This is a genomic window from Chlorobium sp. N1 (assembly GCF_004332115.1).
Lineage (GTDB): Bacteria > Bacteroidota > Chlorobiia > Chlorobiales > Chlorobiaceae > Chlorobium.
Genome location: NZ_SJPA01000002.1, coordinates 283,875 through 340,442 on the forward strand (window position 1 = coordinate 283,875; position 56,568 = coordinate 340,442).

A 56,568-nucleotide genomic window follows, 5' to 3' on the forward strand; every position below is an offset into this window, starting at 1 on the left:
GTACTTCTCCTGCAGCTCCTTCATCATCGGCTGGAGGGCCGACATCTTCTTCATCGACTTGGTCGATGCGGTCGAGAGCGGATAGGTCACCAGCTTGACGAGGAAGGCGAAGATGATGATGATGAGCCCGTAGTTGGAGATGAAGGTGTTCATCCAGGTGAAGGCGGGCAGGATGAGGAATTCGGCAAACGGCCTGGTGAGCCAGTCCCATCCGAAGTCCATGATCTTTTCGAGCCCGGCGTGCTGCGCCTTCACGGTATTGTAGTCGAGCGGGCCGAGATAGATGCTGAAACGGCTGTCGATGACGCCCCCGGATGCGGGCGCCTCCATCTTCAGGGAGGCGAGGTAGTTCTCATAGGCGTTGCCGCGGCTCTTCTCGCCATCGAGGTAGAACCCGGCCGTCCGGTCGCCGGACATGAGGGCGGCAATGAAATACTTGTTGCGGACCGCAACCCAGCGGGCGTCGCCCGACTGCTCCTCGCGGTAGGAACGTCCGTCTTTTTCGGCATCGAGCTTGACGAGGCTGCCGCCGAGATAGGCGCTGGCCAGGGCGCTGTGCGACTCATCTTCACGGTTCTTTTCCGTGTAGGGCAGGCCGCCGTCCCACTGCACCTGGTACTCGCCGCCGGCGAGCGCCGAGGAGAGGCCGGTCAGCTTGACGTCGTAGCCGATGCTGTAGCTGTCGCCGGTGAAGAGGTAGGTGATCTCTATCGACTGCTTCGCCGAGAGCGCGAGCCGGTAGCGGAGGGCATAGGTCTCCTTGCCGGTAACGGTATGGAGGGTATCGAGGCTTGCCCCGGTGAAATAGAGGTCGCGGGTATCGATGCGGCGGCCCTCGCGGGTGAGAAAGAGCAGGGAGAGCGCTCCCTGTTTGCTGTCGCTGACGAGGTCGAAGGGCTTGAGGTTGCCGTCAAGGTGCTTCTTGAGGACGAGCGACTTCAGGGTCGCGCCCTTGGAGGAGACGACTGCCTGGAAGAGGTCGTTGTCGATTTTGGTGAGGCGCTCCTTTCCGGTGGCTGCGGGAGCGAACATCCCGAACGTATCGCCGGTCGAGGCGCTCACCACGGCTTCCTTTGCGGCGGACTCGGCAATGGCGGCGGCGGTCTGTTCGGTGCGGGCCTTCCCGGCATCGCTCACCTGCTGCAGGGGCTTCTTCTCCGGCGACATGAACTGCAGCCAGACGATCATGATGAGGGCGATGAGCGCCAGTCCCGTTACTGAATTCCTATCCATTGCTTATCTCTCTTCGTCGTTTGTTCCCGGAACGCCGTCACGAGGGGGGACAGGATCGTATCCGCCCTTTGAAAACGGGTTGCATCTGAGTATGCGCCACACGCTCAGCCAGGATGCCTTGAAAAAATTATGGGTTTCGAACGCCTCGACGGCGTATGCCGAACAGGTGGGATGAAAACGGCAGGACGGGGGAAACATCGGGGAGATGAACGCCCTGTAGAATTTTATGAGCGCAAGGGGCGCCTGGTTGACAACTTTCCAGATGGCCATCTCTTCACTTTCGTTATCAGGTCCTTCAGCGTGCTCTCGTCACCAACGCGGCGTTGTTCACTACAATCTCATCTGTCCTACCAGCGATCTGAACTCCCGCCTGAACTCTTCGAGGGAGGGAATTCCGCCGCCCCTCCGCGTATACAGCATTGCCATGACCAGCGGTCCCGGGGTGGCCGGGTCTCCTGCGTCCCGCATCTTCTCCAAAAGAAAAGGCTTCTCCAGACGGTAAGCCTCCCGCATCATCCGCTTGGCGCGATTGCGCCTTGCGGCCAGGGGCAGCGTCTTCTTGCTGACGGCGAACATTACTGAGGGGGAAGCAGGGACCGGATCCGGGACTGCTGCCGGAAAACGGTACGCAATACGGAGAAAATCACCCTTGAGGCTTTTCCCGCCCGTGAAGAGAAGCGATATCACCGCCTTCTTCCTCACTATCTCATGCCTGGGCAGAGAGTGGAGATGCGTGTTTGACAATACCAGAAAAGCAGTTATGCATCAATGCCGGCACTGCCGGCGAAGCGATGCGTTATTTGCCTGCCGTTCCCATATCGCTGCTGACGGTCAGCGAATGACGGCCTTTGGCCCTTCTTGCCGACAGGATCTTGCGGCCGTTCTTGGTCGACATGCGCAGCCTGAAGCCGTGCTTGTTCCTTCTTTTCCTGTTGCTGGGCTGGAATGTTCTCTTCATCTCTAATGGCTCCTCACCGTGTTGTAGGGATAATCTGACAAAATATCAAAATTACAGGGCGCGTAATTTAGCACAATGCACCATCATTAACAAATCCGCCGTGACACTAAATACGGAACCTCGTCACCGGCCACTCTTTCATCCTGAAGCGGCAGAAGTGAGTGGCCAGGAATGTGGACAACTTGTGGATAAAAAAAATCGGATGGGCCGCGCGCCCCGTAACTTCACGGGGAGGCGTCGCCCATAAATGTTGACAAGTTTTTGATAAAATCCAGTAAGAGTTTTTTTTAAAGCAGGTTATAATGTTGATAACATCGTGCATAACTTGGGGATCGAGGGGGTGCTTTTTCCCCTGCGGGATTCTTTTTTCTCTCCCTAAAACACTAACTTGACCTCTGCCAGATGTTGATGGGCTCTCCTAGAGGGCACCTCCCCTTTCAAACTCCCGTTTTCCATGCTTTACGCAGATACAATGACCGCTCCGGAGCAGCAGGATACCCGACAACGGAAGAACCTCTCCGTTGAACAGAAAATATGGCAGTCCTGCCTCGACGCCATCAAGGAGCATATCAATCCGCTTGCATTCCAGACCTGGTTCTCTCCCATCCGTCCTCTTGAATACTCCGGCAACGAGCTGACCATCGAGGTACCCAGCACTTTTTTTTACGAGTGGATAGAGGAGCACTACTCCCAGTACCTCAAGGAGGCGCTTCGTGATGTGATCGGATCCGAAGCCCGGCTGATGTACTCCATCGTCATGGACAAGTCGCAGGGACAGCCTGTCACCATGCAGCTCCCTCCCCAGAACCCCCCTGTCGACAAGAAGAAGGAGGCTGCTGCCCGGGAGGAGAACAGGGCCGAAGAGGAGTTCCGAAGGGATGTCGAGCGCTTCGAGACGCACCTGAACACCAAATACACCTTCGACACCCTCATCAGGGGCGACTGCAACTCGCTGGCGTTCGCGGCGGCAAAGTCCGTCGCCCAGAACCCCGGCCAGAACGCCTTCAACCCGCTCGTCATCTACGGCGGCGTGGGACTCGGCAAGACGCACATCATGCAGGCCATCGGCAATACGGTCCGCGAGAACCACGAAGGTTCGAAAGTGCTCTATGTCTCCAGCGAGAAATTCGCGATCGACTTCGTCAATGCGATCCAGAACGGCAAGATCCAGGAGTTCTCCTCTTTCTACCGCAACATCGACGTCCTCATCATCGACGACATCCAGTTCTTCTCCGGCAAGGAGAAGACCCAGGAGGAAATCTTCCACATATTCAATACGCTCCACCAGTCGAACAAGCAGATCATCCTCTCGGCCGACCGTCCCATCAAGGACATCAAGGGAATCGAGGACCGGCTGATTTCACGCTTCAACTGGGGACTCTCCGCCGACATCCAGCCGCCAGACTACGAAACCCGCAAGGCCATCATCCTCAGCAAGCTTCACCAGAGCGGGGTGAATTTCGACGAGAACGTCATCGAGTTCATTGCCAACAACATCACCGACAACGTCCGCGAACTCGAAGGCTGCATCGTGAAACTTCTTGCGGCCCAGTCGCTCGACAAGCGGGAGATCGATTTGCAGTTCACCAAGTCGACCCTCAAGGACATCATTCGCCACACAACCAAGCAGCTGAACCTCGATACGATCGAAAAGGCCGTCTGCGAGTATTTCTCCATCACATCGAACGACCTGAAGGGAAAATCGAAGAAAAAGGAGATCGCCGTCGGACGCCAGATGGCGATGTACCTCTCGAAACAGATGACCGATTCGTCGCTCAAGACGATCGGGCTGCATTTCGGCGGGCGTGACCATTCAACGGTCATCCACGCCATCAATACGATCGGCAGGAAAGTGGAAGGCGGCGGCGAAGAGCGGGGCAAAATCGACGAAATCCGCCGGAGAATCGAGATAATATCAATGTAACCGGCCCTTCCCGTCGGTGTTGACAGAATGTTGAAACACTGTTGGTGGAATATGGAAAACAGCCAGGCTGTCCACACATTTCCGAAAGGCTCAAAACCATCAACAAAGAATACACATCCAGGACCACCCCAAACCAACAGGTTGTCAACAGCGAAAAGGGAATTCTGAAAACCGGTAAAAACTTAATATTCAGTACGTTAGAGTAGTAGTTCGGAGAGTTGTCAAGATATCAACACCCTCTACAGCAACAACAGCCTTCTTTTTTAAAAATCTCAAACAGTAAATGTTGGACCAGATGAAATTGACCTCCTCAATCCGGCAGCTGCAGGATGCAGTCAGCAAAGTTGCCCAGGCCATTCCTGCTAAATCGATCGACCAGCGTTTCGAGAACATCAACCTCTCCATAGAACCTGGCGAGCTGACGCTGTTTGCTTCGGATGGAGAGGTTTCCATCACTGCCAAAAGCGGCGTTGAAACCCAGGACAGCGGAAACATCGGTATCCGGGCAAGGACCCTGCAGGATTTTCTCCGCAGCATGTACGATACCTCCGTCGTGTTTACGATCGAACGCCAGGAGATCAGTGACCATGGTACTGTCAGCATTTCCACCGACAAGGGACGTTACCGGATTCCCTGCCTTTTCCAGGGAAAACCTGAAAAACAGGACAAGAACTATGACATCTCCATTGAAATGGAGACCTCGGAAATGCTCGATCTCATCCAGAAGACTACGTTTGCCTGCAGCGTCGACGGTATGCGTCCCGCAATGATGGGTGTGCTTTTCGAACTCGAGGGAAGCGTCATCACCGCTGTGGCGACCGACGGTCACCGTCTGGTACGGTGCCGCAAGGCTTCATCGGTTGAGATGGCTGAAAAAAACAAGGTCGTCGTTCCCGCCCGGGTGCTCTCCATCCTGCAGAAGCTCGCCCAGACCGAGTCGGTGACCATGCAGTTCGACAGCGAGCGGAAGTTCGTCCGTTTCATTTCTGGAAGTGTAGTCCTTGATGCCGCTCTCATCGTCGAACCTTATCCGAATTACGAGGCGGTCATTCCGGTAGAGCACGACAGGAATCTCATCATCAACCGCTCGGTGATCTATGATTCGGTCCGCCGTGTCGGACGCTTCTCGAGTATCGGCGACGTCAAGATCGTCCTCGAAGGCCAGTCGATGAAGATCATGGCAGAGAACACCAATGAGGGTGAGTCCGCACAGGAAGAGCTTGCCTGCGAGTTCATGGGTGAGGATATCGCGATCGGATTCAATTCGCGCTTCATCGAAGCCGCACTGGCCCATCTCGACGAAAACGAGATCAAGATCGAGCTGAAGAGCCCTACGACCGCTGTCATTTTCCGGCCCCACGGCGAAGAGGAGAACGATAATCTGATCATTCTCGTCATGCCGGTCCGCATCAACAACTGAGCCGCATTCCGGAAAGCCGGCTGCAATCAGCGGCCGGCTTTTTTCTTGCCCTCCCCAAATTGAGGTACGCTCATTGAGGCTCAGGAACATACAGCTGGAGAACTTCAGGAACCACCGTTCCCTCGCTTTTGCACCCGAAGAAGGAATCACGGTGCTTTTCGGGCCAAACGGATCGGGCAAGACCTCGGTTCTTGAAGCCGTCCATTTCTGTGCGTTGACTAAAAGCCTTCTTGGCTCACCGGAGTCGGAATGCGTGAGGTTTACGGACGAGTATTTTCTTCTTTCCTCTACTTTCGAGAGTACAAGGGGATCGGGATTGGAGGTGAGGGTTTCATTCGGAAAAGAGAGGGGGAAGCAGATCAGCCTGAACCGGAACGAGGTCAGGCCGTTTTCGGCGCATGTCGGAACCATTCCCTGCATCACCTTTTCTCCGCCTGAAACCGCCATCGTCAGTGGTTCGCCCGGCGAGAGGAGGCGTTTCATCGACAATGCGGCATCCCAGTCCGACAGGCGGTACCTCGAAGAGCTTCTCGACTACCGGAGGGTTCTGCAGCAGCGCAACGCGCTCCTGCAGCAGCTGGACTCACCGAGTGCCTCAAACGGCGAGATGCTCGATCTCTGGAGTGAGAACCTTGCCGATCTTGCCGCCGCCATCACGCTTAGAAGGATCGATTTCCTCAGGAACCTGTCCCACTATTTCGAGCCGCTTCAAGAAAGCCTGGCCGATGGCGGCAGCCACTCGGTCGTTTACCGTTCTTCTTTCGGAACCATTGAGGAGGGTCTCTCTCGCGACGATCTTCGCCGCCGATTTTTGAAGAGGCTTATGGACACGCGTCGCCAAGAGATGATGCGAGGCCAGACGATGTCGGGTCCGCATCGCGACGATCTTCTCTTCATCTCAAATGGAAAGGAGATAAAAAAGTATGGTTCACAGGGACAGCAGCGGGCATTTCTTATCAGCCTCAAGCTCGCGCTCTTCCGCTACTTCAGCGAGCGCCTACCGGAGAGCCCCATCTGCCTTTTTGACGATATGTTCAGTGAACTTGACCAGCACCGTACGGCACAAATATTCAGGATCCTCGAAAAGTGCGGCCAGACCATCGTCACCACGACGGACGGAGGGCTCGGTCCCGACTATACGGCCGTTGATGTAACCTCTCTTCCGGGTTATACTGAGGGCTGAGCATGGCAAGAACGAGAAACCCGAAAATCTTTGCCTCCATTGCGGGCGACCTCTACCGTGAACTCGGCATGCAGGAGGCGTTTCTCCAGTTCAAGGCGCTGGAAGCCTGGGATGGTGTTGTCGGACCGGCCATTGCAAGGGTGACCTCCGTCGAGCGTTTTACCGATGGCTGTCTCTTCGTCAGGGTACGCAACGCATCATGGCGAATGGAGCTGAATTACCGAAAGGGGGATATTGCCCGTCAGCTTAATGATGTGCTTGAAAAACCCCTGGTCAGGGAAATTATTTTCCGCTGAATTTTTTTCGCGCCCCCTTCGGGGGAGTATGTTTCTAAACAGCTCCCCGGCCGCATGAACGGCGAAAGCCCTCCGTTATCGCATGAAGGGCTTTCGTTTCGATGGATCTGGGGCTGTTTTCTCTTCAGATGTTGCAGCTCAGTTTGTACATCTCGATCATCTTTTCCGCATAGGCTTTTCCGAAGTCCATGCATGCCGCGAACTCCTCTTCGTGCGGCTTGAATTTTACCATCATGTTCTGCTCGAACACTTTGAGCTTGAGCATCGTGAAGTTTCCCTCGATCATCTTCGAGGCTTCGCCGCTCCAGCCGTATGAGCCGAATGCGGCTCCCAGCTTGCCCTTGTCCCGAATGGGGTTGATGGCGCCGAAGAAACCGTAGATCTGCGGCAGGATGTTCTGGTTGATGGTCGGTGAGCCGAGGATGATGCCGGAGGCATGGGCGATCTTTTCCTCAAGCTTCGAGAAATGCATATGCTCAATGTCGCAGACGTCGACAGTGAAGTCGCACGACTGCTTCAGCCCCTCGGCAATCTTGTTGGCCAGGAGTGCCGTGTTCTCGTAGGCCGAAACGTAGGCGATGAGGATGTTCTTCTCGTTCGGTAGTGCGATGGCGCCCGTCGCGTAACGCTGCGACATCTCCACATATTTCTGCCAGTTCTTGCGCAGGATCGGGCCGTGTCCGGGGCAGATCACGGAAATGTCAAGCGGCTTGATCTTCTCGATCGCCTGGAGCATGTATTTGCTGAAGGGGCGGAGGATTGCGTCGAAGTAGTAAGTGAAGGCGTCGTCGAAATCCCCGACCTCGTCGTCGTACATCTTCTCATTGCAGAAGTGCGAGCCGAACGAGTCGCAGGTGAAGAGTACCCGCTCTTCCTCGAGCCAGGTATAGATGGTGTCGGGCCAGTGGAGGTTCGGTGCATTGATGAAGTGCAGCGTCTTGTTGCCGAGATCGAGCGTGTCGCCCGTCTTGACTGCAAGCGAACGGAAGTCGTGTCCGGTCTGGTCTCGGAGGAATTTCAGTGCGTTTCCGCTGCCGACCACCGTGGCGTTCGGAGCGACCTTCAGCAGGTTCGCCACGTTGCCGGAATGGTCGGGTTCGGTATGGTCGACGATGATGTACTCAATCTCGGCCGGATCGCAGACCTGCTTGATCTTGGCCTGGTATTCCGGCCAGAATTTCTCCTTCGTCGTCTCAACGATGGTTTTCTTGTCCGCATTGATGAAGTAGGAGTTGTAGGTCGTGCCGTACTTGGTCTCCATCACGATGTCGAAGGTGATGAGGCCTGGATCGAGCACGCCGATCCATGTGACGCTCTGGCTGACGGGGAGGATATTGTTGTCTTTCATAGGTTTATCGGGTGTTGGGTGATTTGTTGATACATGTACTACGCTTTTTCGTGCGCCCATCGTTCCCCCGTGGCGTCTACTTGCTTTCTCCAGGTTCAAGGATCAGCTCCTGCAGCTCGATACCCTCCGGTGAGAACGAGAAGAGGGTGTCGTCAGAAAAGATCGTGCTGTAGTCCTGGGGTTTGAAGAAGGGCATGAACTTCTGGCTGTATTCGTCAAGCCGTTTCAGGTAGAACGAGGTATTCTCGTCGGGTTTGTCTGCACGCCATTCGACGGCCGTCTTTCCCCGGTCGCTGGCGGCGCCGCCCTGGCCGCTTCCGGCTATATAGTATGTGATCCGATCACCTTTCGACACCGGGATCTTTGCACGGATTGCGGTTTCATAGGTGATCGATTTCGAGCGCTTGCCCGATGCGACGTCTTCACGGTACTGTTCAAGTGAGCTTTTCATACTCTCGGTGCGTGAAAAATCAGTAATATCGAGCTCATGATTCAGGATCTTGTTCCGGTATTCCCGGTAGAGCTCGTGCAGTCCGCTGATGTCTTCGGAGAGCAGTTTTTCGAAGCCTCGCCTGATGAAGTCCCTGCCGAACTTCTCCCCGCTCCGGCTGGTCAATGATGAGCCTTTCAGCTTCATCACCCCGTCGTAGTCGAGAAGCGCATAGTTCTTCTTCAGGTAGGAGATCATTTTTCGGAACCTCCCGTCGAAGCCGATATTGATGCCCTCCGGCATGAGTTCCGACACTTCCTTGACCAGGGCCCGTTCTTCCTCCTCGGTCCTGACGTCATCCGGGGGTATGAAGAGGATTCCGTCAGTGTCGACTTCGATGATGCGGCATCCCCTTGTTTCGAACTCCCGTATCATTTTTCTCGCGATCGACTGCCCGGTGGAGGTTACCCGATCGGCCTCGTCGAAGTCGTTGAACAAACCTCCGCTGAAGCCGAGGTACCCGTACATGGCGTTGATGAGGATCTTGAACGAGCCCTGCATTGCATCGTAATTGGCTGCCAGGGAGTCGTTCCCCTTTTTCTTCTCATCGGTGGCAAGGGCCTTGGTCTTGAGTCTCAGGTCCCTGAGGTCTCCAAGGACTCCCGGAAACACTTTCAGGCCGTCGCTTTTAGGACAGACGTTATAGGAGAGCATGATGGAAGGGTAGAGCGATTCCACATCGGCATAGACGATGGGTCCGAGCACGCCCTTCCGGAAGACCTCGGTGTATCCTCCTGCATGCTGCTGGCCGAGGGTTGGGCGGGGGATGGAGTGTTTCTTGCGGAGGTACTCTCTGATGAAGAGGGCTTCGATCTTCGCCGCCTGCCCGATCCTTGCCGTCATGGCATAGGTGTAGGGGAGCATCTGGGAGAGGTAGAAACTGCTTCCGGACAGGAGGTTTGAAAGCGCTCTTGTCTCACGGACATCGTCGAGCGCATAGGCAAGCAGGCGGTCGTCCCTGTCTCTCCACAGCCCTGCGATGTCGCTGTAGTCGATATAGGTCCTGTCTTCTGAAGCGAAGCCGAAGTGCCTGGCCACGGCTTTCAGTCCGTAGCTCTGCATAGAGCGCTTGCCGATGTCGTAGGTCTGGACCTGGAACAGGGTGTCGATGACATGGCGTCCCGGTATGTCGTAGAAAGGATAGTCGATCGTCCGTTCGGCAAAGCGTATGCTTGCGGGATAGGTTTTCGGGAGCGTCCCGTCCCTTCCGATCGCGAAGGGAATCCGATGCAGTTCACAGCGCGCCTGGATGTAAGGGAGATCGAAACTGAAAATATTGTGACCCTCTATCACGTCGGGATCTTTCTCCCTGATGATTTTTACCATCTCTTCGAGAAGATCCTTCTCCGTTCTATCTCTCGAGTGTATGGCCAGCTCCCATCCCCTGTTGTCGGACATGGAGATGATGATGATTTCGTCTTCACCGATCCCCCTCCCTTTCTTTGCGGGCCGCGAAGGATCATAGAGCGTTTCGATGTCAAGCTGCATGCGGTAGAGTTCATCGAAAACCATTCCCTTGAAGAACGTCTTTCCCGTCTGCATCATATACTGCGTTACCGCATCGCCTCTGCTGTATACATTCTGGATAACTTCAAGCCCACCACCACCTGCATCAGTAGCATTTTCTGAATCGTTTGTTTCCGGCTTTCGTCCTGCAAGGTGATCGAGAGCTCCCCTTGAGCTTTTCATGTTTCGGAATATGGCGAGACTGCGGTAGTGGTTGTTTCCTTCCAGCTGCACCAGCCAGTATTTGCTCCCATCCTGAGGGACATAGCCATCCAGTAGCGACTGGTCCGTCATGAAGAAGAACGGATAAAACGGTTCGTCATGGGCTGTGACTCCGTCCCTTGTGCGGTTGAAAAGTCTGATATGGGTGTCGGAAAGCTGGTAGGCCCCGACTATTCTCTCTTCCTTGTCCTTTCCGAACAGGAGTCCGTTGTTCAGTATGTCGCTGACTATCGTTTCCATACGGTCGTTCTCTGTTTCTGCTTTGCCGCCCCTCCCTGCAAGGGATTTTCTGCGGACATCAGCCTCATAACGGTTTTGTTGTGGTGCAATGTTTCACGTGGAACATGTTCCACGTGAAACATTTCCGTCGGTCACCGCCCGATGTGGACCATCAGGACGGAGATGTCCGAAGGGGAGACCCCGGTAATGCGCGAGGCCTGGCCCAGTGTCTCGGGGCTATGGCGGATGAGTTTTTCCATGCCTTCTGCTGAGAGTCCTTTGATGGCGTCGTATCTGTAGCCTGAAGGGATCTGAAGACCCTCAAGGCGGGCAATCTTCTCTGCAGTGAGAAGCTCCCGTTTGAGATATCCCTCATACTTCAGGTCGATTTCGACCTGCTGGTGGGTCTCTTCGTCGGCGCTGATTTCAAGAACATCTCTTCCGAATTCAGGCAGTCCCTCCATGAGGCGTTTCAGGCTCATACCGGGCCGTTTGATCGCCGCGGTGACTCTTTGGCCTGTAGTGGCTGGGGAGTGGCCGGCGTCATGGAGCATGCTGCTGAGCGCATCGGGCGGAACGGTTGTCGTTGCCGCAAGCTTCTTGATTCGGTCAATCGCGTCCTGTTTTGTGCGGCAGCGAAGGATCTGGCTTTCGCTGATAAGCCCGGTCTGGTGCCCGAAGTGCATGAGCCGGAGGTCTGCGTTGTCATGTCGGAGTAAAAGACGATGTTCGGCCGAAGAGGTGAACATCCGATAGGGTTCCTTCATCTCCTTGGTCACAAGGTCGTCGACGAGGACCCCGATATAGGCGTCCGAGCGCTTCAGGTGCAGGGGCGGCCGCTGCAGGATGGCCGATGCTGCGTTGATTCCTGCAAGAAGGCCCTGTGCTGCGGCCTCCTCGTAACCGGATGTTCCGTTGATCTGTCCGGCGAAGTAGAGTCCCTTGACCCGCTTCGTCTCCAGGGTGCTGTGGATCTGGTAGGGTGGGAAGTAGTCGTATTCAATGGCATATCCCGCCCGGATCATCTTTACCTCCTCGAGCCCCCTGAGCGAGCGCAGGCCTTCGATCTGGATGTCTTCCGGCAGGGAGGTGGAGAATCCGTTGACGTACATCTCATTGGTGTCGAACCCTTCCGGTTCAAGGAAGATGTGGTGGCTGGTCCGGTCAGGGAAGCGGTAGATCTTGTCCTCAATGGACGGGCAGTATCGGGGGCCGACACCCTGGACCTTGCCCGTGAAGAGGGGGGATCGGTCGAATCCTGTTTTCAGGATTTCGTGGGTCTTTTCTGACGTGTGCGTCACATAGCAGCTCAGCTGTCTGCGGTCTTTTAGCGACAGCGTGCTGAAGGAGAACGGTGGCGGATCCTTATCGCCTTTCTGCTCCTCTACCTTCGTGTAGTCGACGCTTCTCCTGTCGATCCTCGCAGGTGTGCCGGTTTTCAGTCGGCCGGCCTCGAATCCTGCCGCAACGAGGTCTTCGGTAAGACCTGATACGGGAGGTTCGGCTATGGTGCGCCCACCGGGGTAGTGGTCCATCCCGATATGGATCAGTCCGTTGAGAAATGTTCCGCAGGTCAGAATCGCCGCCTTGGCTGTGACAAGCCTGCCTGAAAGCAGCCTTACGCCATGCAACTCGCCGCTCTGTTGCTCGATTGCAGTGACGGTATCCTGGAGAAGGTCGAGGTTCGACTCCTCCTCGAGGACCCGCTTCATGTAGTTTGTATAGGCAGCCCTGTCGGCCTGCGCTCTCGGGGAGTGCATTGCGGGCCCCTTGCTCATGTTGAGCATCCTGAACTGGATGCCCGTGGCGTCGATCGCCTTGGCCATCTCGCCGCCGAGGGCGTCGATCTCACGGGTAATCTGTCCCTTTGCGACGCCCCCGATCGCAGGATTGCATGACATCCTGGCGACGGCGTTCAGGTCCGTCGTCACCAGCAGGCAGCTGAGGCCCATGCGGGCAACCGCAAGCGCAGCTTCCGTGCCGGCATGCCCTGCTCCTGCTACTATGACGTCATACATGGCCATTGCGATCCATTAGGGGGCTTTATTACACAAATATTTCGCCTTTCTGCGTTCTTCGAACTTAAAGATACGAATAAATGAATCCATTCTTCAGAAGGTGCTCTCCCCGGCGGGCTCACTGCCGGCGGGGCCCGTGGCGTGCTTGTTAGTTAATCACTGCCCTGTTTCATATATTGGCTGATCCGTCCATTTGTTGGTAAAAGACAATGTCATCAATGAAAAACAAACGATTCAACCTGCTCCTGATCGCTGCCGTCACGCTTGTCGCACTCTGGTCCCTCTGGCCGACCTGGCGTGACTACTCGCTCTCCCGGCAGCTCTCTTCCTTCTCCACCCAGCAGGACAGTCTGAACTTCGCCCTCAGCCACCGCAGTGAAATAGAGGATGCACGCCAGAAGAGCCTGAAGCTGGGACTTGACCTGAAGGGAGGCATGCATCTTGTCATGGAGGTCGACCAGGTCGACCTGTTCAGCGAGAAAGCGTGGAACCGCGATGCTCGCTTTGATTCGCTCATGGCCGGCGTGGCCAAAGAGGCCCGCTCGAGCGACGCCGACGTGGTCGACCTCCTTTCGGCCGCATTCCGCAAGGACAACGTCAAGCTGAGCCGCTACTTCTACGATATCCGCAACAGCGACAGCGAAATTCAGGGCAAGCTGCGTAAAGAGGCCGCCGACGCGCTGGTCCGCGCCCGGGAGATCATCCGGAACCGCATCGACCAGTACGGCGTTGCCGAGCCGATGATCACCACCCAGGGCAACCGCAAGATCATCATCGAGCTTCCCGGCGTTTCCGACGAGAACCGGATGCGCAACCTCCTGAAAGGAACCGCAAAGCTGGAGTTCAGGCTTCTCCGCGAGCCCGAGCTTCAGGTCAGGACCCTTGAGCGGATCAACAGCGCGATGGTTTCGGGTGCGGTAGCTGCCGCTCCATCATCCGCCTCTTCGAAGGCGCCGCTTTACGAGCTTGTCAGCGTCTCCCCGTCTGGCAGCGCCGTCATCGATTCCCGCAGCCGCGATGTCGTTTCGGCCCTGCTTCGCCAGCCGGCGGTCCGCGACCTTCTCCCCCCGGACAGCGAACTGCTGCTTTCCGCAAGGGCTGAGGCCGCCAGGGACGGCGTCAGCTACTACGATCTCTACCTGGTGAAAAAGACCGCTGAACTCACCGGCGGGGTGATCACCGAGGCGAAGGCCACTTTCGGCTCGGAGGGAATGCAGCCCGAGGTGCTCATGTCGATGAACTCCGAAGGCACGTCGAAATGGGCCCGGATCACCGGTGCCAACATCGGCAAGCGCGTCGCCATCGTTCTTGACGGTGCCGTCTACAGCGCTCCCGTCGTACAGTCGAAGATCCCCAACGGCAACTCGGTCATCAACGGCATCCAGAGCCTCGAGGAGGCGAAGGATCTTGAGATCGTGCTGAAAGCCGGCGCCCTTCCTGCCCCGGTCCGCATCATCGAGGAGCGCACGGTCGGCCCCTCGCTCGGCGCAGACTACATCCGTGCCGGCCTCCAGTCGATGATCTGGGGATTCACGGCGGTCGTCATCTTCATGATCGTCTATTACCGCAAGGCGGGCATGGCGGCCGATACCGCACTGGTGCTCAACGTCCTTATCGTGCTTTCGGTGCTTGCCGGCTTCAACGCCTCGCTCTCTCTTCCAGGCATCGCCGGCATCGTGCTGACGATGGGCATGGCCGTGGACGCCAACGTGCTGATCTACGAGCGCATCCGCGAGGAGATCGCAGAAGGCCGCTCGATCACCTCTGCAATCACGCAGGGCTACGACAAGGCGTTCTCATCCATTCTGGATTCCCACGTGACCACGCTGGCCGCAGCCTTCCTGCTCTATACCTACGGCATCGGGCCGATCCAGGGTTTCGCCGTCACGCTGATGATCGGAACCGCGGCAAGCCTCTTCACCGCCATCGTCGTCACTCGGGAGATTTTCCAGTTCCTCCTTTCCAGGAACAAGATGACGGTCAAAAGCTTCGGATAATTTCCATACAACACGCACGAACCCATGAGGATTTTCAATACCACAACCATCAATTTTCTCCGCTACCGGAAGATCGCCTACGCCATCTCGCTGGCGCTTCTCCTGGCCGGCTTCGTCTCTATGGCCGTGAAGGGGCTCAACTACGGCATCGACTTCAGGGGCGGTTCCGAGGTGGTCATCCGCTTCGAGAAGGATGTTCCCGTCGCCGAGGTCCGTTCGGTGCTCCGCGAGGCCGGGGTCTCCGGGACGCTCAAGCAGTACGGCATGGACCGCTCGTTCCTGCTCAGCACCGTCTTCAACGGCGACACCAACGAACTCAAGTCGCTGATCTCCGGCGCACTCAACGACCGGCTGAAGGGCGATCCGCATGAGATCGTGCGCATCGACGCCGTCGGCCCGAGCATCGCCTCCGACCTGAAATGGTCGGCGGTGAAGGCCATGGTCGCCGCTCTGCTTGCCATCCTGCTTTACGTCGGCATCCGTTTCGAGCTGAAGTTCGCGGCAACCGGCGTCGTTGCGATTTTCCATGACGTTTTGATCGTGCTTGGGCTCTTCAGCCTCCTGGGTGGCATGTTCGACATCATGCCGCTCGAAATGGACCAGAGCATCATCGCCGCCTTCCTGACCATCGCCGGATACTCGATCACCGACACCGTCGTGGTCTATGACCGCATCAGGGAGCGGATCCGCAACCAGAAGCCCTCCGAATACGAGAGGATCTTCAACGAGAGCATGAACCAGACCCTCAGCCGCACCATCATCACCTCGGGTACGACCCTGGTCACGGTGCTTGTCCTCTTCATCTTCGCCGGCCCGGCCATCAGGGGGTTCGCTTTCGCCGTTTTCGCCGGCATCCTCATCGGAACCTACTCCTCGATTTTCGTCGCGGCACCGCTGGTCTATGACTGGCTGAGGCTCTCAAAGGCACCGGTCAAGCTCCGCGGCACCGCAAAGTCCTGAGCCGGCCGCTTCCATGCGATGACGTCATCTTACACTACGATCAGCCAAGGTTATGAAAAAAGCACTCCCCATCGTTACCGCCATCGTGGCCGTTCTTCTCGCATTTCCCCACGCCCGGGCCGCAGCGGCGGTTGCCGACAGGGTCGTGGCCGTTGTCGGCAGCGAGGTGATCTTCAAGTCGGAACTGGACAGCCGTGAGGTCATGACCCGGATGCAGTATCCCGACCTTCAGAAGGACCCTACGCTTCGCTCTTCCATTCTCGACAACCTCATCGACCAGAAGATCATCCTCACCAAGGCCAAGATCGACAGTGTCGGCATTGACGAGAACGCGGTTGCCTCGATGTCCGCCGACCGCCTCCGCCAGCTCAGCTCCCGATTCGCTTCAAAGGAGGATATGGAGCGCAAGCTCGGCCGCAGCGTCGAGGCCGTCAGGCGTGACCTGGCCGACGAGCTTCGCGGCCAGCAGATGATCGAGACCCTCAAGCGCAGGAAGTTCTCTTCCGTGACGATCGGGTACGGGGAGGTAATGGCCTTCTACCGGAACAACCGGGCCAAGATGCCGGACCTTCCCGAGGAGGTTTCCATATCGCAGATCCTGAAGTTTCCCGGCGTGAACTCCGCGGCGAAGGCCGAAGCGCTGACGAAGATCAAGGAGATCCAGAAAAAGCTTGAGACGGGCTTCCTCAGCTTCGAAGAGCTGGCCCGCCGATACTCCATGGATCCGGGTTCCGCCACGCTCGGTGGCGACCTCGGGTTCGTCCAGCGCGGTGAGCTGGTCAAGCCGTTCGAGGATGCGGCCTACGGGCTCAAGGACGGCCGTGTCTCCGGCATCGTCGAGACCCGTTACGGCTACCATATCATCCAGCGCCTCGGCCGCGAGGGGAACTCCATCCATGTCCGCCACATCCTGGTGGCATTCGAGCGTTCGACCCGTGACGACGGCGAGGCGGCAGCGTTCCTCGGCGCCATCCGCTCGAAGGTCCTTGCCGGCAAGGTCGACTTTGCGACAATGGCCCGCAACTACTCCGACGATCCCATCTCGGCGAGCCTCGGCGGCCAGGTGCTCGCTTCCGGAACGGCGGGCCGCTACCTTGACCCGAGAATGCTCCGTCCCCAGCTTCGCGACATCGTCAGCACCCTCGGCAAGCCCGGAGATATCAGCCAGCCGACGAAAATCACTCCTCCGAAAGGGGAGCCCTTTTTCGGCATCTTCCGCCTGAACGATCGCGTCGCCGAGCATGTGCTCGATCCTGAGAAGGACTACCCGCTTCTCGAGCAGCTGGCCCTAGACCAGAAGAAGCAGGGGTTGTTCGAGGCCTGGATGAAGGATCTCCGCCGTGAGGTCTACGTCCGCCGCATCGACGGATAGGGCACGAAAACCGACTTCGCCGGTTGGTGCGGAAACCGGCCCCGCCGGAAACGGAAAATCCCCCGAAACACACGGTAGATTGGTGTTTCGGGGGATTCCTGCTTTCGTGCAAATCGCCGCAGTCCGGCGGAGGTCGTTCAGACGTCGAGACGGCGGACGTAGCGGGCGTTGGTTTCGATGAACTCCCTGCGCGGCTCGACCTTGTCGCCCATGAGGGTGCTGAAGACCTTGTCGGCCTCCATGGCGTTCTCCACGCTGACCTGGAGCAGCGAGCGGTGCTCGGGATCCATGGTGGTGCCCCAGAGCTGCTCGGGGTTCATTTCACCAAGACCCTTGTAGCGCTGGATGTGCACGTTGGCCTTGCCTTTCTGCATCTTCTTCATCTCCTCGACGATGCTGTTGCGTTCGTCGTCGTCCCATGCATACTGCTGTTCCTTGCCCGATTTGACGAGGTAGAGGGGCGGCTGGGCGATGAAGACCTTGCCGGCCTCGATGAGCGAGCGCATGTGGCGGAAGAAGAAGGTGAGGAGCAGGGTGCGGATGTGGGCGCCGTCGACGTCGGCATCGGTCATGATGATGATCTTGCCGTAGCGGAGCTTCTCGGCCGAGAACTCCTCCTCGCCGAAGTTGGTGCCGAGGGCGAGGATGATGGTCTTGATCTCCTCGTTCTCGAGCATCTTGTGCAGCCGTGCCTTCTCGACGTTGAGGATCTTGCCCTTCAGCGGCAGGATCGCCTGGAAGCTGCGGTCGCGGCCCTGCTTGGCGCTGCCGCCTGCCGAGTCGCCCTCGACGATGTAGAGCTCGCAGTGCTCTGGATCGTTGATCGAGCAGTCGGCAAGTTTTCCCGGCAGGCCGGAGCTTTCCAGTACCGACTTGCGGCGCGTCAGCTCCTTCGCCTTGCGGGCGGCCTCCCTCGACATCGCCGCCCCCTTGACCTTCTCGATGATCATCTTGATCACGTTCGGGTTGGTTTCGGCGAACTCGGCGAGCTGTTCGTTCAGGAGGCTTTCGACGATGCTCTGGGTCTCGGAGTTTCCGAGCTTGGTTTTCGTCTGGCCTTCGAACTGCGGTTCGGCCACCTTCACCGAGATGACGGCCGTCAGGCCCTCCTTGAAGTCGTCTCCGGTCAGGGCGAGCTTGAGGTTCTTCAGGAGGTCGTTCTTCTGTGCGTAGGCGTTCAGCGTCCTGGTCAGCGCCTTGCGGAAGCCGGTAACGTGCGTTCCGCCCTCATGCGTGTTGATGTTGTTGACATAGCTGAAGACGTTTTCCTGGTAGGAGTCGTTGTACTGGAGAGCGATCTCGACGATGGTGCCCTCCTTTTCTCCGCAGATGTAGATCGGCTCCTTGATCAGGTTCAGGCGGTTTTCGTCGGTGAAGAGCACGAACTCCTTCAGGCCGCCTTCGAAGTGGAAGGTCTCCTGCTCTCCCTCGGTGTCCTGCACGATGATCCTGAGGTTGCTGTTGAGGAACGCCAGCTCCCGCATGCGGTCGATGATGATGTCCTTGCGGAACTCGGTGACCTTGAAGATCTCCGGGTCCGGCATGAAGGTGGTTTTCGTCCCGCGCTCGTCGGTGGTGCCGATCTCCTTCACGTCGGCCTCGGGCACGCCGCGGCGGTAGCGCTGGAAATACTTCTTCCCGTCTCGCGATACCTCGACCTCGCACCATTCCGAGAGGGCGTTGACGACCGAGGCACCGACGCCGTGCAGGCCGCCCGAGACCTTGTAGGCGCCCTTGTCGAACTTGCCGCCTGCGCCGATGAGCGTCATGACGAGCTCGAGCGCGGATTTCTTCTTGTCGGGGTGGATGTCGACCGGGATGCCGCGGCCGTGGTCGACGACCGTGACCGAACCGTCGGGGTTCATCGAGACGAAGATGTAGTCGTTGTACCCGCCGAGGGTTTCGTCGATCGAGTTGTCTACGATTTCGTAGATGAGGTGGTGCAGTCCGCGGCTGTGGATGTCGCCGATATACATGGCCGGACGCATGCGGACGTGCGCGATGCCGTCGAGGACCTGGATGTTGGTTGCTCCGTAGTTCGACTGGGTAGTCTGGATGTCGGCTTCCTGCATGATGTGGGGCTGTTCGAAAGGAGTTATGGAAAGCGTGCGTAAAGATAAGAAAAAAGAGCCGATTATGCTTGTTTTTCGGTCGCACGGGCGAGCTTTTGCGGCAGCTTCCGCCTCTTACTTCTCTCCGAGCCGGCGGAGCCTGAAACTCGTGCGGTGGATCGGGGTGCGGCCGTGGCGCCGTATCGCCTCGACATGCTCGTTGGTGGCGTAGCCGGCGTTCCGCCCGAAGCCGTACTGGGGGTAGCGTTCCCCGTACTCCCGCATCATCCGGTCCCGCTCGGTCTTGGCCAGCACCGAGGCAGCGGCGATGGAGAAGACCCGGGCGTCGCCTCCGACGATCGTCCGGTAGGGAACCGGCAGGACGGGGGTGAAGCGGTTTCCGTCGATGAGCAGCATGTCGGGCTGCACGGCGAGCGATTCGGCCGCGCGGTTCATGGCGAGCATGGTGGCCCGGAGGATGTTGATGCGGTCGATCGTCTCGTGGTCGACGGCCTCGACCGCCCAGGAGAGCGCGGCCTCCCTGATGGCGGGGGCGAGTTCGTCCCGGAGCGCCGGCGGGAGCTTCTTGGAGTCGTCGAGCCTCTCGAGGATCCCCGTTCCGGGGCTGAAATTGCGGGGGAAGACCACAGCGGCCGCGACCACCGGGCCGGCCAGGGGCCCGCGGCCCGCCTCGTCGATGCCGCACACCAGGCGGAAGTCCCGCCAGAGCGTGCGTTCATATGCCGTATCCATGGGCGTCTTAGTTATGCTCGGAGTTTCAAGGACCCCTATAATTTCTTATCTTGACGGTTGGCTTGCAAGCCCTGTTTCCATTCCTCCTCTTCAGGCTGTTTCTCCGGCGACATGAGCGAGTTGGGACCGTCCCCCTGCCGCATTGCGGCATGCCGGGGCGCATGGACGGGATCCGCCCCCGAGGCGGCATCCGGAGCAGGCCGGGCGATTGTCGGGGCCGTTTTCCGGCCCCTCAGGGAGACTAACCAAGGTAAAGGTTCTGAACATATGAGAAAAAGCGTGAAAAAACAGCTGCTGATGAACAAGACCGGCGACGAGATTCAGGTCGCCCTGGTCGAGGACGGCCGGCTGGCCGAGCTCATCATCGAGCGGCCCGAAAGCCGCCGCAGCATCGGCGACATCTATCTCGGACGGGTGCACAAGGTCATCGAGGGCCTCAAGGCGGCCTTTGTCGACATCGGCCAGAAGTCCGACGGCTTCCTGCACTTTTCCGACGTCGGCACGACCAACGAGGATTACCGCGCGCTCATCGAGGACGATGACGACGAGGAAGAGAACGCCTCCGCCGAAGAGGATGGAGACGAGGAGGACGATTCGTCTTCCTCCGATGCCCCCCAGGCCCAGCGCCAGACGGCCCGCAGCGGCCGCAAGCCGCAGCCCCAGCCGAAACGGGACGACACTGCCGAAAAGCGCCAGTCCTACACCCAGATGATCGCCGGCAAGCTCAAGGCCAACGACTCCATCCTCGTCCAGGTCATCAAGGAGCCCATCAGCACGAAGGGCTCCCGTCTTACCTCCGACATCACCATCGCCGGTCGCTTCATGGTGCTGCTGCCCTTCGGCGGCGGACAGGTGGCCGTTTCGCGCAGGGTGGTCTCGCGCAAGGAGCGTGCACGGCTGAAGAAGCTCGTCCGCTCGATGCTTCCCGAGGGGTTCGGCGCGATCATCCGCACCGTCGCCGAGATGCAGGAGGAGACGCTGCTCAAGCAGGACCTCGAGAAGCTCCTGGCCAAGTGGACGCAGATCGAGGAGAAGCTCAAGGACGCCGCTCCGCCGCAGCTGATCTTCAAGGAGGACACCATCATATCGAGCGTGCTGCGCGACTCGCTGACCTCCGACGTCACCGAGATCGTCGCCAACTCCTCCTCCATCCACAAGGAGACGCTGAACTACATCGAGTGGGCCGCCCCCGAAATGGTCAAGAACGTCTCGCTCTACCAGGGCAAGCTGCCGCTTTTCGAGGGGTACGGCATCGCCAAGGACGTCGAGTCGATCTTCTCGCGCAAGGTCTGGCTGAAGAGCGGGGGATACATCATCATCGAGCATACCGAAGCGATGGTGGTCGTGGACGTCAACAGCGGCCGCTACGCCGCCAAGCGCGAGCAGGAGGAGAATTCGCTACGCACCAACATGGAGGCCGCCCGCGAGGTCGTCCGCCAGCTGCGCCTGCGCGACATCGGCGGCATCATCGTCGTCGACTTCATCGATATGCTCGATGCGCGCAACACCAAGAAGGTGTACGACACGATGAAGGGGGAGCTGCGCAACGACCGCGCGAAATCGAACATCCTGCCGATGTCGGACTTCGGCATCATGCAGATCACCCGCGAGCGCATACGGCCGAGCCTCATGCAGCGCATGGGCGACCAGTGCCCCGCCTGCGGCGGAACCGGCGTCGTGCAGGCCCGATTCACGACGATCAACCAGATCGAGCGCTGGCTGCGCAAGTATGCGCTGCAGCACGCCATGAAGTTCCAGCAGCTCGACCTCTACGTGAGCCCCACCGTGGCCGAGCCGCTGAAGAACAGCGACATGAATACGGAGCTGAAGTGGTTTCTCCAGCACCTGCTCTTCGTCCGGGTCAAGCAGGACGAGAGCCTGCGAAGCGACGACTTCCGCTTCTACACGAGAAAAAACAGCAAGGATATAACCGCCGAATACGGCGATCTGTAAAGAAAGAAGGAGTGAAAAGATGGGCGCATACGACGCACTGAAGGAAAGGATACTGGAATACGGAGCTCTCGGAGCTCGGGAACTGCAGGAGATGGACGCGGCACGCGAGGTGTTCGCGGAGTTCAAGGCGCTGCTCAATGACGGCTCCGTCCGGGCCGCCGAGAAGGGCGAGGGCGGATGGCGGGTCAACGCATGGGTGAAGCAGGGCATCCTGCTCGGCATGAAGCTCGGCCGCCTCGAGGAGGGCCGGGTGGAGACCGGCGTCGAGGGATCCTCCTTCGCATTCATCGACAAGGACACCTGGCCGCTCAAGTCGTTTTCGCTCGAGAGCGGCGTGCGCATTGTTCCGGGCGGCTCCTCCGTCAGGGACGGATCCTATCTGGCACCTTCCGTCGTCATGATGCCTCCCGCCTACGTCAACGTCGGCGCCTACGTCGACGAGGGAACCATGATCGACTCCCACGCCCTCGTCGGCAGCTGCGCCCAGGTGGGCAAGCGCGTCCACCTCTCCGCCGGCGTGCAGGTCGGCGGCGTGCTCGAGCCGGTCGGCGCCGTGCCGGTCATCATCGAGGACGACGTGATGGTCGGCGGCAACTGCGGCATCTACGAGGGAACCATCGTCAGGGAGCGGGCCGTCATCGGCACCGGTGTGATCCTCAACGGTTCCACGCCGGTCTACGACCTCGCCCGCGGCACCGTCCACCGCAGGACGGAGGACTCTCCGCTCGTTATTCCCGAAGGGGCCGTGGTCGTGGCCGGATCGAGGAGCCTCAAGGGCGCCTTCGCCGATGAGCACGGCCTCTCCATCTACACTCCGGTAATCATCAAGTACCGCGACACCAGGACCGATGCGGCAACCGCACTCGAAGACGCCCTGCGCTGAGCGGCGGCGGGGGGCGGTCCCCCTTCGGCTGAAGGTCGCCGCCCTCGTTCTTGCCGCCCTCCCCATGGGGGCTCCCTCCTCCGTCGCGGCAGCGTCGAGCGGGGAGCGGTATTTCGATACCGTCCGCAGCATCGACCTCTTCGGCGAGGTCACCCGCCAGGTCGCCGGCAACTATGTCGACACCCTCGATGTCGGCCGGATGATCTATTCCGGCATCGACGGCATGCTCGAGACCCTCGACCCCTACAGTGTCTTTCTCGATGCCGAGGAGTCGCGGGATCTCGGGGAGCTCACCAGCAGCCAGTACGCCGGCATCGGCATCACCATCGCCGCCCTCCAGGGGGGCGTCTACGTCACCTCCGTCGAGGATGGATGGCCGGCCTCGAAAGCCGGCCTCCGGACCGGCGACCGGCTGAGTGCCGTCAACGGCACCTCCCTCGATGAAAAGTCGCTCGACGAGGTGCGCGAACTGATCCGCGGCGACGTCGGCACCCCCGTCACCCTCGATGTCCGCCGCAGCGGCTCTGAGCCCTTCAGGCGCAGGATCATGAGGGAGGAGGTCCAGCTGAGCACGGTCGAGCACGCAGCGTTCCTCAAGGGGGCGAAGGGCATCGGCTACATCGCGATGAGCAGCTTCGCCGACCGCTCGGGAGCAGACCTGCGCGGGGCGCTCGAAACGCTTCGCTCCGAGGCCGTGCGGCTCGGCACCCCGATGCGGGGCGTGATCCTCGATCTCAGGGAGAACCCCGGCGGGCTGCTCGAGGCGGCCGTCGACGTCACCTCCTCGTTCGTCGAAAAAGGGAGCCCGGTGGTCTCCATCCGGGGCCGATCCTCCGCAGCCACCCAGTCCTACTCGACCGCAAAGGAGCCCTTCGACGCCGGAGTGCCGCTTGCCGTCCTCGTCAACGCACGAAGCGCCTCGGCGGCCGAGATCGTCGCCGGAGCAGTGCAGGACCTCGACCGGGGCGTCATCGTCGGAGAGCGCTCCTTCGGCAAGGGGCTCGTGCAGTCGGTCATCGGCCTGCCCTATGAAAACTCGCTGAAGCTCACCACCGCCAAGTACTACACCCCTTCGGGCCGTCTCATCCAGAAAGAGTCGGGCCTCGCGCACGGCGCGCGTGACGTCCTTCCCCGGCAGAAGGCCGGTGCGGGAACGGAGGAGGTGTTCCGGACGTCGAGGAAGCGCAAGGTCTATGGCGGAGGCGGGATCCAGCCGGATGTCGCCGTTTCCGATCCCGAGCCTTCCGCATATCTCGATGCGCTCTACCGGAAGGGGATGCTGTTCCTTTTTGCGAGGGAGTGGCGCAGCACGCACCCCGCGCCGCCCGCCGCGGCGGACAGTGTCGCGATTGCCTCGGAGTTCGGGGTGTTTCTGAAGGCGCAGGAGTTCCTCTACCGTTCCGCCGCCGACCGCAAGCTCGAGGAGCTGAAAAAGCTCCTTGCCGAAGAAGAGAGGGAAGAGGACGCAAAAACCGGTGCGGCGCTCGTCGCAATGGAGCGTGAGGTCGACCTGGCGCGTGCGGGCGAGATGCGGGCAGCCGCGGGTGAGGTCGCAGCGGCCCTCCGGGAGGAGCTGCTCCTCCATTACGATGAAGGGCGCGCGTTCGATGAAGAGATCGGCCGGGACCCTGTGGTGCTGAAGGCGGCCGGGATCCTTTCCTCCCCGCGCACCTACCGCCGCATGCTGGGCCGCTGAGCCACGGGGGCTCTCAGCTCCGCCTTTCGCGCATGATGCTTTTCTGGGCCCCGAGGGCGATCATGAGGTTGCTGAGGCTCAGCAGGCTTTCTGCCCCGCCGTGCAGGAGGTCGTCGTGCGAAAGGGTCGGGTAGCCTCGCACCTCGGTTGCCAGGTACATGCAGCCGACCGTCACCGAGATGAAGACCAGGACGAACCAGAATCCCCCGACCGTCAGCCCCGAAAAGACCGTCCGGTCGCGTTTCCATACCATCAGGAGCAGTACGAGGAAGGTTAGGTAGACCACGCTCGAGAGCTGGAGGATGAGGTCGAAGACGTCCTCTCCCATCCAGGACTGCGGCCGTCCGGCGATCAGCATCGTGCCGAAGAGCGCCGCGGTCGTCATCGACCCCTCCGAAGCGGGCTTCGGAAGGCTCCTGAGGATCTTCAGGGTTGCCAAGAGGAGGGCGATGCTGCCGATGAGGTTGACGAGCTCCGACATGTCGAGCAGGAACGGGATGGCGTCCCCCGTGGCATGGTAGCCGAGCACGAAGAAGCTGCCCGCCCAGTGCGGCAGCATCGAGAGCGCGAAGGTCCGCACCGCCGGCCTTCCTGACAGGGTGCCGTGGCGGTAGAGCAGCAGCGCCGCAACTCCCCACTCCAGGGAGGAGAAGATGTGGATGATCCAGTTCGGCAGCGAGAGCAGCATTCAGGCTCCTTTCAGGAGGTGGAAGATGTTCTTCGTGAAGATCTTCATCTGCACCGACCAGGGCGCCGGCACCATCTTCTTGTAGAGGTAGGAGTCGAAGGTGATCCGCTGCACGTCGTCGTCCCGGCAGATCGCCACGAAGCTCTCACGCAGGCGGTCGTTGCGGTAGTAGACGGACTGCAGGACCTCGAGTCCGAAGAAGATCGGGGCGTAGAGCCGCCGGAACTCCTTCTCATAGGCCTTGAGCGGCGCCCCCTCCCTGATGTGGCGTACCATCGCCTCTGCTCCGAGCCTGCCGGAGCGCATGGCGAAGAAGATCCCCTCGCCGTTGGCGGGGGTCACCAGGCCGGCCGCGTCGCCGACGAGGACGTGCTTCTCGGCGGCGAAGGACTTGCGCGGTTTCATCGGGATCTTGGCCGCCTCGTCGAGGTAGGAGGGCTCGGTGATGCCGATCTTCTCGACGAAGCGCTTCTGCAGCGCCTTGATGCTGTGCTTTCCCTCCTCGGTCCCGGTGCCGATGGCCAGATGGTCGGCCTTCGGGAAGATCCACCCGTAGAAGTCCGGTGAGACCTCGCCGTCGAACCAGATCTCGACGATGTCGCGGAACCGCTCGATTTCGGGGGTGTAGTGGAACCGCTGCTGCATGGCGATGACCTTCAGCTCGTTGGGCGGAAAGCCGAGCTCCACGGCGGTTTTCGAGTTGGCGCCGTCGGCGCCGATGATGTGCGCGGCCTCGAAGGGCTCGACCTTGCCATTGAGGGTTGTGATGCGCCACCCGTCCCCTGCCGGGCGGATGCTCTCCATCAGCCCCTCCATGACGACGGCGCCGGCTTTCTCGGCCTCATCGCGCAGCCACCGGTCGAACTTCTCGCGGCGCACCATGCCGACGTAGCCGTTCGGCATGTGCATTTCGATCGAACGTCCTTTCGGTGAGCGGGCCCGCATGTGCGAGAGCTTCTTTTCGACGAGCTCCGGGGGGATCGAGAACTCCTCGATCAGGCCGAGCGGGATCGCGCCCCCGCAGGGCTTGACGTTCCCGAGGTTCCGCTCGAGCAGGACCGTCCTGATTCCCGCCTTTGCCAGGACGGCTGCGGCAACGGCCCCGGAAGGGCCGCCGCCTATGACTGCGACATCGTAACGCATGGTGCTTGGTTTGGGATGGTTCAGGCCAGCCTGGCCGAGATGAATGCCGCTGCCTGCGACATCTGGATGCGCTCCTGCGCGGCCGTGTCGCGGAAGCGGACCGTCACCGTTCCGTTCTCCAGCGACTCGTGGTCCACGGTCACGCAGAACGGCGTACCGATCTCATCCTGGCGCCGGTAGCGCTTGCCGATCGATGCCGCGTCGTCGTACTGCACTGCGAAGGATTCGGCGAGCTCGTCGCGCAGCTTCATGGCGGCCTCTCCCATTCCGCCCTTCTTCATCAGCGGCAGCACGGCAGCCTTGACGGGCGCCACCTTCGGGGCCAGCTTCAGGAGCACGCGCTCCTCGCCGTCGACGACGTCCTCGGTGTAGGCGTCGGAGAGCACAGCAAGGAAGAGCCGGTCGCATCCGGCCGAGGTCTCCACCACATAGGGGACATAGCGCTCGTTGGTCACCTGGTCGACGTACTCCATGTTCTTGCCCGAGTACTCCTGGTGGCGCGTGAGGTCGAAATCGGTGCGGGAGTGGATGCCCTCGATCTCTTCGGTGCCGAAGGGGAAGTCGAACTTGATGTCGTAGGCCAGGTCCGCATAGTGGGCGAGCTTGTCGTGCTTGTACCAGTGGAGCTTCTCCGGGCTGAGTCCGAGCTGGGCGGTGTACCACCCGTAGCGCTCCTCCCTCCAGGTTTCGAACGCCTCGGCCTGGGTGCCGGGCTTGACGAAGTACTGCATCTCCATCTGCTCGAACTCGACCATGCGGAAGATGAAGTTGCCCTTGACGATCTCGTTGCGGAAGGCCTTGCCGATCTGGGCGATGCCGAAGGGGACCTTCATGCGCGAGGCCTCGCGCACGTTGTGGAAGTTGACGAAGATGCCCTGGGCCGTTTCCGGACGGAGGTAGACCGTGCCGGAGGAGTCCGCCACGGCACCCATGTTGCACTGGAACATCAGGTTGAACTGGCGCACCTCGGTCCAGTCGGCCGATCCGGTGTCGGGGGCCTTGATCGCTTCGGCGATGATCAGCTCGTAGAGCGCGCGGTTCGGTTCATCGCTGCCGCCGGCCGCCTCGTAGGCCGCCTGGACCCGGAGGGCATCCTCGTCCCTGCCGTCGCGGCGGAGCTTCTCGATGTGGTTCTCGATGAGGTGGTCGGCGCGGTAGCGGCGCTTGGTGGTGCGGTCGTCGATGAGGGGATCGTTGAAGCTCGAGACGTGGCCCGAGGCCTCCCAGACCGTCGGGTTCATCATGATGGAGGCGTCGATGCCGACGATGTTCTGGTGGCGGCGTGTCATCGCGTTCCACCAGAGCTCCTTGATGTTGCGCTTCATCTCGCTGCCGAGGGGGCCGTAGTCGAAGCAGGAGGAGAGCCCCCCGTAGATCTCGGATGAGGGGAAGATGAAGCCCCGCCGCTTGGCGAGGGAAACCAGTTTATGCATCACTTTGTCGGGCGAGAGGCTGGCGCTCTGCACGCGGGCGGTGTCGGGTGTGGTCATGGTGTCAATAAGGTGTTGCGGGAAAAGCTCATGAGGGTGAATATAATAAAGTGCTCCTCTTCAGGACTGTATTTCGGTTTTCAGCCGGATTTCCTCGAGCACCGCGCTGACCTTCAGGCAGCGCTCGATCGGTCCGCCGAAGACGATCGCCCGTCCGCGGTGGTGGACCTCCATCGTGAGGGCCTCGGCTTTCCGGCGGCTGCAGCGCACGGCGAGGATGATCTGGAAGATGACCTCGTCGAACGAGTGCTCCTCGTCGTTGAAGAGCACGACCCGGTAGGGATCGTCCGTGTTGGTGCCGCTGAGGGCTGGGCTTTCCAGGGTTTCGTGCTTGATATTGCTCACACACTCTCCAGTGGTTCCCGGCGGTGTCCGGGTTGTCGGGTTGAAACAGGTAAGGGTAAAATACGGCAGTTGCGGCCGCGACGCAACTGCGGGGAACTAGCGGCGGATGACCGGTTCCGTGCTTCCCAGGCTGAGGCTTCCGTCCTCGGCGAGCTTCATGCCGCATCGGGCTCCGACGGGGAGCGTCATGAGGTCGGGGACATGGCCGTAGGAGAGTCCTGAAGCGACCGGAGCCGTGTTCCGGCAACGGCCGGCGTAGTAGCGGAAGATCCGCTGCAGGCGTTCCTCCTCCCCGGGTTCGGCCGAGCGGCTGCTGAACTGGCCGAAGAGCAGTCCGCCGCAGCCTTCGAGCTGGCCGGCATTCTGGAGCTGTGAGAGCATCCGGTCGATGCGGTAGGAGGCTTCGTTGATGTCTTCGAGGAAGAGCAGGGCTCCCCGCAGCGAGGGCAGGTAGGGGGTTCCGACCATTGACGCGAGCATGGTGAGGTTCCCTCCGATGAGCGGGCCTTCGGCCGCTCCCGCCCTGATGGCCGAAATCCTGTGTGCGGGGCAGTTCTCGATCCGCTGTGCGTAGCCGGGGTCGGTGAGCATTCCCCAGAAATGCTCCTCGGTGCAGGGGGTCGGATCGTGCAGCTCGGTTGCCAGCATCGGTCCCGAGAAGCTGACGAGCCCCGTCTGGCTGAAGATGGCGAGCGAGAGGGCCGTGATGTCGGAATATCCGACGAAGATCTTCGGGTTCTTCCGGATGAGTCCGTAGTCGATCGAACCGAGCAGGCGCGAAGCGCCGGCTCCGCCGCGCAGGCAGATGACGGCCCGGACCGAGGGGTCCCCGAACATGGCGTGCAGGTCGTAGAGCTTTTCGCGGTCGGCGACTTCCGGGTCGGTGCTGATGCGGTTGAGGTGCCGGGAAGGTTTGACCCGGTAGCCCTGCTTTTCAAGGTAGGAGACGGCCTGCTCTATCCGCTCCGGCTTTGTGGAGTGGGATGAGGGGGAGACGAGCCCGATGGTGTCCCCGGGAGCCAATGCTTTGGCGAGGAGTGGTGCCATACGTCCAATCCAAAAAAAAGCCCGGCAATCCGCTCTGGGAGGCCGGGCTTAAGGGTTCAGTGACATGGAATCAGGAAACGCTTTCGGTCAGAAGGATTGCCTTGTTGCCGCTGACCTCGAAGAAACCGTCGGAAATGGTGAAGGTCTTTTCGCTCTTGTCGGCAAGAGAGAGCCGGACCTTCCCGCCCTTGAGGGCGGAAAGGAGCGGGGCGTGGTTCTTCATGACCTGGAAAAGTCCGTCCTGTCCGGGTGCGATGACGCTCACCACCTCTCCTGAGAAGTGCAGCTTCTGGGGGGTGACGATGTCGACGTCGAAACCTTTGTCGGATTTTGCCATGGTGCTCGCTGGGATTACAGGGTTTTAGCTTTCTCGATGGCCTCTTCGATCGTTCCTACGAGGTAGAAGGCGTTCTCGGGGAGGCTGTCGTGCTTGCCGGCGATGATCTCCTTGAAGCCCTTGATGGTGTCCTCGAGCTTGACGTACTTGCCTGCAAGGCCGGTGAAGGCCTCTGCGACGAAGAACGGCTGGGAGAGGAAGCGCTGGACCTTGCGGGCCCTGGCGACAACAAGCTTGTCCTCGTCGCTGAGCTCGTCCATGCCGAGGATCGCGATGATGTCCTGGAGGTCCTTGTAGCGCTGCAGGATCTGCTTGACGGCCTGTGCGGTATCGTAGTGGTCGTCGCCGATGATGTTCGGGTCGAGGATGCGCGAGGTCGAGTCGAGCGGATCGACGGCCGGGTAGATGCCGAGCTCCGCGATGGAGCGCGAAAGCACGGTCGTTGCATCAAGGTGGGCGAAGGCAGTGGCGGGCGCCGGATCGGTAAGGTCATCGGCAGGGACGTAGATGGCCTGCACGGAGGTGACGGAGCCGTTCTTCGTGGAGGTGATCCTGTCCTGCAGCTCACCCATCTCGGTGGCGAGCGTCGGCTGGTAGCCCACGGCGCTCGGCATGCGGCCGAGAAGTGCGGACACCTCGGAACCTGCCTGCGTGAAGCGGAAGATGTTGTCGATGAAGAGCAGCACGTCGCGGTTCTCTTCGTCACGGAAGTACTCTGCGATGCTGAGGCCGGTGAGCGCGACGCGTGCGCGGGCTCCCGGAGGCTCGTTCATCTGGCCGAACACGAGTGCGGTCTTGTCGATGACGCCCGATTCCATCATCTCGTGCCAGAGGTCGTTTCCTTCACGGGTACGCTCGCCGACGCCGGCGAAGACGCTGTAGCCGGACTGCTGCTTTGCGATGTTGTTGATGAGCTCCATGATGAGCACGGTCTTTCCGACGCCTGCGCCGCCGAAGAGGCCGGTCTTTCCGCCGCGGGAGTAAGGCTCGAGAAGGTCGATGACCTTGATGCCGGTCTCGAACATCTCGGCTTTGGTCGAAAGGTCCTCGAACTTCGGCGCCGAGCGGTGGATCGAGTAGGTTTTCGTTGCGTTGACTTCGCCGCGGCCGTCGATCGGATCGCCGACGACGTTGAGCATCCTGCCGAGCACGCCTTCGCCGACGGGAGCCTGGATCGGCCTGCCGGTGTTTGCTACGCTGAGTCCCCTGATGAGGCCGTCAGTGCTCTCCATTGCGACCGTGCGGACGCGCTCCTCTCCGAGGTGCTGCTGCGTCTCGAGCACGAGCTTGGATCCGTCGGGTTTTGTGATGGTCAGCGCGTCGAGGATCGACGGCAGCTGCCCTTCAGGAAAATCGACGTCGACAACCGGGCCGATGATCTGGGAAATCTTACCTTCTTGCATAGTGACAGTGTGGATAGGATTTATGTTGAAAGCTGTAATTCTCGGGCTTCCGGTCGTCATTTCCGGATACGAGCCACCTGAGGGACTTGAACCCACGACCTACTATTTACGAAACAGTTGCTCTACCAACTGAGCTAAGGTGGCCTAAAGCGATCGTCTTGATACCCCTGAAAAAACAAGCCCAAATATAATTTTTTTGTCAAAGATTCGCAAAGATTAATAAGGACGGGTTTGGGGGCTGTTTAAAAAAGGAGAATTTCTATATTGAACGAAGAGGGTGACATGCATGTTCTGAAATGGACTTCCCGCCCTCCGAACCCTATTTGCCATTATCTTGATAATGAAGATCATCCGAAGCACCCTTTTCCTTTTTGCCGCAGCCCTTCTTTTTCTTGTCCGCCCCGAACCGGCGCAGTCTGCGATGCCCCGTGCCGCGGCTCTCGCCAAGGCTCCAGCCTTTTCCGGCGTAGCCCTCGACGGCCGGGCGATCAGCTCTGCCGCCCTTGCCGGCAAGCCCTACATCGTCAACTTCTTCGCCTCCTGGTGCCCTCCGTGCCGCCATGAGATTCCCGACATGGTCGCACTCCAGAAGAAGTACGCAGCCAAAGGTTTCACCTTCATCGGCGTGGCCGTCAGCGACAGCGAGCCCTCCATCAGGGCTTTCGCCGCAAAGGCCGGCATCAACTATCCCGTAATGATGGGGGACGACAAGGTCATCGGCGCATTCAGCGGCCACGTCCGCGGGGGGATCCGTTCCATCCCGACCTCATTCGTCGTGAACTCCAGGGGCGAGATAACGGAGGTCATCACAGGAGCCAGGAGCCTGGAGGCGTTCGAAGAGAAGATCGGGAACGCATTCGGGCGGTGAAGATGGATGCCATGCATTTCGCACCGTACCAGTTTTCTCCGCAGCCGGACTTGACGGCTGCGGTTGCTTTTTTCAACCGGCAGTCAAACGCAAAACAACAATCATGAGCGCAATCGAAATCAATGCCCCGGATTTTGTGAAGAACAAGAAACTGCTCCAGTGGGTGCAGGAAACCGCAGACCTGTGCTGCCCGGATTCGGTCTACTGGTGCGACGGCTCGCAGGAGGAGTACGACTCCCTCTGCCAGCAGATGGTGGAGAGCGGAACCTTTATCAAGCTCAATGAGGAGCTGCGTCCGAACAGCTACCTCTGCCGCTCCGACCCGAGCGACGTCGCCAGGGTCGAGGACCGCACCTACATCTGCAGCATCCGCCGACAGGATGCAGGCCCGACCAACAACTGGGTCGCACCCAAGGAGATGAAGGAGACCCTCCGAGGTCTCTTCAAGGGCTGCATGAAGGGCCGCACCCTGTATGTCATCCCCTTCAGCATGGGACCGCTCGGTTCTCCCATCGCCCATATCGGCGTCGAGATCACCGACTCCCCGTATGTCGTCACCAACATGCGCATCATGACCCGCATGGGTCGCAAGGTGCTTGACCTCATCGGTCCCGACAGCGATTTCGTCCCCTGCCTCCACTCCGTCGGCGCTCCGCTCGCTCCCGGACAGCAGGATGTGCCGTGGCCCTGCAACGACACCAAGTACATCGTCCACTTCCCCGAGGAGCGCTCCATCATGTCCTTCGGCAGCGGATACGGCGGCAACGCCCTGCTCGGCAAGAAGTGCTTCGCCCTGCGTATCGCCTCCTCGATGGCACGCGACGAGGGGTGGCTTGCCGAACACATGCTCATCCTCGGCGTCGAATCCCCTGATGGCGAAAAGACCTACGTCGGAGCAGCGTTCCCGAGCGCCTGCGGCAAGACCAACTTCGCCATGCTCATTCCTCCCAAGTCCTTCGACGGCTGGAAGGTCTCGACCATCGGCGACGACATCGCATGGATCAAGCCCGGCGAAGACGGCCGCCTGCATGCCATCAACCCCGAGTACGGTTTCTTCGGCGTCGCTCCCGGCACGTCACTGAAGTCGAACCCGAACGCCATGGCTTCGCTCTCCCGCGACACCATCTTCACCAACGTCGCCATGACCAAGGACGGGGACATCTGGTGGGAAGAGATGACCGATACTCCTCCCTCCGAGCTCACGGACTGGCAGGGCAACCCCTGGACCCCCGGCTGCGGCCGTCCCGCGGCGCATCCGAACGCCCGCTTCACCTCGATGGCCAGCAACTGCCCCTCGATCGATCCCGACTGGGAGAACCCGAAGGGCGTGCCGATCAGCGCATTCATCTTCGGCGGACGCCGCCGCGACACCGTGCCGCTCGTCTACCAGTCCGCGAACTGGAACTTCGGCGTCTACCTTGCCGCCACCATGGGTTCCGAGAAGACTGCCGCGGCTGCCGGCACCATCGGCGAAGTCCGCCGCGACCCGTTCGCCATGCTCCCGTTCTGCGGCTACCATATGGGCGACTACTTCAACCACTGGCTGCATGTCGGCCGCACCGTCCAGGAGCCCCCGCGCATCTTCGGCGTCAACTGGTTCCGCAAGGATGAGAACGGCAAGTTCCTCTGGCCGGGCTTCGGCGAGAACATGCGCGTGCTGCAGTGGATCGTCGGCCGCGTCCATGGCCGTGCCGCGGCGCTCGAAAGCCCGCTCGGCTGGATGCCGAAGTACGATGCCGTCGAGTGGAAGGGCCTTGACTCCATCACCCCGGAGAAGTTCTCCAAGCTGATGGAGGTCGACAGTGAGGCGTGGAAGAAGGAGCTGCTCTCGCACGAGGAGCTGTTCGAGAAGATCTACGATCGCCTGCCCAAGGAGTTCCCGCACATCCGCGAGCTCATGCTCTCGACGCTCTGGCTCTCTCCGGCGCACTGGGCGATGGCCCCCGAGCGGTTCTCAGGAGAGAACTGAGCGGACTGTTTTTTTCTGGTTTCCTTCAGCCGGTGCAGGGGATTCGTCCCCGCACCGGCTGTTTTTTTGTGGGCCGCAAAACCGATACAACTCTTTTGCGTACAGTGGATTAATGACTGCGTGCATAATGCCCGTTTCTTTTTTGTTTTGGAGTTAACGATTGTTAATGGTATATATGACCATATTGCTGTATCGTTAATTCTGGCATCACCGACCACAACAACCACACAACGCAAGAATTATGTTAAAGAAGTCATTTACGGGCGCTGCAATCGCGCTTTCCTGCTGCTGCGCCTCGACGGCCATGGCGACCAACGGCATGAACCTCGAGGGGTACGGAGCCAAGTCGCACGCCATGGGCGGCGCCGGCATGGCGTTCGATACCGGCAACTCGGCCGTCATGAACAACCCGGCCACCCTCGGCTTCATGAAAGACGGGACGGAGGAGATCGGCATCGGCATCCGAGGCCTCCATCCAGCAGTGAAGCTCGAGTACGGAGGCATGACCGACAAGTCGGATGCTACGGCGTTCTACATGCCCTCCCTCTCCTATATCCGCAAGGACGGCGACATCACCTGGGGTGCCGCAGTGCTCAGCCAAGGAGGGATGGGTACGGACTACGGTAGCGACTCCCCGTTTTATCAGGGAGGATATACTTCTGCAGCATTGACCGGTGGAAAAATCGAAGCAAATCAAACCGCTTTAAGCGGCAAGGACATCCGCTCCGAGGTCGGCGTGGGACGTCTGATGTTCCCGATTTCCTACAACCTGACGGACAACACCACCATCGGTGCGTCTGCCGACTTCGTCTGGGCCAGCATGGATCTGCAGATGGACATGGACGGCATGCATTTCGGGATGATGGAGACCGGAGGGACAATGCTCTCCACGGTGAATGCCTCGACATTGAAATACCTTCGTTATGACTTTTCCAACGGCACCCCGTTCATCGGCCAGGCGGTCGGTTACGGCACGGGCTTCAAGCTGGGCTTCACCCACAAGGTCAGCAGGCTCCTGACCATCGGCGGAACCTACCATTCCCAGACGATGATGTCGGATCTCGAGTCGAGCAACGCGAAGCTTACCGTAGTGAACGATACGTCAACGGAGCTGACCGGTAAAATCAAGGTCAACAACTTCGAGTGGCCGGCTACCTTCGCCGCGGGCATCTCCCTGCACCCGACCGACCGGCTGATGATCGCCGGCGACATCAAATACGTCGACTGGTCGAGCGTGATGGACAAGTTCTCGACGACCTTCATCGCAGACAACACCACAGCAAACGGCGCCTATGCCGGCGAGACGCTCAATATGGACATGAAGCAGGACTGGCGGGACCAGACCGTCTACTCGGTCGGCGTGGAGTACAAGGCGACCAAGAGTCTTGCGCTTCGCGGCGGTGCTAGTTTCTCGACCAATCCCGTGCCGGACGCCTATCTCAACCCGATGTTCCCGGCCATCGTCAAGAACCACTACACCTGCGGTTTCGGATATCGCCTGAGCGACGATTCCAAGGTCGGTGCAGCCTTCAGCTGGGCACCCGAGGTTACCGAGACCAACGGCGAAGGCATGGCCATCAGCCACAGCCAGACCAACTGGTCGCTGAACTTCGTGCACAACATCTGACTTGTGTCGTGAACGGCAGAAAAAGAGAAAGGCACCCGAGAGGGTGCCTTTCTGCTTCTATGGGCGTGTCGCTGCTCAGTCGAGCGTAAAGCCGATCTTGCATGTGACCTGCCAGTAGGCGACCTTCTGGTCCTCGACGTGGCAGCGGGTCTCCTCGACCTCCACCCAGCGGATGTTGCGGACCGATTCGGCTGCCTTTGCGACGGCATTGTTGACGGCATCCTCGATGCTGGTGGCGGAGGAGCCTACGATCTCGAGTTTCTTATAGACGTGTGCGCTCATGGGTGCAAGGGATTTTGATTGATTGAAAGCGTGCGGATTTTGCGGGGTGGAGGCCCGCGGCTCCAGCCGGCATATTAGCAAAACGGCCGTAATGTTCAAAAAAGAACCCCGTCCAATCCGATCCTGATTTCCGAAAGTCTTCCGGTGCAGGCCCCTTCTGACCATAAAAAATACGCCTCATCCCCGAAAATTCTTTGGAGAATCGATCTCTTGTGTTATTATATAGCTATTCGGTTATATAGTGATATGTCGAAGAGGTTGGTTTCTTCGCCCCGAAAGCGCCCGGCTAGGCCGGGCGAGCATGAGGCTGCCTGATCCCCTTCATAATACTTAGAACAACCCAGTTCATGAATTACGGTTTTGTCATTGACGCCCGCAAGTGCATCGGATGCCATGCATGCTCCGTCGCCTGCAAATCAGAAAACCAGGTTCCGCTCGGCGTGAACAGGACCTGGGTGAAGTATGTCGAGAAGGGAACCTTCCCCGACACCCGCCGCTACTTCACCGTGCTGCGCTGCAACCACTGCGAGGAGCCTCCCTGCGTGGAGATCTGCCCGGTCGAGGCGCTCCACAAGCGCGACGACGGCATCGTCGACTTCGACTCCCGCCGCTGCATCGGCTGCAAGGCCTGCGCACAGGCCTGCCCCTACAACTCCGTCTACATCGATCCCGAGACCCAGACCACGGCCAAGTGCAGTTACTGCTCGCACCGCGTCGAGATCGGCCTGAAGCCGGCCTGTACGGTGATCTGCCCCCAGCAGGCGATCATTTCGGGCGACCTCGACGATCCCCAGAGCGAGATCTCGAAGCTGGTCGCCAAGGAGCGCACCGTCGTGCGCAAGCCCGAAAAGGGAACCGGTCCAAGCGTCTACTACATCAACGGCGACGGCGCCTCGCTCGATCCGTTCCAGGCTCCCGAAGAGGATGCCTACATGTGGAGCGCCCAGTCGCGCGGCGTCGGCCACTTCGCAAAGCACGCCGTGCACGGCGAGGGCCACGGCCTGCCGGAGCGCACGGCGGCCGCCCACAAAGAGAAGAAGGCCGGCGCGCCCCGCCGGGTCTACGACGCTCCCTCGAAAGGCTCCGTCTGGGGCTGGGAGGTTCCGGCCTACGTCTGGTCGAAGGCCGTCTCTGCCGGCGCGTTCCTGCTGCTCTTCGCCTTCAGCGTGATGCCGGACGCGCTGCTTCCCGAGGCCCTGCAGTGGGGGCTCTGGGCGATCGCGCTCGTCTTCCTCGCCCTCACCGGAGGCTTCCTTGTCAAGGATCTCGACCGCCCGGACCGCTTCACCTCCGTCATGCTGCGTCCGCAGTTCGGTTCCTGGCTCGTTCGCGGAGGGCTAACCATCACCGGCTACGGCGCCTTCCTCGCCCTCTGGGGCGCGGGCACCTGGTTCGGCCTTCCCCTCCTGGCGTCGGCCGGCCTCTGGGGCGGCGCGGCGATGGCGCTCCTGACCGCTGTCTACACGGCCTTTCTCTTCGGTTCGGCCAAGGGCCGCGACTTCTGGCAGAGCCCGATGCTCTCCCTGCACATGCTCCTGAATTCGGTGATCGCCGGCGGTGCGGCGATGGCGCTGGTCTCGCTCTTCACCGGCATCGGCACGGCCGAGGCGGGCCTGCTCGGCCAGGTGCTTGCCGGATCCTTCGTGCTCCATCTCGTCGTGATGGCTTCCGAGCTCTTCGGTCGCCATCCGTCGGTCGGAGCCGAGCGCGCCGCCGAGGCGATCAGGAGCGGCAGCCTGAAGCAGGACTTCTGGTTCGGCAGCGTCCTTTTCGGCAACGTCCTGCCCCTGCTGGCGGTGCTTGCCGGATCGGGCGGCCCGGTACTGGCGCTGGCTGCGGTATCGGCCCTCGTCGGCGTCTTCTATACGGAAAAAGTCTGGGTCAAGGCCCCGCAGACCATCTCTTTAAGTTAATCCCTGAGCAGCGACTAGCATGAGTTACAAGCACAAACCCACCCTTATCGAGAGCCTTGCCGAGAAAACCGGCATCATCGCCGACCTCCACAAGGACGCCTCTTCCGGCGCCGTTCCGATGCCGATAGAGGGCGCCGCAGCGGCCTGCCCTCCCCCTGAAAAGTGGGACAGCTGGGTCGAGTACGATTCGAAAAGCTGGCCGGAGCGGAAGTCCAGCGAGTACATGCTCGTGCCCACGGCCTGTTTCAACTGCGAAGCCGGCTGCGGCCTGCTCGCCTATGTCGACAAGAAGGAGATGAAGATCCGCAAGCTTGTCGGCAACCCCTACCATCCGGCAAGCCGCGGCCGCAACTGTGCCAAGGGCCCCGCAACCCTCAACCAGGTCGAGGACCAGGATCGGGTGCTCTATCCGATGAAGCGCGTCGGCAAGCGCGGTGCGGGCAAGTGGGAGCGGGTCGGCTGGGACAGTGTGCTCGACGACATCGCCGGCCGCATGCGCAAGGCGATCCAGGAGGGGCGCAACAACGAGATCTCCTACCACGTCGGCCGTCCCGGCCACGACGGATTCATGGAGTGGCTCTTCAAGGCCTGGAACGTCGACGGCCACAACAGCCACACCAACGTCTGCTCGTCGGGGGCACGTTTCGGCTACGCTATCTGGGAAGGGTTCGACCGTCCCTCTCCGGACCACGCCAATGCGAAGTTCATCCTGCTCGTCAGCGCCCACCTCGAGTCGGGCCACTACTTCAACCCGCACGCGCAGCGCATCGTCGAAGCCCGCATGAAGGGGGCCAAGCTCGCCGTGCTCGATCCGCGTCTGTCAAACACTGCCAGCATGTCGGACTACTGGATGCCGACCTACCCCGGCACCGAACCGGCCGTGCTGCTGGCCATGGCGAAGGTGATCATCGACGAGGGGCTCTACAACCGCGACTACCTCGAGAACTGGGTGAACTGGAAAGAGTACCTCGAGAACGAGTACCCGGACTCCCCGGTCACCTTCGAGGCCTTCATCAAGGCCATGTCGAATGAGTATGCAGAGTACACTCCCGAGTACGCCGAAAAGGAGAGCGGCGTGCCTGCATCAACCGTCGTCGACGTCGCCCGCCAGATCGGCGCGGCCGGCACGCAGTTCTCGACGCACGTCTGGCGCAGCGCCAGCAGCGGGAACCTCGGCGGCTGGGCCGTCTCGCGTACCCTCCACTTCCTCAACGTGCTCACCGGCAGCGTCGGCACCGTCGGCGGCACCGCCCCGAGCGCATGGAACAAGTTCAAGCCGACCGTGCACGCGCATCCCAAGCCGCAGAGCCACTGGAATGAGCTGCACCTCCCGAACGAATATCCGCTCGCCCATTTCGAGATGAGCTTCCTGCTTCCGCACTTCCTCAAGGAAGGACGCGGCAAGCTCGACGTCTACTTTACGAGGGTTTTCAACCCCGTCTGGACCTATCCTGACGGCTTCTCCTGGATCGAGGCGCTCGAGGACGAGACGAAGATCGGCCTGCACGCAGCCCTCACCCCGACCTGGAGCGAGACCGCCTACTTCGCAGATTACGTGCTCCCCATGGGCCACTCTCCCGAGCGGCACGACATCATCAGCTACGAGACCCACGCCGGCAAGTGGATCGCCTTCCGCCAGCCGGTGCTGCGCGTGGCCAGCGAGAAGATGGGCCGGCCCGTCACCTTCACGTATGAGGCCAATCCCGGCGAAGTGTGGGAAGAGGACGAGTTCTGGATCGAGCTCACCTGGCGCATCGACCCCGACGGCAGCCTCGGCATCCGCCGGCACGTCGAGTCGCCCTACCGCCCCGGGGAAAAGATCACCATCGGCGAGTACTACCGCTACATCTTCGAGCATACCCCCGGCCTGCCGGAAGCAGCGGCCAAAGAGGGGCTCGGAGCCCTTGAGTACATGCAGAAGTTCGGCGCCTTCGAGGTCGAGCAGAAGGTCTACGACGTCCACCGCAAGGCTCCTTCCGCCGCCGAGCTCGAGGGTGCCGCGGTCGACCGTGATAGCGGCCTCATCACGAAGGAGGGCAAGGCGGTCGGTGTCGAGGTGGGCGGCGAGGCCTGCACCGGTTTTCCGACTCCGTCGCGCAAGCAGGAGTTCTACTCCCAGACCATGGTCGACTGGAAGTGGCCCGAGTACCGCCTTCCCGGCTACATCAAGAGCCACATCCACGAGGAGAAGATGGACCACCGGAAGGGGGAGTTCGTCCTTGTGCCGACCTTCCGTCTGCCGGTGCTCATCCACTCCCGCTCCGGCAACGCCAAATGGCTCGCCGAGATCGCCCACCGCAACCCGGTCTGGGTGAACGCAAGCGACGCCGAGATGCTCGGCCTCGAGAACGGACAGCTCATCCGGGTCAACACCGACATCGGCTTTTTCGTCAACCGTGCGCTCGTCACCGAGGGCATACGGCCCGGCGTGCTGGCCTGCTCGCACCACATCGGGCGCTGGCGCCGTGACCAGGACGCCTCCTGCAATCGCTGGGCGGCCAATACCGTCGAGATCACGAAGGAGGGCGGCTCGAAATGGAGGATGCGCGTCAAGGAGGACGTCCAGGCCCACGAGAGCCAGGACTCCGATACCGCCAGGATCTTCTGGAGCGACGGCGGCGTCCACCAGAACATCACCTTCCCGGTGCACCCCGATCCGATCAGCGGCATGCACTGCTGGCACCAGCGGGTGCGGATCGAACCGGCCCATGAGGGGGACGAGTACGGCGACGTCTCGGTCGACACCCAGCGCTCGCAGGAGGTTTACCGCGAGTGGCTCGCGATGACCAGGCCGGCTCCGGGGCCCGGCGGCCTGCGCCGTCCGCTCTGGCTGAACCGTCCGTTCCGCCCTGAGGAGAAGACCTTCTACGTCGGCGAAGGCCGGTAAGTCCGATCGGCAGCGGCAGGTTCCCCGCCTGCCGCCGTCCGGTCCGGGGGACTGAGTACCGGTCGTTCTTTATCCACCCTCTCCAGGAGTTTCACGCAATGTTACCACCGTCCAGGAAATCCCTCGCGGCGGCATTCGCTCCGGCATGCCTCGCGCTTTTGCTCTTTCTTGTCCCATCCACCCTTTTCGCGGCCGGGCCGCAGGCTGCCTTCGAAGCGGCCTGGTACGTCTGGGTGCTCCTGCTTTTCGTCTTCTCTTTCGTGCTCGGCATCTTCGCCGTGCTTGCAGGTGTCGGCGGAGGGGTGCTTTTCGTCCCGATCGTCAGCAGCTTTTTTCCCTTCCATCTCGACTACGTGCGCGGCGCCGGGCTGATGGTCGCCCTTTCGGGCGCCATATCGGCCGGGGCTCCGTTGATGCGCAAGGGGCTCGCCGACCTGAAGCTCGGCCTTCCGATGGCCCTCATCGGCTCGATGAGCTCGATTGCCGGTGCGATGGTCGGCCTGGCCCTTCCTGCGCAGACCGTCCAGCTTCTGCTCGGCATCGTCATCGTCGCCATCGCCGTCATCATGCTGCTTTCCGGCAAGTCCGGCTATCCCGTGGTGAAGGTGCCCGACGCCCTCTCGAAGGCCCTGCATATTTCCGGGATCTACTATGAGGAGTCCATCGGCAAAGAGATCTCGTGGCAGGTGCACCGTACGCCGCTGAGCTTTGTCTTCTTTCTCATGATCGGTTTCATCGGCGGCATGTTCGGACTCGGAGCAGGGTTTGCCAACGTACCGGTCTTCAACCTTCTCATGGGAGTTCCGCTGAAGGTCTCGGTGGCTACGAGCGGCCTGGTGCTCTCCATCAACGGGGCGGCTGCGGCCTGGGTCTACATGTTCAAGGGGGCCATGCTTCCGCTCATCGCCGTTCCCTCGATCGGAGGCATGATGCTCGGCTCGAAGATCGGCGCCAGACTCCTCAGCCGCGTCAACACCGGTTCGGTCCGCGTCATCGTGGTCTCGATGCTGGCCGTTGCCGGATTTCGTTCACTCTTAAAGGGATTCGGGATATGAAACAGCAGAGCACTGCGGCACGCCCGCCGGTCCATCACGAGCAGCTCGCCTACGCCGGCGTGCTCGACCGCCTTTCGCATCTGGCCATGCTCTTCCTCGCCGGAGGCTACATGACATATGTCTTCAGGCTGCTTCCGCAGAAGGTCGGCATCGCCGACATTGCCGCAAACTGGCACCTGAGGGCCTCCGAGATGCAGGCCCGTCTCGACGCGCCGGTCGGCTGGTCGTTCATCGCGAGCCCCGAGAGCTTCCTGAGGGGTGATGCGCTGAGCTACCTCTCCATCATCCTCGTCTGCATGATTCCGGTGGCATGCCTGCTCTGGACCGCGCCGTCGTTCTTCCGGGAAAAGCGTCCGGTCTTCGGCATCATCGCCATCCTGCAGGTGGTCATCCTTGCCGTCGCTTCATCAGGCATTCTCGTCCGTTAGGCCTCCGCCGAAAAAATCCACTTTTTTTTTGTGGTTGTTTGTGTTTTTATTATCATCTATATAATTACTCGGTTATATAGTTATTTATGGGAGGGCGGCGGGCTCCGTCGCCTTCCCTCCGCCAACCAAACACGCTCAACACTGGAGATCAACCATGGCTGAAACAAAAAAGCTGGCAATCATCGCTTCTCAGGGGACCCTCGACTGGGCCTATCCTCCCTTCATCCTCGCCTCCACGGCGGCGGCCATGGACATGGAGGCGGTGGTCTTTTTCACCTTCTACGGCCTGCCGCTTCTCAAAAAGGAGATCGAAGCCAAGGTGGCGCCGCACACCAATCCGGCCATGCCGATGAAGATGCCGTTCGGCAGCAAGGATTTCCAGTCGATCAACTGGCCGGTTCCGAACATCATTTCCGGCAACATGCCCGGCTTCGACAGCATGGCCACCTCGCTCATGAAGGAGACCTTCAAGAAGAAGGGGGTCGCAACGATCGAGCAGCTCCGGGAAATGTGCCAGGAGGCCGGCGTGCGTTTCATCGCCTGCCAGATGACCATGGAGGTCTTCGGGTTTTCGAAGGAGGAGTTCATCGACGGCGTCGAGTACGGCGGCGCGGCGACCTTCCTCGAATATGCCGCCGATGCCGACATATCGCTTTTCGTCTGAACGAAACCATGAATACGCAGTCAGATGTCTACCCTGGAAGAACTGGTCGAAGAGTGTCTTCGTGACGTGAAGGAGATCATGGCGTGGACCCTCGTGGAGCGCATGGAGGAAAACCCGCGGCTTCTCATCGTCGACGTGCGCGAGCCATACGAGTATGATGCGATGCATATCGATGGATCGCTGAACGTGCCGAGAGGGGTGCTCGAGGCCGCATGCGAATGGGGCTACGAGGATACGCTTCCCGAACTGGCCTCGGGCCGTGGGCGGGAAATCGTCGTGGTCTGCCGCTCCGGCCGCCGGAGCGTCCTTGCCGCCTATGCGATGCAGCGACTCGGCTTCGAAAGCGTCGTTTCGCTTCGCACCGGACTGAGGGGGTGGAACGACTACGAGGAGCCTCTCGTCGATTCAGAAGGTGCCCGGGTCGATGCCGACGAGGCCGACCGCTTTTTCCTCAGCCGCGTGCGTCGCGACCAGATGGCGCCGAATGGCGAGGCATGAATTTTTTTTTATGGAGAACGCAACCAACAACGAAACCAATAAGGAGAATACGATCATGAGTGCAATTGCCGCAACAGTCGAACTGGACTGCAAGGGACTCAACTGCCCGCTTCCCATCCTCAAGACCAAGAAAGCCATCGACGGCCTCCAGAGCGGAGAGGTGCTGAAGATGATGGCCACCGACCCGGGTTCGGTCAACGACATGGCTTCATGGGCCAACCGCACCGGCAACGAGGTCGTCGAGCACTCCGAGGACGGCGGCACCCATACCTTCCTCATCCGCAAGAAGTAAGCGGCGGCTTCCAATGAAACGATTCGAGGCGGCGATTCCGCGCCTGATGGTGTCGGCCCCAGGGAAAAGCTCAGGAAAAACGACCATCACACTCGCCCTTGCCCGCGCGTTTTCCGACGCGGGGGCGAGGGTGATGTGCTTCAAGAAGGGGCCTGACTACATCGACCCGGCCTGGCACCGCATGGCCGGCGCCCTCGAGTCGCGCAACCTCGATCCCTGGATGATGGGCGAGGAGGGTTGCCTTCGGGCCTTCGGCCGACACGCGCTCCGCGGGGAGGGTGCCCTGAACCTCATCGAAGGCAACCACGGCCTCCACGACGGCGTCTCGCTCGACGGCAGCGACAGCAGCGCCGGGCTCGCTTCTCTCATCCGGGCGCCTGTCCTGCTTGTCGTCGATGCCCGGAGCGCCGGTCGCGGCATTGCCGCCATCGTTCGTGGAATGCAGGAGATGGAGCCCCGGGCCGACATCCGCGCCGTGGTGCTGAACCGCGTCCGCAGCGATCGCCAGGCCGAAAAACAGCGCCAGGCGATCGAGCGTTACTGCGGGATTCCCGTGCTCGGCGCCCTTCCTCTCGATGAGAGCCTCGTCATTCCGGAGCGCCATCTGGGCCTCACCACCGTCGCCGAAAGCGGAGAGGGCGGTCTGGAGAGCATCGCCCGCGCCGCCGACGCCATCAGGCGCTGCTGCGACATGGATGCCATCCTGCAGCTTTTTTCCTCGGCGCCTCCGTTTCTTTTCGACGAGGATCCGGCGGGGGAGGGGGAGCAGTCACTTTCGGGGCGCGCCCGAATCGGCGTCTTCCGCGACCGGGCGTTCTGCTTCTACTATCCCGAAAACCTCGAAGCCCTCGAGCGTCGGGGTGCCGAGCTGGTCTTCATCGATTCGATGCGGGATCGTGGGCTTCCGCCGGTCGACGGCCTCTACATCGGCGGCGGCTTTCCCGAGTCGTTCCTCGAGGAGATCTCGGCCAACCGCGGCCTCCTGGAGGACGTGCGCCGGGCCGCCCTTTCGGGCATGCCGGTCTACGCCGAGTGCGGCGGGCTCATCTATCTCTCCAGGGGGGCGAGCTGGCAGGGCCGGCGCCACCGGCTCTCGGCCGTCCTTCCGCTGGAGATCGATTTCCAGAAGCGGCCCGCCGGGCACGGCTACCTGGAGCTGAAAAGCCTCTCCTGCTCGCCCTGGTTCAGTGAGAGCGAGCGGGTCAGGGCCCACGAGTTCCACTACTCGAAGGCCGCCTCGATCGAGGGCCGGCCCCGCTGGCAGTTCGACGTGCTCCGCGGCACCGGCACGAGCGGCGACTACGACGGCCTCCTCATGGGCAACCTCTTCGCCTCCTACGCCCATATCCATGCCGGGGCCACCCCCGGATGGGCCGAAACCTTCGTCTCCCTCGCCGCCATCGAGCGCTCCCGCGCCGCCTCTGCAGCTTCATCCTCCGCCTGATCACCTCTTGCGGCCGTATGCCGGCCGTGTTCACGAAGCATAAAATTCGCCTTAGGGACAAAAAAAGCGCGGGGACGCTTGTAAATCACCGCCTCTTTTGTTAACTATATTACTGAATAGTTATATTTGTCTTCAGTTAAGTAGGGCGGGCAGAAAAAAATGCCGGCCGGATTTGGAAAATTAAATCCCTCTGCTTAATTATATAACTATATGGTTATATTAATGAGAGCAAGACTCAGTTCATTCTTTTCAATCAAACACGAAACAAGGAGATCAACATGGGTATCACTGTCAATGGCGTCACCGTGGAGACCGATGAGAACGGCTACCTCGTCAATCTTGAGGACTGGAACGAGGATATCGCCGCCAAGCTTGCCGAGGGCGAGGAGATCGAGATGGGAGAGAACCACTGGGCGCTCGTGAAGTTCCTCAGGAACTACTACGACGAGTACCAGATCGCCCCGGCCGTCAAGGTCCTCACCAAGGCCGTTGCGACCGAGCAGGGGATGGACAAGAAGGAAGCAAGCGAGTTCCTCTACGGGATGTTCCCGAAGGGCCCCGCTCTCCAGGCCTGCAAGATCGCCGGCCTTCCGAAGCCGACCGGCTGCGTCTAAACAAAAGGAAAACCGGCCATCGGCCTCAACCTACTGCATACAATGAAAGGAGAAGAGAGAATGGGAGAAGCGAAAGGCGGAGCCTCCTGCGGATCACATCAGTGCGGCAACCACGGCGGGTGCTCCGAGAAGTTCCTGAACCCGACGCCGATGCTCGACGAGCTCGAAAGCGGCCCGTGGCCGAGCTTCGTCGGCGGCTTCAAGGAGCTGGCCGAGCGGACCAAGAAGCCGATGCTCCGCGGCGTCATGGACCAGCTCGAGTATTCATACAATACCAAGATGGGGTACTGGAAGGGCGGTCTGGTGACGGTCGACGGCTACGGCGCCGGCGTCATCACCCGCTACTCGATGATCAAGGACAAGATCCCCGAGGCGTCTGAGTTCCACACCATGCGCATCCAGCCTGCTCCGGGCCTCCACTACAGCACGGAGATGCTCCGTGAGCTCTGCGACATCTGGGAGGAGTACGGCAGCGGCATCATCACCCTGCACGGCCAGACCGGCGACATCATGCTCCAGGGCATCGAGCAGGACAAGGTGCAGGAGTGCTTCGACAAGCTCAACGAAAAGGGCTGGGACCTCGGAGGTGCCGGTGCCGGCATGCGTACCGCGGTTTCCTGCGCGGGTCCCGCGCGCTGCGAGCAGGCCTGCTACGACAACCTCGAGCTGCACCTGCAGGCGCTGAAGCACTTCGTCGGCCAGACCCACCGCCCGGAATGGAACTACAAGATCAAGTTCAAGTTTTCGGCATGCCCGAACGACTGCACCAACGCCATCATGCGTTCAGATCTTGCCGTCATCGGCACGTGGAAGGATGCCATCCAGGTGGACGAGCCGGCCGTGAAGGAGTGGATCGACAAGAACGGCGTCGACGCCCTCGTCAACCAGGTCATCAACCTCTGTCCGACCCGGGCCATCTCGCTCGAAGAGGGCGGCATGAAGATCGATACCCGCGACTGCGTGCGCTGCATGCACTGCCTGAACGTCATGCCGAAGGCGCTCTCACCCGGAAAGGAGCGGGGCATCTCGCTGCTCATGGGCGGCAAGAACACCCTCAAGGTCGGCGTCAACATGGGTTCGCTCATCATCCCCTTCATGAAGATGGAGACGGACGAGGACCGCGAGGCCTTCCTGGAGCTGGTCGAGGAGATCATCGACTGGTGGGACGACAACGGCCTCGACCACGAGCGCATCGGCGAGAGCATCGAGCGCGTCGGGCTGAAGCAGTTCCTCGAGGGTGTCGGCATCGACGTCGATATCAACCAGGTCGCCCGTCCCCGCGACAACCCCTACTTCAAGGCCAAATACTGAAGAGGGTTCCCTAAAGACAGAGACAAGCCAACAACCAAGAGGCGGCCGCATCTTTCCGGCCCGGGCCCGTCCCCCTGAGGGGGCGTGCCCGGAGGGCGGGGGACGGCCGACAGGCAAAACAAGAACGGAAACCAACATGACCAGTCCTGAAAGAACCTGGAAGACCGTGGAGTCGGGCCCCCATACCTACAAGGAGGCGCTCCACCCGGTGGTAAGAAAGAACTACGGCAAGTGGAAGTACCATGAAATCCCCCGCCCCGGCGTGCTCAAGCATGTTGCCGAGAGCGGAGACGCCCTCTACACGGTCCGCGCCGGCACGCCGCGCCAGGATACCGTCGACATGGTCCGGCGCCTCTGCGAGGTCGCCGACCGCTTCTCTGACGGCCACCTGCGCTTCACTGTGCGCAACAATGTCGAGTTCCTGACCCCGAACGAGTCGAACGTCGAGCCGATGATCAGGGAGCTGGAGGCGATGGGATTCCCGGTCGGCGGCGCGGGCAACTGCGTCTCCTCGGTATCGCACACCCAGGGCTGGCTGCACTGCGACATTCCGGCGACCGACGCATCCGGCGTGGTGAAGTCGATGATGGACAGCCTCTACAACGAGTTCAAGCACATGGAGATGCCCAACAAGGTGCGCCTCTCCACCTCCTGCTGCTCGATCAACTGCGGAGGCCAGGCCGACATCGCCGTCGTCGTCAAGCACACCCGCCCGCCCCGCATCAACCACGAGCATCTTTCGACCATCTGCGAGCTGCCGAAGGCGGTCGCCCGCTGCCCGGTCGCCGCGATCCGGCCGACCGTCGTCGACGGCAAGCGCACGCTGATGGTCGACGAGAAGAAGTGCATCTGCTGCGGCGCCTGCTTCGGAGCCTGTCCGGCCATGGAGATCAACCATCCCGAGCACTCGAAGTTCGCCATCTGGGTCGGCGGCAAGAACAGCAACGCCCGTTCGAAACCCTCGACCATGAGCATCGTCGCCCACAACCTCCCGAACAACCCGCCCCGCTGGCCCGAGGTCACCGACGCCGTCGGCAGGATCCTCACCGCCTACAAGGAAGGGGGACGGCCCTGGGAACGTGTCGGCGAATGGATCAACCGCATCGGCTGGAAGCGGTTCTTTGAAGAGACGGGCCTCACCTTCGATGAGGACATGATCGACAGCTACCGTCACGCGAGAACCACCTTCAACCAGTCGGCCCATGTCCGCTTTTAGCCAAAGGAGATACTTTCATGCAGGTAGAATCAAATCCAATACTTGACTTCGCGACGACCTGGAAGTTCCCCCCCTACGGCGAACTGACCGGTGAGGACAAGATTGTCGCGTTCGGGGACCACAGCCACAAGTGCCCGGTCTACGTGCACCAGATGCCGCCCTGCTCGGCCGAGTGCCCTGCAGGCGAGGACATCCGGGGCATCAACCGGCTTCTCAACGGGGTGGACCGCTCCGACGATCCGATGGGGGACGCCTGGCGGAAGGCGGTCGAGACCAATCCCTTCCCCGCGGTCATGGGCAGGATCTGCCCACACCCCTGCCAGGGTGGCTGCAACCGCCAGTACCATGACGGAAGCGTCTCGATCAACGCGGTCGAGCAGGCCATCGGCAACTACGGCATCGAGCACGACCTCACGCTGCCCGCCCCCGGGCCGGACAGCGGCAAGCGCGTCGCCGTCGTCGGCGGCGGCCCCGCAGGGCTTTCGGCCGCCTACCAGCTGCGCCGGAAGGGCCACGCCGTGACCCTCTTCGACGCCAACGAGAAGCTCGGCGGCATGGTGCTCTACGGCATCATGGGCTACCGGGTCGACCGCAGGGTCCTCGAGAAGGAGATCGGCCGCATCACGGCCCTCGGCATCGAGACGAGGATGGGCACGAGGATCGGGCGCGACATCACGCTCGCCCAGCTCGAAAACGAGTACGACGCCGTCTTCCTCGGCGTCGGCGCCCAGGCGGGCCGATCGCTTCCCGTTCCCGGCTTCGAGGGATCGCCGATGGCCACCAACGCCATCGACTTCCTCCGCAGCTACGAGGTGATGGGCGACAGTGTCCCGGTAGGAAAGAAGGTCGTCGTCATCGGCGACGGCAACGTGGCCATGGACGTGGCCCGGCTCGCCCTCCGGCTCGGTTCGGAAGCGATCCTGGTCTCTGCCGTTCCCCGCGAGGAGATGGCCTGCTTCGAGAACGAATTCGAAGACGCCGTCGCCGAAGGCGCGAAGGTGCACTACATGAGCGGCACCGTCGAGGTGCTGCGGGATGGCGACGGCGTCACCGGCCTCCGCTGCTCGAAGATGGTGAAGAAAGAGAAGGGCGAAGAGGGGTGGAACTCCCCGATTCCGTTCCTCCGCTACAGGAGCACCGGCGAGACCTTCGACGTCGAGGCCGACATGGTGGTCGCCGCCATCGGCCAGGGCACCGACTTCAGCGGGCTCGAGGATGCCCTCGGCAGCGGTCCCTGGATGAAGGTCGACCGCACCTTCCGCATCCCCGGGCGCGAGAAGCTGTTCGGAGGGGGCGATGCCCTGAAGGTGGACCTCATCACCACCGCAGTCGGCCACGGCCGCCGGGCCGCCGCCTCGATCGACGCCTTCCTGAAGGGCGAGCCGATCCCCGAGCCGGTGCGTCGCGAGGTGACCAAGGCCCAGAAGCAGGACCTGCTCTACTTCCTTCCGGCCGAGCCGGCGAAGCGGGTGAACCGCCATCCCGAGGTCGTCGTGGGCAACCATGACGAGCTGCTCGAGGCGCTCACTCCCGAACAGGTGAAGGCCGAGTCGGAGCGCTGCATGAGCTGCGGGCTCTGCTTCGACTGCAAGCAGTGCGTCTCGTTCTGCCCGCAGGAGGCCGTCCTCCGCCACCGCGACAACCCTGCCGGGGAGAAGGTGGAGACCGATTATGTCAAATGCGTTGGCTGCCACATCTGCTCGCTGGTCTGCCCTTCGGGGTACATCCAGATGGGCATGGGTGACGGCCTCTAACCCTCAACAGCAAGACCATGAACGAAGAACTCATAGCCAGGGTGAAGAGCGCCGTCGAGGCCTCGGAGAAGTGGGCCGAAAACGGCTGGAGGGTCACCTTCGGCCCTCGCGGGGAGGAGGTTTCCTCCTTGACGGCCGCCGAAGCCCTGCCGCGCCCCACCTCGTTCCGACGCGAGGCGGTCAACTACTGGCGGCAGGCGCAGCTGACCGGCCACGACGCGGCCGTCTCCGGCAGGAAGGCGATCCGGGCCCTCGAGGCGGGCGACGAACCCGCGGCGCTCGACGCGCTCTACTTCTGCCGCTACATCGAGGCACCCTTCGCAGAGCAGGCCCGGACCTGGGGGCCGCTGTACGAAAGCATGACTGCCGGCGCGGCATGCTGCTGAAGGCAGAGGCCATCAACACGCAACCATTCAACAAGAGAGAGGAATACGGTGAAAATAGGAATTCTGCTCAAGGAAGGGCCCTACAACCATCAGGCGTCCGACACGGCATACAAGTTCGCTGAAGCGGCCATACGGAAAGGCCACACCATCGACGCCGTCTTCCTGTACAACGACGGCGTCATCAACGCCACCAGGCTCGGCGACCCGCCGCAGGACGACCGCAACGTCGCAGAACGCTGGAGTGCCCTGGCCAGGGAGCACGGCTTCGAAGTGCTCGCCTGCATCGCGGCCTCGAAGCGCCGCGGCATTACCGACGAACTGATGATCGAGGGCGGCTCCATCACCGGGCTCGGCACCCTTACCGACATCGCCATCCGCAACGACAGACTGCTAACCTTCGGAGACTGAACCACATGGAAGAGAACATCAAAAAGATCATGCACGTGATGCGCCGCGCTCCGCACGGTTCGATCTACACCTACGAGGGGCTCGAGATGATCCTCATCATGGCCGCTTACGAACAGGACCTCTCGGTCGTCTTCATCGGTGACGGCGTCTATGCCCTCAAGAAGGGGCAGGACACCTCCGGCATCTCCATCAAGGGGTTCGCAAAGACCTTCACGGCCCTCGACGGCTACGACGTCGAGAAGCTCTACGTCGACCGCCGGTCCCTCGAGGAGCGCGGCCTCAGCGAAGATGACCTGCTCGTCGACGTCGAGGTGCTCGATTCGGCCGAGATCGGACGGCGGATGAACGAGCAGGACGTCGTCATCCACCACTGAGGTCCGCTTCGGCGGCCCTGCACAATGCAACCTTTGAACCCTACAGCCATCATGCTGCATACCATCAACAAATCCCCTTTCGAGAGCCCGTCGATGCAGGAGTGCGCGCGCTTCGCCGCGCCCGGCGACCCGGTGCTGTTCATTGAGAACGGCGTCTACGCCGTCCAGTCCGGCAACCGGTTCGCATCCGAGATCGAGGCGCTCCTCAAGACCAACCCGGTCTACGTGCTCCAGCCGGACGCCGAGGCCCGCGGCATCTCCTCCCTTACCGGAGGGGTGGAGCCGGTCGGCTACGACGGCTTCGTCGACCTCGTCGAAGCGCACCGGGTCAACAGCTGGCTCTGAACTCACTTCATTCGAACAGAACGCATCATGACGAACAACTGGAAAGAGGCGCCCTCCATCAACCGTTCCGCGGTGCTCGAGCGCTGGATGGCGGCCGGTCTGGGGCTGTTTCCCGAGCGGATGACGCCCGGGAGCCCGGCCGGCGAGGCGCTCGCCGATGCCATGGCGACCCTCGTCGACCATTTCGCTGAGGACGGCGAGGAACGCCGCGAGGGCCTTGAGCGCCTGACGCGCATCTTCGCCGTGCAGTCCATGCCGCCCTCGAAGTCCCTCTCGCTCTTCGGGACGCTCGGCGACATCCTTGCCGGCTTCGTCGCCGGCAGCGGGGAGCGCGAGGCCATGCGCCGCCATCTTGAGCGGCTGACGCTCGAGGCCTTCGACTGCTTCATGGAGAACCGCGAGCGGATCTACCGCCTGAAGGTCGAGGAGTCGCGCAGCCAGATGCACATGCTGCTCAGGAGGGCCGTCTCATGAAGAAAGTGTTCCTGCCCCTCATCTGGGTTGCGCTCCTTTCCTGCATTCCATACGTCGGCGTCGCCTACTTCGGCATGTCATACATCTTCGGCGTCGTCATCCCCTACCTTGCGGCCCTGCTCTTCATCGGCGGGTTCTCCTGGAGGATCTACGACTGGCTGAGCCGGCCGGTGCCCTTCTGCATCACCACCACCTGCGGCCAGGAGAAGTCTCTCGACTGGATCGCCCACCAGAAGCTCGAAAGCCCCGCCACGAAGTGGCAGGCGGCCCTGCGTGTCATGACGGAGGTCCTCTTCTTCCGTTCGCTCTTCCGCAACACCAAAGCCGAGCTCCACACCGGACCGCAGCTGGCCTATGCCTCGAGCAAGTGGCTCTGGATGGGGGGGCTGGCCTTCCACTGGTCGCTGCTCGTGATCGGCCTTCGCCACGCCCGCTTCTTCTTCATGGAGCCGCCGCTCTTCATCCGGCTCGTCGAGCGCACCGACCGCTTTTTCGAGCTGACGCTGCCGGCGTTCTACATGACCGACGCCCTGGTGCTCACGGCCATCACCTTTCTTGTCTTCAGGAGGCTCCGCGACGCGAAGCTCCGCATCATCTCGCTGCAGACCGACTTCTTCCCGCTCTTTCTCATCGGCGCCATCGCCCTCGTCGGCATGTCGATGCGATACGTCGAAAAGGTCGACGTCATGGCGGTGAAGGCGCAGATGATGAACCTGCTCTCGTTCAGCTTCGCGGCACCCGTCGAGATCGGTCCGTTCTTCTACGTCCACCTGTTCCTCGCCTCGGTGCTTGCCGTCTACTTCCCCTTCAGCAAGCTGATGCACGCCGGCGCGATCTTCCTCAGCCCGACGCGCAACCTGGCCAACAACAGCCGTGAAAAGCGTCATGTGAACCCGTGGAACAAGCCGATCAAGTTCCGCACCTATGCCGAGTACGAGGACGAGTACCGGGAAAAGATGAAAAAAGCCGGCCTGCCGGTCGAAAAGGACTGACCATGTCAAAATACGCACCCAAGAAAAACCAGCTCACCCGCGAGTTCCTGGAGAAGCCGAGCCCCCTGAAAGGCGACTACGCCGACCGCGAGTGGTGGGAGATGCCGGTCGAGTTCCGCGACGGGAACTGGTGCCACTCCGCAAAGCCGGAAGTGCTCAAGGAGATCGGTTTTGCGAACCCCCGCAAGTGGGCGGCCCCCGATGAGGACTGGCAGCTGCCGGAGGGGTGGGAGAAGACCATCCACGACGGGCTGAAAGAGCGGCTGAAGAAGTTCCGCTCGCTGAAGCTCTACCTCGACGCCTGCGTGCGCTGCGGCGCCTGCGCCGACAAGTGCCACTTCTTCCTCGGCACCGGCGACCCGAAGAACATGCCGGTCATCCGCGCCGAGCTGCTCCGCTCGGTCTACCGCAACGATTTCCCGATGGTGGAGAAGATCCTCAAGGGGTTCTCGGGTTCGCGCAAGCTGACGAAGGAGGTCATCAAGGAGTGGCACATGTACTTCTACCAGTGCACGGAGTGCCGACGCTGCTCGGTCTTCTGCCCGCTCGGCATCGACACGGCCGAGATCACCATGGTGGCACGCGAGCTGCTGAACCTCATCGGCGTCAACAACAACTGGATCCTCGCCCCGGTCGCCAACTGCAACCGCACCGGCAACCATCTCGGCATCGAGCCGCATACGTTCGTGCAGAATATCGAGTCGCTCGTCGACGACATCGAGGACCTCACCGGCGTGAAGGTGAACCCCACCTTCAACCGCAAGGGGGCCGAAGTGCTCTTCATCACCCCGTCGGGCGACGTTTTCGGCGACCCGGGCGTCTACACCATGATGGGCTACATGCTGCTCTTCGAGCACATCGGCCTCGACTACACGATCAGCACCTACGCCTCGGAAGGCGGCAACTTCGGCCTCTTTACCACCAACGACATGATGAAGAAGCTCAACGCCAAGATGTACCACGAGGCCGAGCGGCTGAAGGTGAAGTGGATGCTCGGCGGGGAGTGCGGCCACATGTGGCGGGTCGTGCACCAGTACATGAACACGATGAACGGCCCGGCGGACTTCCTCGAAGAGCCGGTCTCTCCGGTGACCGGCACGAAGTTCACGAACGCCCGGGCGACGAAGATGGTGCACATCGCCGAGTTCACGGCCGACCTCATCCATAACGGCAAGCTGAAGCTGGATCCGCGCCGCAACGACCACCTGCGTACCACCTTCCACGACTCGTGCAACGTGGCGCGCGGCATGGGCATGTTCGAGGAGCCGCGCTATATCCTCAACAGCGTCTGCAACTCTTTCAACGAAATGCCGGAGGACACCATCCGCGAGCGCACCTTCTGCTGCGGCTCGGGCAGCGGCATCAACGCCGAGGAGTTCATGGAGATGCGCATGCGCGGCGGGTTCCCCCGCGCCAACGCCGTACGCAGCGTGCGCAAGTCGCACCGGGTCAATTCGCTGGTGACGATCTGTGCCATCGACCGGGCGACCCTGCCCTCGCTCATGCGTTACTGGAACCCCGGCGTCACCGTCTACGGCCTGCACGAGCTGGTCGGCAACGCGCTGGTGATGCAGGGAGAGAAAAAACGAACCGAGGACCTGAGGGAGAACCCGATGGCGGGAACGGAGGAGGGCGACGATGCCGAGTAAGAAGATCCTCATCGGAGCGGCAGCCGCCCTCATGCTCCTTGCCGCGGCCTACCTGGCAACCGGCGCCGAAACCGGCCTCGTGAGCGACCCTGCGTCGGCCGCAGCCCCGGACACGACCGGCTGCATCTACCCGAAGGAGTACATGCACAGCCACCACATGCAGGTGCTCGCCGACTGGAAGGAACACGCCGCCCACGAGGGGCCGGACGCCGTCATGACGGCTCCCGACGGCCGCCGGTTCCAAAAGGACCTGGCGACCTGCCTCGGCTGCCACAGCGACAACCGCCAGTTCTGCTTCAGCTGCCATACCTACGCCAACGTGAAGCCGAACTGCTGGAACTGCCACATCTCGCCACAAGACCTACCGTGATGAACGAAGAGAGAAGGACATTCATGAAGAAGGCCGGCCTCGGCCTCATGGCCGGTTTCGGAGCGGCCGCCATCGCCTCCAGCCCGCTCTTCGAGCGCGTTGCGGCCTCCGCATGGGCGGCTGCTCCGAAGCGGCCGGGGACCCGCTGGGGGATGGTCATCGACACGCGCCGCTGCCGGGAGGGCTGCAGTGCCTGCGTCGATGCCTGCCGCCTAAGCCACAACGTGCCCACCTTCAGCGACCCCCGCCGTCGGGTGGAGTGGATCCACCGCGAGGAGGGCCGCGCGCTGCTCGGTTCGGCCTGTGCGACGCAGAAGCTCCTTCCCGCGCTCTGCAACCACTGCGAGGAGCCCTCGTGCGTGCGCTCGTGCCCGACCGACTCGATCTTCAGGCGCCGGGACGGCATCGTCGCCGTCGACTACCACCGCTGCATCGGCTGCCGCTCCTGCATGCTCGGCTGCCCGTACGGCGAGGTCAGCTTCAACTGGAGCGACCCGCGTCCGGCCATCACGGAGCCGACCCCGGACTACCCGACCCGCCAGCAGGGTGTCGTCGAGAAGTGCAACTTCTGCAGCGACCGCCTCAAGCGCGGCCTCCAGCCCTCGTGCTCGAGCCGGTGCCCGGAAGGCGCAATGACGTTCGGCGACCTCAACGACCCGGATTCGGCCGTCCGCAGGCTGCTGGCCTCCAGCGACAGCATGCGGCGCAAGCCCGAGCTCGGTACCGAGCCGAAGGTCTACTACATCATTTAAGGAACATTTAGAGAGCAACGAAGGGAATCAGCCATGTTCGAAAAAGCACTCAAGGGAAATCGCGCCTACTGGATCTGGGTCGCCGTTCTCGTCCTCCTCGCCGGAGCCGGTGTCCACGGCTACCGGGTGCAGGGTGCGGAGGGGCTCGCCTCGACCGGCATGGGCGTCGGCGCGGTCTGGGGCATCTACAACGCGCAGCTGCCGTTCCTTGCGGGGCTTGCCGCTTCGGCGCTCTTCATCCTGGTGCCCGAGCGGCTCATGAAGCAGACCGGGCTTTCGGCCGCCGCACCGCTCTCGGCCTTCCTTGCCGCCGTGGCTTCGGCGATGAGCCTTCTCTTCCTCGCCGCCGGCTTCGGCATGCCCTCGCGCATCCCGACGCTGTTCGTGAACCTCTCGCCCTCCGCACCGGTCTCGTGGTACGCTCCGGCCCTTCTGCTCTACCTGCTGCTGTCGCTCGGCGCCGGATGGTCGCTGCTCGGTGCCCGCCGCAAGGGCACCACGCCTCCTCGCTGGCTCCGGGCGCTGGTCGTCGTCGCTGTTCCGGTGGGCCTCGCCCTGCCGGTCATCGCGGCCTTCATGCTTGCCGTCATGCCGACCCACGGGCTCTGGACGAGCGCCATGCTGGCTCCGCGCATCCTCGTCTCCGGCCTTGCCGCCGGCATGGGGCTCCTGCTCGTTATGGTGGTCGCCATGCGCCGCTCCGCCGGGGCCGAAGAGGGCCGTGAGCTCGCGGGCCGTCTCTCGGGCTATACGGCCATGGCCGGCCTGGCTTCGCTCTGCTTCGTCGGGCTCGACGCCGGCACCGCTTTCCTCGGCAACCTGCCCTCCGAAACCTACGCCCTGCGGCTGCTCTACAGCGACATGGCCCGGGAGGCCCTGCCTGTGGCCTACGTTCCCTTCGCCGGGCTTCCCTCCGTGCTGCTCGCCAGCGGGGCGGTTTCGGTCCTGCTCCTCTTCCTGCCGGCCGTCCGCAGGGGGAATCTGCTCCCGGCCCTTGCCGGGCTCCTCATCGCCGTGTCGGCATGGTTCGACCGGGGTCCGGGGCTGATCCTGGCCGGGCA

Annotated in this window: 52 protein-coding genes and 1 tRNA gene (2 of these 53 running past the window's edge); 35 read left to right on the forward strand and 18 right to left on the reverse strand. The window is 61.3% G+C overall.

From position 1 onward, the window contains the following. The 4 genes in view from yidC to rpmH are tightly spaced (at most 60 nt apart) and all read right to left on the reverse strand, a layout consistent with a single transcriptional unit that may run on beyond the window. On the reverse strand, nt 1–1,233 hold the 5' portion of the coding sequence (gene yidC / locus E0L29_RS04740) for a membrane protein insertase YidC (protein WP_131355456.1). It extends 528 nt beyond the left edge of the window; 1,233 of the gene's 1,761 nt are visible here — the first part of the coding sequence; its start codon is at nt 1,231–1,233; its stop codon lies off the left edge, out of view. A 3-nt stretch (nt 1,234–1,236) separates the two neighbouring features. Next, a complete protein-coding gene (yidD, locus tag E0L29_RS04745) occupies nt 1,237–1,503 on the reverse strand; it encodes a membrane protein insertion efficiency factor YidD (RefSeq protein WP_131355460.1) in 267 nt (88 codons plus the stop codon). Nucleotides 1,504–1,563: 60 nt separating this feature from the next. Continuing rightward, nucleotides 1,564–1,977 carry a ribonuclease P protein component gene (locus tag E0L29_RS04750; protein WP_131355463.1) on the reverse strand — a complete coding sequence of 138 codons (414 nt, stop codon included), beginning with the start codon at nt 1,975–1,977 and terminating at the stop codon, nt 1,564–1,566. Nucleotides 1,978–2,029: 52 nt separating this feature from the next. Continuing rightward, complete coding sequence (gene rpmH, locus E0L29_RS04755) at nt 2,030–2,191, reverse strand: 50S ribosomal protein L34 (RefSeq protein WP_131355466.1); 162 nt, start codon at nt 2,189–2,191, stop codon at nt 2,030–2,032. A 472-nt stretch (nt 2,192–2,663) separates the two neighbouring features. Here rpmH and dnaA point away from each other — a divergent pair, with 472 nt between their 5' ends. The 4 genes from dnaA to E0L29_RS04775 all read left to right on the forward strand — a co-directional run bounded on the left by dnaA (nt 2,664) and on the right by E0L29_RS04775 (nt 7,014). Next, on the forward strand, nt 2,664–4,115 hold the full coding sequence (gene dnaA, locus E0L29_RS04760) for a chromosomal replication initiator protein DnaA (protein WP_242664292.1): 1,452 nt from the start codon (nt 2,664–2,666) through the stop codon (nt 4,113–4,115). 295 nt (nt 4,116–4,410) lie between these two features. Further along, a complete protein-coding gene (gene dnaN / locus E0L29_RS04765) occupies nt 4,411–5,535 on the forward strand; it encodes a DNA polymerase III subunit beta (RefSeq protein ID WP_131355472.1) in 1,125 nt (374 codons plus the stop codon). Nucleotides 5,536–5,608: 73 nt separating this feature from the next. Continuing rightward, nucleotides 5,609–6,718, forward strand: a complete 1,110-nt coding sequence (locus E0L29_RS04770) for a DNA replication/repair protein RecF (RefSeq protein WP_131355474.1) — start codon at nt 5,609–5,611, stop codon at nt 6,716–6,718. Nucleotides 6,719–6,720: 2 nt separating this feature from the next. After that, entirely contained in the window at nt 6,721–7,014 is a 294-nt protein-coding gene (locus E0L29_RS04775; RefSeq protein WP_131355477.1) for a DUF721 domain-containing protein, read from the forward strand. Between the two features lie 124 nt (nt 7,015–7,138). Here the strand turns inward: E0L29_RS04775 and E0L29_RS04780 are convergent, their stop codons facing one another. The 3 genes from E0L29_RS04780 to mnmG all read right to left on the reverse strand — a co-directional run bounded on the left by E0L29_RS04780 (nt 7,139) and on the right by mnmG (nt 12,817). Beyond that, nucleotides 7,139–8,362 carry an FprA family A-type flavoprotein gene (locus E0L29_RS04780; protein ID WP_131355480.1) on the reverse strand — a complete coding sequence of 408 codons (1,224 nt, stop codon included), beginning with the start codon at nt 8,360–8,362 and terminating at the stop codon, nt 7,139–7,141. Nucleotides 8,363–8,438: 76 nt separating this feature from the next. Continuing rightward, entirely contained in the window at nt 8,439–10,820 is a 2,382-nt protein-coding gene (locus E0L29_RS04785) for a DNA polymerase domain-containing protein (protein ID WP_131355483.1), read from the reverse strand. Between the two features lie 131 nt (nt 10,821–10,951). Beyond that, a complete protein-coding gene (gene mnmG, locus E0L29_RS04790; RefSeq protein WP_131355796.1) occupies nt 10,952–12,817 on the reverse strand; it encodes a tRNA uridine-5-carboxymethylaminomethyl(34) synthesis enzyme MnmG in 1,866 nt (621 codons plus the stop codon). Between the two features lie 209 nt (nt 12,818–13,026). On the opposite strand from mnmG, the gene secD reads away from it, so the two are divergent. Genes secD through E0L29_RS04805 form a run of 3 tightly spaced genes read left to right on the forward strand, consistent with a single transcriptional unit; the run spans nt 13,027 to nt 17,146 of the window. Beyond that, nucleotides 13,027–14,814 (forward strand): protein translocase subunit SecD, encoded by a 1,788-nt coding sequence (gene secD / locus E0L29_RS04795; RefSeq protein ID WP_131355486.1) that lies wholly within the window; start codon nt 13,027–13,029, stop codon nt 14,812–14,814. 24 nt (nt 14,815–14,838) lie between these two features. Then, complete coding sequence (gene secF, locus E0L29_RS04800) at nt 14,839–15,774, forward strand: protein translocase subunit SecF (RefSeq protein WP_131355489.1); 936 nt, start codon at nt 14,839–14,841, stop codon at nt 15,772–15,774. Nucleotides 15,775–15,826: 52 nt separating this feature from the next. Continuing rightward, entirely contained in the window at nt 15,827–17,146 is a 1,320-nt protein-coding gene (locus E0L29_RS04805; RefSeq protein ID WP_131355492.1) for a peptidylprolyl isomerase, read from the forward strand. Between the two features lie 137 nt (nt 17,147–17,283). On the opposite strand, the gene gyrB is transcribed toward E0L29_RS04805, so the two are convergent. Both gyrB and E0L29_RS04815 read right to left on the reverse strand, forming a co-directional pair. Beyond that, on the reverse strand, nt 17,284–19,218 hold the full coding sequence (gene gyrB, locus E0L29_RS04810; RefSeq protein WP_131355495.1) for a DNA topoisomerase (ATP-hydrolyzing) subunit B: 1,935 nt from the start codon (nt 19,216–19,218) through the stop codon (nt 17,284–17,286). Nucleotides 19,219–19,332: 114 nt separating this feature from the next. After that, nucleotides 19,333–19,950, reverse strand: coding sequence for a ribonuclease HII (locus E0L29_RS04815; protein ID WP_131355498.1), 618 nt, complete (start codon nt 19,948–19,950; stop codon nt 19,333–19,335). 267 nt (nt 19,951–20,217) lie between these two features. Here E0L29_RS04815 and E0L29_RS04820 point away from each other — a divergent pair, with 267 nt between their 5' ends. From E0L29_RS04820 to E0L29_RS04830, 3 genes are read left to right on the forward strand one after another with little or no spacing between them, the layout of a single operon-like run. Then, complete coding sequence (locus E0L29_RS04820) at nt 20,218–21,903, forward strand: Rne/Rng family ribonuclease (RefSeq protein WP_131355501.1); 1,686 nt, start codon at nt 20,218–20,220, stop codon at nt 21,901–21,903. Between the two features lie 19 nt (nt 21,904–21,922). Beyond that, nucleotides 21,923–22,786: a 2,3,4,5-tetrahydropyridine-2,6-dicarboxylate N-succinyltransferase gene (locus E0L29_RS04825; protein ID WP_131355504.1), complete on the forward strand. Its 864-nt coding sequence runs from the start codon at nt 21,923–21,925 to the stop codon at nt 22,784–22,786. After that, a complete protein-coding gene (locus tag E0L29_RS04830) occupies nt 22,752–24,482 on the forward strand; it encodes a S41 family peptidase (RefSeq protein WP_242664283.1) in 1,731 nt (576 codons plus the stop codon). The genes E0L29_RS04825 and E0L29_RS04830 overlap by 35 nt, the downstream gene beginning before the upstream one ends. A gap of 13 nt (nt 24,483–24,495) precedes the next feature. Here E0L29_RS04830 and E0L29_RS04835 read toward each other — a convergent pair whose 3' ends face one another. From E0L29_RS04835 to E0L29_RS04870, 8 genes are all read right to left on the reverse strand, one after another. After that, nucleotides 24,496–25,170, reverse strand: a complete 675-nt coding sequence (locus E0L29_RS04835) for a DUF3593 domain-containing protein (RefSeq protein ID WP_131355508.1) — start codon at nt 25,168–25,170, stop codon at nt 24,496–24,498. Further along, nucleotides 25,171–26,313, reverse strand: a complete 1,143-nt coding sequence (locus E0L29_RS04840; RefSeq protein ID WP_131355511.1) for a geranylgeranyl diphosphate reductase — start codon at nt 26,311–26,313, stop codon at nt 25,171–25,173. It lies immediately after the preceding gene. 20 nt (nt 26,314–26,333) lie between these two features. Next, nucleotides 26,334–27,803: a glycine--tRNA ligase gene (locus E0L29_RS04845; protein ID WP_165498823.1), complete on the reverse strand. Its 1,470-nt coding sequence runs from the start codon at nt 27,801–27,803 to the stop codon at nt 26,334–26,336. Nucleotides 27,804–27,863: 60 nt separating this feature from the next. After that, nucleotides 27,864–28,148: an ATP-dependent Clp protease adaptor ClpS gene (locus E0L29_RS04850; RefSeq protein ID WP_242664284.1), complete on the reverse strand. Its 285-nt coding sequence runs from the start codon at nt 28,146–28,148 to the stop codon at nt 27,864–27,866. Between the two features lie 96 nt (nt 28,149–28,244). Then, a complete protein-coding gene (locus E0L29_RS04855) occupies nt 28,245–29,195 on the reverse strand; it encodes an LD-carboxypeptidase (protein WP_131355514.1) in 951 nt (316 codons plus the stop codon). A 70-nt stretch (nt 29,196–29,265) separates the two neighbouring features. After that, nucleotides 29,266–29,532 (reverse strand): ATP synthase F1 subunit epsilon, encoded by a 267-nt coding sequence (atpC, locus tag E0L29_RS04860; RefSeq protein WP_131355517.1) that lies wholly within the window; start codon nt 29,530–29,532, stop codon nt 29,266–29,268. A gap of 14 nt (nt 29,533–29,546) precedes the next feature. Then, the gene (gene atpD / locus E0L29_RS04865; RefSeq protein WP_131355520.1) at nt 29,547–30,935 is read right to left on the reverse strand and encodes a F0F1 ATP synthase subunit beta; all 1,389 of its coding nucleotides are present in this window, start codon (nt 30,933–30,935) and stop codon (nt 29,547–29,549) included. Between the two features lie 71 nt (nt 30,936–31,006). Then, nucleotides 31,007–31,079: transfer RNA gene (locus E0L29_RS04870), tRNA-Thr, on the reverse strand. Between the two features lie 196 nt (nt 31,080–31,275). On the opposite strand from E0L29_RS04870, the gene E0L29_RS04875 reads away from it, so the two are divergent. From E0L29_RS04875 to E0L29_RS04885, 3 genes are all read left to right on the forward strand, one after another. Then, nucleotides 31,276–31,803, forward strand: coding sequence for a TlpA disulfide reductase family protein (locus tag E0L29_RS04875; protein WP_131355523.1), 528 nt, complete (start codon nt 31,276–31,278; stop codon nt 31,801–31,803). Nucleotides 31,804–31,906: 103 nt separating this feature from the next. Next, complete coding sequence (locus E0L29_RS04880) at nt 31,907–33,772, forward strand: phosphoenolpyruvate carboxykinase (GTP) (protein ID WP_131355526.1); 1,866 nt, start codon at nt 31,907–31,909, stop codon at nt 33,770–33,772. Between the two features lie 241 nt (nt 33,773–34,013). Beyond that, nucleotides 34,014–35,399, forward strand: coding sequence for an outer membrane protein transport protein (locus E0L29_RS04885; RefSeq protein ID WP_131355529.1), 1,386 nt, complete (start codon nt 34,014–34,016; stop codon nt 35,397–35,399). A gap of 75 nt (nt 35,400–35,474) precedes the next feature. Here E0L29_RS04885 and E0L29_RS04890 read toward each other — a convergent pair whose 3' ends face one another. Continuing rightward, on the reverse strand, nt 35,475–35,681 hold the full coding sequence (locus E0L29_RS04890; protein ID WP_131355533.1) for a dodecin: 207 nt from the start codon (nt 35,679–35,681) through the stop codon (nt 35,475–35,477). 347 nt (nt 35,682–36,028) lie between these two features. On the opposite strand from E0L29_RS04890, the gene E0L29_RS04895 reads away from it, so the two are divergent. The 22 genes from E0L29_RS04895 to nrfD all read left to right on the forward strand — a co-directional run. Beyond that, nucleotides 36,029–37,594 carry a 4Fe-4S dicluster domain-containing protein gene (locus tag E0L29_RS04895; protein WP_131355536.1) on the forward strand — a complete coding sequence of 522 codons (1,566 nt, stop codon included), beginning with the start codon at nt 36,029–36,031 and terminating at the stop codon, nt 37,592–37,594. Between the two features lie 19 nt (nt 37,595–37,613). Then, nucleotides 37,614–40,481 (forward strand): molybdopterin-dependent oxidoreductase, encoded by a 2,868-nt coding sequence (locus E0L29_RS04900; RefSeq protein WP_131355539.1) that lies wholly within the window; start codon nt 37,614–37,616, stop codon nt 40,479–40,481. Nucleotides 40,482–40,579: 98 nt separating this feature from the next. Then, the gene (locus tag E0L29_RS04905; RefSeq protein WP_131355542.1) at nt 40,580–41,536 is read left to right on the forward strand and encodes a sulfite exporter TauE/SafE family protein; all 957 of its coding nucleotides are present in this window, start codon (nt 40,580–40,582) and stop codon (nt 41,534–41,536) included. Continuing rightward, complete coding sequence (locus E0L29_RS04910; RefSeq protein WP_131355545.1) at nt 41,533–41,964, forward strand: hypothetical protein; 432 nt, start codon at nt 41,533–41,535, stop codon at nt 41,962–41,964. The genes E0L29_RS04905 and E0L29_RS04910 overlap by 4 nt, the downstream gene beginning before the upstream one ends. 154 nt (nt 41,965–42,118) lie before the next feature. Beyond that, nucleotides 42,119–42,628, forward strand: coding sequence for a DsrE/DsrF/DrsH-like family protein (locus E0L29_RS04915; protein WP_131355548.1), 510 nt, complete (start codon nt 42,119–42,121; stop codon nt 42,626–42,628). A gap of 24 nt (nt 42,629–42,652) precedes the next feature. Continuing rightward, entirely contained in the window at nt 42,653–43,126 is a 474-nt protein-coding gene (locus E0L29_RS04920) for a rhodanese-like domain-containing protein (protein WP_131355551.1), read from the forward strand. A 55-nt stretch (nt 43,127–43,181) separates the two neighbouring features. Further along, on the forward strand, nt 43,182–43,418 hold the full coding sequence (locus E0L29_RS04925; RefSeq protein WP_131355554.1) for a sulfurtransferase TusA family protein: 237 nt from the start codon (nt 43,182–43,184) through the stop codon (nt 43,416–43,418). Between the two features lie 13 nt (nt 43,419–43,431). After that, nucleotides 43,432–44,862 (forward strand): cobyrinate a,c-diamide synthase, encoded by a 1,431-nt coding sequence (locus E0L29_RS04930; RefSeq protein ID WP_242664285.1) that lies wholly within the window; start codon nt 43,432–43,434, stop codon nt 44,860–44,862. 278 nt (nt 44,863–45,140) lie between these two features. Beyond that, nucleotides 45,141–45,476, forward strand: a complete 336-nt coding sequence (locus E0L29_RS04935) for a TusE/DsrC/DsvC family sulfur relay protein (RefSeq protein WP_131355557.1) — start codon at nt 45,141–45,143, stop codon at nt 45,474–45,476. A gap of 60 nt (nt 45,477–45,536) precedes the next feature. After that, a complete protein-coding gene (gene dsrA / locus E0L29_RS04940; RefSeq protein ID WP_131355560.1) occupies nt 45,537–46,787 on the forward strand; it encodes a dissimilatory-type sulfite reductase subunit alpha in 1,251 nt (416 codons plus the stop codon). A 136-nt stretch (nt 46,788–46,923) separates the two neighbouring features. Further along, complete coding sequence (gene dsrB / locus E0L29_RS04945) at nt 46,924–48,003, forward strand: dissimilatory-type sulfite reductase subunit beta (protein WP_131355563.1); 1,080 nt, start codon at nt 46,924–46,926, stop codon at nt 48,001–48,003. 17 nt (nt 48,004–48,020) lie between these two features. Then, nucleotides 48,021–49,757, forward strand: a complete 1,737-nt coding sequence (locus E0L29_RS04950) for an NAD(P)-binding protein (RefSeq protein WP_131355566.1) — start codon at nt 48,021–48,023, stop codon at nt 49,755–49,757. A gap of 17 nt (nt 49,758–49,774) precedes the next feature. After that, nucleotides 49,775–50,143, forward strand: coding sequence for a hypothetical protein (locus E0L29_RS04955; RefSeq protein WP_131355568.1), 369 nt, complete (start codon nt 49,775–49,777; stop codon nt 50,141–50,143). 48 nt (nt 50,144–50,191) lie between these two features. Next, nucleotides 50,192–50,551, forward strand: coding sequence for a sulfurtransferase complex subunit TusD (tusD, locus tag E0L29_RS04960; protein WP_131355571.1), 360 nt, complete (start codon nt 50,192–50,194; stop codon nt 50,549–50,551). Nucleotides 50,552–50,556: 5 nt separating this feature from the next. Then, the gene (gene tusC, locus E0L29_RS04965; protein WP_131355574.1) at nt 50,557–50,925 is read left to right on the forward strand and encodes a sulfurtransferase complex subunit TusC; all 369 of its coding nucleotides are present in this window, start codon (nt 50,557–50,559) and stop codon (nt 50,923–50,925) included. Between the two features lie 51 nt (nt 50,926–50,976). Beyond that, nucleotides 50,977–51,270, forward strand: a complete 294-nt coding sequence (tusB, locus tag E0L29_RS04970) for a sulfurtransferase complex subunit TusB (RefSeq protein ID WP_131355577.1) — start codon at nt 50,977–50,979, stop codon at nt 51,268–51,270. A gap of 27 nt (nt 51,271–51,297) precedes the next feature. Beyond that, nucleotides 51,298–51,744 (forward strand): hypothetical protein, encoded by a 447-nt coding sequence (locus E0L29_RS04975; RefSeq protein ID WP_131355580.1) that lies wholly within the window; start codon nt 51,298–51,300, stop codon nt 51,742–51,744. After that, a complete protein-coding gene (dsrM, locus tag E0L29_RS04980; protein WP_131355583.1) occupies nt 51,741–52,736 on the forward strand; it encodes a sulfate reduction electron transfer complex DsrMKJOP subunit DsrM in 996 nt (331 codons plus the stop codon). The genes E0L29_RS04975 and dsrM overlap by 4 nt, the downstream gene beginning before the upstream one ends. A gap of 2 nt (nt 52,737–52,738) precedes the next feature. Beyond that, nucleotides 52,739–54,385 carry a sulfate reduction electron transfer complex DsrMKJOP subunit DsrK gene (gene dsrK / locus E0L29_RS04985; protein ID WP_131355586.1) on the forward strand — a complete coding sequence of 549 codons (1,647 nt, stop codon included), beginning with the start codon at nt 52,739–52,741 and terminating at the stop codon, nt 54,383–54,385. Beyond that, nucleotides 54,375–54,755 (forward strand): hypothetical protein, encoded by a 381-nt coding sequence (locus E0L29_RS04990; RefSeq protein WP_131355590.1) that lies wholly within the window; start codon nt 54,375–54,377, stop codon nt 54,753–54,755. Before dsrK ends, E0L29_RS04990 begins: the two co-directional genes overlap by 11 nt. Beyond that, nucleotides 54,755–55,507: a sulfate reduction electron transfer complex DsrMKJOP subunit DsrO gene (dsrO, locus tag E0L29_RS04995; RefSeq protein ID WP_165498824.1), complete on the forward strand. Its 753-nt coding sequence runs from the start codon at nt 54,755–54,757 to the stop codon at nt 55,505–55,507. The genes E0L29_RS04990 and dsrO overlap by 1 nt, the downstream gene beginning before the upstream one ends. Before the next feature lie 33 nt (nt 55,508–55,540). Continuing rightward, nucleotides 55,541–56,568: the 5' portion of an NrfD/PsrC family molybdoenzyme membrane anchor subunit gene (gene nrfD / locus E0L29_RS05000; protein WP_131355593.1), read on the forward strand. It continues 145 nt past the right edge of the window; the window shows 1,028 of its 1,173 coding nt (coding positions 1–1,028); its start codon is at nt 55,541–55,543; the stop codon falls past the right edge of the window.

What these genes read in the sequence shown, in the direction of transcription:
- yidD (WP_131355460.1), bottom strand. Translation starts at nt 1,503, where the DNA reads ATGGCCATCTGGAAAGTTGTCAACCAGGCGCCCCTTGCGCTCATAAAA.
- rpmH (WP_131355466.1), bottom strand. Translation starts at nt 2,191, where the DNA reads ATGAAGAGAACATTCCAGCCCAGCAACAGGAAAAGAAGGAACAAGCAC.
- dnaA (WP_242664292.1), top strand. Translation starts at nt 2,664, where the DNA reads ATGACCGCTCCGGAGCAGCAGGATACCCGACAACGGAAGAACCTCTCC.
- dnaN (WP_131355472.1), top strand. Translation starts at nt 4,411, where the DNA reads ATGAAATTGACCTCCTCAATCCGGCAGCTGCAGGATGCAGTCAGCAAA.
- E0L29_RS04775 (WP_131355477.1), top strand. Translation starts at nt 6,721, where the DNA reads ATGGCAAGAACGAGAAACCCGAAAATCTTTGCCTCCATTGCGGGCGAC.
- E0L29_RS04780 (WP_131355480.1), bottom strand. Translation starts at nt 8,362, where the DNA reads ATGAAAGACAACAATATCCTCCCCGTCAGCCAGAGCGTCACATGGATC.
- E0L29_RS04785 (WP_131355483.1), bottom strand. Translation starts at nt 10,820, where the DNA reads ATGGAAACGATAGTCAGCGACATACTGAACAACGGACTCCTGTTCGGA.
- mnmG (WP_131355796.1), bottom strand. Translation starts at nt 12,817, where the DNA reads ATGTATGACGTCATAGTAGCAGGAGCAGGGCATGCCGGCACGGAAGCT.
- secD (WP_131355486.1), top strand. Translation starts at nt 13,027, where the DNA reads ATGTCATCAATGAAAAACAAACGATTCAACCTGCTCCTGATCGCTGCC.
- secF (WP_131355489.1), top strand. Translation starts at nt 14,839, where the DNA reads ATGAGGATTTTCAATACCACAACCATCAATTTTCTCCGCTACCGGAAG.
- E0L29_RS04805 (WP_131355492.1), top strand. Translation starts at nt 15,827, where the DNA reads ATGAAAAAAGCACTCCCCATCGTTACCGCCATCGTGGCCGTTCTTCTC.
- gyrB (WP_131355495.1), bottom strand. Translation starts at nt 19,218, where the DNA reads ATGCAGGAAGCCGACATCCAGACTACCCAGTCGAACTACGGAGCAACC.
- E0L29_RS04815 (WP_131355498.1), bottom strand. Translation starts at nt 19,950, where the DNA reads ATGGATACGGCATATGAACGCACGCTCTGGCGGGACTTCCGCCTGGTG.
- E0L29_RS04820 (WP_131355501.1), top strand. Translation starts at nt 20,218, where the DNA reads ATGAGAAAAAGCGTGAAAAAACAGCTGCTGATGAACAAGACCGGCGAC.
- E0L29_RS04825 (WP_131355504.1), top strand. Translation starts at nt 21,923, where the DNA reads ATGGGCGCATACGACGCACTGAAGGAAAGGATACTGGAATACGGAGCT.
- E0L29_RS04830 (WP_242664283.1), top strand. Translation starts at nt 22,752, where the DNA reads ATGCGGCAACCGCACTCGAAGACGCCCTGCGCTGAGCGGCGGCGGGGG.
- E0L29_RS04835 (WP_131355508.1), bottom strand. Translation starts at nt 25,170, where the DNA reads ATGCTGCTCTCGCTGCCGAACTGGATCATCCACATCTTCTCCTCCCTG.
- E0L29_RS04840 (WP_131355511.1), bottom strand. Translation starts at nt 26,313, where the DNA reads ATGCGTTACGATGTCGCAGTCATAGGCGGCGGCCCTTCCGGGGCCGTT.
- E0L29_RS04845 (WP_165498823.1), bottom strand. Translation starts at nt 27,803, where the DNA reads ATGACCACACCCGACACCGCCCGCGTGCAGAGCGCCAGCCTCTCGCCC.
- E0L29_RS04855 (WP_131355514.1), bottom strand. Translation starts at nt 29,195, where the DNA reads ATGGCACCACTCCTCGCCAAAGCATTGGCTCCCGGGGACACCATCGGG.
- atpC (WP_131355517.1), bottom strand. Translation starts at nt 29,532, where the DNA reads ATGGCAAAATCCGACAAAGGTTTCGACGTCGACATCGTCACCCCCCAG.
- atpD (WP_131355520.1), bottom strand. Translation starts at nt 30,935, where the DNA reads ATGCAAGAAGGTAAGATTTCCCAGATCATCGGCCCGGTTGTCGACGTC.
- E0L29_RS04875 (WP_131355523.1), top strand. Translation starts at nt 31,276, where the DNA reads ATGAAGATCATCCGAAGCACCCTTTTCCTTTTTGCCGCAGCCCTTCTT.
- E0L29_RS04880 (WP_131355526.1), top strand. Translation starts at nt 31,907, where the DNA reads ATGAGCGCAATCGAAATCAATGCCCCGGATTTTGTGAAGAACAAGAAA.
- E0L29_RS04885 (WP_131355529.1), top strand. Translation starts at nt 34,014, where the DNA reads ATGTTAAAGAAGTCATTTACGGGCGCTGCAATCGCGCTTTCCTGCTGC.
- E0L29_RS04890 (WP_131355533.1), bottom strand. Translation starts at nt 35,681, where the DNA reads ATGAGCGCACACGTCTATAAGAAACTCGAGATCGTAGGCTCCTCCGCC.
- E0L29_RS04895 (WP_131355536.1), top strand. Translation starts at nt 36,029, where the DNA reads ATGAATTACGGTTTTGTCATTGACGCCCGCAAGTGCATCGGATGCCAT.
- E0L29_RS04900 (WP_131355539.1), top strand. Translation starts at nt 37,614, where the DNA reads ATGAGTTACAAGCACAAACCCACCCTTATCGAGAGCCTTGCCGAGAAA.
- E0L29_RS04905 (WP_131355542.1), top strand. Translation starts at nt 40,580, where the DNA reads ATGTTACCACCGTCCAGGAAATCCCTCGCGGCGGCATTCGCTCCGGCA.
- E0L29_RS04910 (WP_131355545.1), top strand. Translation starts at nt 41,533, where the DNA reads ATGAAACAGCAGAGCACTGCGGCACGCCCGCCGGTCCATCACGAGCAG.
- E0L29_RS04915 (WP_131355548.1), top strand. Translation starts at nt 42,119, where the DNA reads ATGGCTGAAACAAAAAAGCTGGCAATCATCGCTTCTCAGGGGACCCTC.
- E0L29_RS04920 (WP_131355551.1), top strand. Translation starts at nt 42,653, where the DNA reads ATGTCTACCCTGGAAGAACTGGTCGAAGAGTGTCTTCGTGACGTGAAG.
- E0L29_RS04925 (WP_131355554.1), top strand. Translation starts at nt 43,182, where the DNA reads ATGAGTGCAATTGCCGCAACAGTCGAACTGGACTGCAAGGGACTCAAC.
- E0L29_RS04930 (WP_242664285.1), top strand. Translation starts at nt 43,432, where the DNA reads ATGAAACGATTCGAGGCGGCGATTCCGCGCCTGATGGTGTCGGCCCCA.
- E0L29_RS04935 (WP_131355557.1), top strand. Translation starts at nt 45,141, where the DNA reads ATGGGTATCACTGTCAATGGCGTCACCGTGGAGACCGATGAGAACGGC.
- dsrA (WP_131355560.1), top strand. Translation starts at nt 45,537, where the DNA reads ATGGGAGAAGCGAAAGGCGGAGCCTCCTGCGGATCACATCAGTGCGGC.
- dsrB (WP_131355563.1), top strand. Translation starts at nt 46,924, where the DNA reads ATGACCAGTCCTGAAAGAACCTGGAAGACCGTGGAGTCGGGCCCCCAT.
- E0L29_RS04950 (WP_131355566.1), top strand. Translation starts at nt 48,021, where the DNA reads ATGCAGGTAGAATCAAATCCAATACTTGACTTCGCGACGACCTGGAAG.
- E0L29_RS04955 (WP_131355568.1), top strand. Translation starts at nt 49,775, where the DNA reads ATGAACGAAGAACTCATAGCCAGGGTGAAGAGCGCCGTCGAGGCCTCG.
- tusC (WP_131355574.1), top strand. Translation starts at nt 50,557, where the DNA reads ATGGAAGAGAACATCAAAAAGATCATGCACGTGATGCGCCGCGCTCCG.
- tusB (WP_131355577.1), top strand. Translation starts at nt 50,977, where the DNA reads ATGCTGCATACCATCAACAAATCCCCTTTCGAGAGCCCGTCGATGCAG.
- E0L29_RS04975 (WP_131355580.1), top strand. Translation starts at nt 51,298, where the DNA reads ATGACGAACAACTGGAAAGAGGCGCCCTCCATCAACCGTTCCGCGGTG.
- dsrM (WP_131355583.1), top strand. Translation starts at nt 51,741, where the DNA reads ATGAAGAAAGTGTTCCTGCCCCTCATCTGGGTTGCGCTCCTTTCCTGC.
- dsrK (WP_131355586.1), top strand. Translation starts at nt 52,739, where the DNA reads ATGTCAAAATACGCACCCAAGAAAAACCAGCTCACCCGCGAGTTCCTG.
- E0L29_RS04990 (WP_131355590.1), top strand. Translation starts at nt 54,375, where the DNA reads ATGCCGAGTAAGAAGATCCTCATCGGAGCGGCAGCCGCCCTCATGCTC.
- dsrO (WP_165498824.1), top strand. Translation starts at nt 54,755, where the DNA reads ATGAACGAAGAGAGAAGGACATTCATGAAGAAGGCCGGCCTCGGCCTC.